The following is a 57,671-nucleotide window of genomic DNA, read 5'->3' on the forward strand; positions in this document are numbered from 1 at the left end:
GGATGGGGACGCCTCAGGCGATCGCCGTGCCGGGTGGGATGGCGACGGCGCGGGTGACGGACGGCGGCAATTGCTTCAACCTCAACAGCGTGGTCGCTGGCGAGAATGAGGCCGATCTGAAGGTCCGGCCCGTGGGGGTGTCGCAGTTCCAGGCGCTTTTGCAGGCGCTGGGCGTGGATGCGCGGCAGGCGCAGGTGGCGGCGGCTTCGCTGGCCGACTGGATCGATACCGACAGCGTGCCCCAGCCGGGCGGGGCGGAGGATGAGACCTATGCGCGGGCGGCGCGGCCCTATCGCACGGCGAACCGCTTCATGGTCGATCCCAGCGAGTTACGGGCGGTGAACGGGGTGACGCCAGCGATCTACGATCTGGCGCGGCCCTGGGTGTGCGCGCTGCCGACGGCGGATTTGTCGCCTATCAATATCAACACCTTGCTGCCCAATCAGGCGCCGCTCTTCGCCATGCTGATGCAGGGACAGCTCAGCGTCCCGCAGGCGCGGCAATTGCTGGCGCAGAGGCCTGCGGAGGGATACGGCAGTACGGTGGCGTTCTGGGCCGTGCCCGCGCTGGCAGGGTTGAGCCCGCTGGAAGAAGTGGCGAACCAGGTCAAATTGACGACGGGATTTTTCGGAGTGGAAGTGTCGGTGGATGTTGGGGGGACGCAGGTGGTCGAACGGGCGCTGATCGATGCGCGGCAAAGTCCGGCTACGCTGATACGCCGCAATTGGGGGGCCGGCGCGTGAACCAGGCCGAAGGATTGATCGTGACGCTGGCCGGGGAGCCGGGGGGCGCGCCGCTGTGGATGCGGGTAGCGAACGGCGCCGTGGTGCAGACAGGCGAGGGAGCGAACTGGCTGGCGGCCTGCGGGCTGGCGGCGCTGCCGGACGACATGACGGTGATGCTGGTGCCGCCGGCCGCGTTGGTGACGCTGCATGAAGGGCATTATCCCGATCTGCCTGTGCGGCAGGGACGGGCGGCGGCGCGGCTGGCGGCATTGGCGAAGGGGATCGTGCCCTCCGATCAGCTTTTCGCGGCCGCCAATGAGAATGACGATCCGGCAAGGCCGCATCTGGTCGCCGTAGCGGCGCGGGCCGATATGCAGCATTGGCTGCTCTGGGCGCAGCATCATGGGCTGGACCCCGATATCATCGTCCCTGCGCCGCTGCTGCTGCCGGAGTCGCAGCATGGCTTCCTGCGCGGGATCATTGGCGGCGCGCCGGTGCTGCGCGGTATGGATATGGCACTGGCCGGCGATCTGGCGCTGCCGGAGCTGATCGGTGATGCGGTGGTGCGGGATGTGCCGCATGAGCAGATCGATGCGCGGGCGATTGCTGCGCTGCACGCGCCGCCGCTGGACCTGAGGCAGGGTGATTTCGCGAAAAGGGTGCGCCGGTCGTTCGACAAGCGGACGCTGGCACGGATCGTGCTGTGGAGCGGGTTGATCCTTCTGGTAAGCCTGTTGATCGCGCTGGTTGGCCTGACGAAGCAGCATTTCGCGGCGAGCGGGCTGGATGCGGAAAGCCTGGCGCTGGCGCGGCAGGTGGTGCCCGGCGCGACCGAACTGATTCAGGCGGAGGCCGAGATGGACCGCCAGCTCGCCGCTCGCGGCGCGGGAGGCTATGCCTTCACCGCGCCGGTCGCGGCGGTGCTGAACGCGATGCAGGATGTGCCGGGGGTGTCGCTCACTGCTCTGTCCCGTGATCCGGACGGCATGGTCCGGGCGACGCTAGCGGCGGCGAAGATGGATGACATCAACAGCGTGTTGCTGGCTTTGCAGGCGGCGGGCTTCACGATCACGGCGACGCCGTCGCAAGACCCCGGCGGGCGAATGCTGGCTGACATTACGGTGCGATCATGATGGAACGTCTGAAAGTGCTCTGGGGCGAGCGATCCCCGCGCGAGCAGTGGATGCTGGGCGTGATGTTCGGGTTGCTGGCGGTGGTGATCCTGTGGCTGGGGGTGTTTCTTCCGCTCGATGCGGCGCAGCGTTCGGCCCGTGATGCGCTGCGCGAGGCGACTGATCGCAACGCGGTGATCCGGGCCAGGGTGAAGCTGTTGAAATCCTTGCCGCGTGCAGCCGGAATCGCGGATACGGGCGTGCCGCTGGATCAGTTCATCGGGCAGAGCGCGGGCGAGGCCGGGCTGACGCTGGAACGCGCGCAGGCGCAGGGGGCGGATCGGCTGGACATGGCGATCGCTTCGGTGCGCCCGGTGGCGCTGTTTTCCTGGCTGGCAGCGCTGGAGGCGCAGGGCGTGAGGGTCGAAACGATGAGCGCGCGGCCATCACCGACGGCGGGCAGCGTGTCGGTGCAGGCGGTGCTGGTGCGGGGCGGCGGGCAATGATGGGTTTGTCGCTCTCGCGCCGGATACGCATGGCTTTAATCCTGCTCTTTGCCCTGGGCTTCATCCTTTTCCTGCCGATGCGGATTGCGCTTGGCATGGCCGGGCTGGAGCGATTGGGCGTCGCTGCGCGGGAAGTGCAGGGTACGGTGTGGAGCGGCGGGATCGACCGGCTGATGTTGGGGACGACTTCGCTGGGTTCGGTTCATGCCGGCTTGTCGCCTGTTTCCTTGCTGGTTGGACGGGCCCGGCTCGATATCTGGCGGCGCAACGGCGCGGCTGATGATGTGGCGGGCGCACTGACGGTCGGCTTGGGGCGGATCGGCATCGATGACATGACGGGCGCGGTGCCGCTGGGACGGACATTCGCGCCGCTGCCGGTGAACAGCTTCGTCATGGAAGATGTGTCGGCCTGGTTTTCCGGCGATCGTTGCGGCCATGCGGAGGGGCGGGTGCGAGCGCAGATGGCGGGGCAATTTCCGGGGCTTAATCTGTCGCAGGGTCTTTCGGGCGTGGTGAGTTGCGATGGCGATGCGCTCCTGCTGCCATTGGTGAGCCAGTCGGGGTTGGAGAAGGTCAATCTGCGCATCTGGCGCTCCGGCCGCTATGTGGCGGAAATGCGGGTGGAGACGGCGGACACGACCTTGGGAGACGCTCTGGCCAAGGCAGGTTTTGTCGAAGGCGGCGGCGTGCGCGTGCTGAAGGTCGAAGGGACGCTGTGATCCAGGCCTTTCCCGCCCTGCTGGGCGGCATTGCGGGAGCCATTGCCGGGAGCTTCCTGGCCACGCTCATCCTGCGCTGGCCGCGGGGCCGCGGGATCACGCATGGCCGGTCGGCCTGCGACGAGTGCGGGCGGGTCTTGGGTGTGATCGACCTTGTTCCCATGGTGAGCGCGCTCGTGCAGCGGGGGCGCTGCCGGACCTGCGGCGCGCCGATCGATCCGCTGCATGGGCGGGTGGAGGCGGGGTGCGCGATCATCGGTGCGCTTGCCCTGGGCTTTTCGCCTGAGCTTGGCGGGATGGGATGGGCGTTGCTCGGCTGGCTGTTGCTGACGCTGGCGGTGCTGGACAAGCGGCATTTCTGGCTGCCCGATGCGCTGACCTTGCCGCTGGCGTTTCTGGGCTTCACCATCGGGCTTTGGACCACCGGGGCGACGATGGGGGATAGGGCGATTGGCGCTATGGTCGGTTATCTGGCGCTGTTGCTCGTCGCGCTTGGCTATCGGCGGTTGCGGGGGCGTGAAGGGCTGGGGTTGGGAGACGCCAAGCTGCTGGGCGCGCTGGGCGCCTGGTTCGGTTGGCAGGCCTTGCCTTTCATTCTGTTGCTGGCGGCAAGTCTGGGGCTGCTGGCGGTCCTGGCGGCAATGGCGGTGGGCCGGACGGTCGATGGCGCAACGCGGGTACCTCTAGGGACTTTTCTGGCCGCAGCGGCCATTCCGGGCTGGTGGCTTTCGGTGCTGGCCACCGGGGCAGGAGCCTGACCCGCGCAGAGAATTTTCATGATGCGGTGAAACCCCGTTGACCCATAAGCCTGCTCTGCTTATAGCGCCGCCTCACCGCAGGGCGCCGCCCGGCGGGATGCCCATGGGGCGGAGTAGCTCAGCTGGTTAGAGCAGCGGAATCATAATCCGCGTGTCGGGGGTTCAAGTCCCTCCTCCGCTACCATTTTCTTCTCATAAATCAGCCGCTTGCGACTTATTCGTTGCCTTGGCATCTGTTTGCGCTGCGAAAAATATGTGTAAGCCCCGTTAACCCGCTATTTTTTGGGCTTGCAATCCCTCGCGTGCGTTGCACTAATGTTGCAATGCACAACCAGCCTTGGGCTGAGGGAGGATCGACACTTTGCCCTTCCACGAAATGTTTGAGCCGGATGGTTCGATACGCCCCTGCTATGCGGAAGTGCAGAATTGGGTGGAGCGGACCGGCATTGCCGGGCTCAATCGTCGGATGGATGAGGCGGAGGCGATCTTCCGGCGCATCGGCATCACCTTCGCGGTCTATGGCGAGGGAGGCGATCCGGAACGGCTGATCCCCTTCGACCTGTTGCCGCGCATTTTCACCGGGCAGGAATGGCGCGTTCTGGACAAGGGCATCCGCCAGCGGGCGCGGGCGCTGAACGCCTTTCTGCATGACGTCTATCATCGCGGGGAGATTGTGAAGGCGGGGATCATGCCCGCCGACATCATCTACCAGAACAGCGCCTATCTGGCGGAAATGGCCGATTTCACCCCGCCGGGGAAGGTCTACAGCCATATCGTCGGCATCGATATCGTCCGCACCGGGCCGACAAGGTTCGAGGTGCTGGAGGATAATTGCCGTACCCCCTCCGGCGTGTCCTATATGCTGGAAAATCGCGAGATCATGACGCGCATGTTCCCCGAGCTGTTCGCGCAGGGAATTGTCGCGCCGGTCGACGATTATCCGGCGGAATTGCTCAAAAGCCTGAAGGAAGTCGCGCCGCCCGCTTGCAAGGGCGATCCGGTGGTGGTCGTGCTGACGCCGGGGTCGCTCAACAGCGCTTATTATGAGCATAGCTTCCTGGCCGACCTGATGGGCGTGGAACTGGTCGAGCCAGCCGATCTGTTTGTCGACAATGACCGGGTGTGGATGAAGACCACGCTTGGGCCGAAGGCGGTGGACGTCATCTACCGGCGCATCGATGACGAATATATCGATCCGCTGGTGTTTCGGCCAGACAGCCTGCTGGGCGTGCCGGGCATTTTCAACGTCTATCGCAATGGCGGGGTGACGCTGGCTTCCGCGCCGGGATCGGGGATAGCGGACGACAAGGCCGTGTACATTTATGTGCCGGAGATGATCCGCTTCTATCTGGGCGAGCAGCCGATCCTGGACAATATCCAGACCTGGCAATGCGGCAAGCCCGATGAATGCGCCTATGTGCTGGAAAATCTGCACGATCTGGTGGCCAAGGAGGTTCATGGGTCGGGCGGTTACGGCATGCTGATCGGGCCGAAATCGACCAAGGATGAGATCGCTGCCTATGCCGATCGGATCAGGGCCAATCCCGCCGAGTTCATTGCCCAGCCGACATTGGACCTGTCGACCGTGCCGACGCTGGGACCGGCGGCGGTGGTCGGGCGGCATGCGGATTTCCGGCCCTATTGCCTGGTAGGCAAGCAGATCAGGCTGGTGCCGGGAGGCCTCACCCGCGTGGCGCTGACCGAGGGGTCGCTGGTGGTGAACTCCAGCCAGGGTGGCGGGGTCAAGGATACGTGGGTTTTGCAGGATTGATGATGGTGGAGTTGAACCTTTTCTTTCCCCGTCATCCCAGCGAAAGCTGGGATCTCGTGAGGCTATGCCGTGTCTTGTCGCCTGCGATCCCAGCTTTCGCTGGGATGACGGGAAAAGGGGGAGGAGTGGTGCCCCCATGCTGAGCCGGACCGCTGAAAATCTCTTCTGGATGGCCCGCTATATGGAACGGGCCGAGGCTACGGCGCGCCTGCTGACCATGGGCCAGCGCATGGCGATCCTGCCGGGCGCGCATCATCGCGACGAGTGGCGATCGGTGGTGCGGGCGACGGGGGCGCTCAATCATTTCCCCGAAGGCGCGCAGGTGACGGAGAGCGACGCCATCGCCTTCCTGATGCTCGACCTCGACAATCCCTCCTCCATCCGGTCCTGTTTGCTCAAGGCGCGGGCCAATGCCAAGTCGGCGCGCACCATGCTGACGCAGGACATGTGGGAGGCGCTGAACGAAGGCTGGCGCAAGCTCGACAGCTATGATGTGGCGGAGGCGCGGCAGCAGCTTCCGGCGCTGATCGACTGGGTGAAGACGCGGGTGATGACCTTTCGCGGTGCGGCCCATTCGGGGCAGTTGCGCAATGAAGGGCATGATTTCCTGCGCACGGGGTCGGCGCTGGAGCGGGCGCAGATGACGCTCCGCCTCCTGGACGTCAAATATTATGTGCTGCTGCCTGAGACGGAGGTGGTGGGCGGCAATCGCGATCATTATCAGTGGACGTCGGTGCTCTATGCGCTGTCGGGCGCGCGGGCCTTTCACCATATTTATGGCGGCACCTATACACCCTGGCAGATCACGGATTTCCTGGTGCTGAACCGGCTGTTCCCGCGCAGTATCGCTTATTGCTACGACCAGCTTGCCTATCGGCTGAACCGGCTGGCGGGATGGCATGATGCGCGCGCCGCCTGCCATGATACCGTGCGGGAGATGGTGGCGGATCTGGAGAAACTCGACAGCGGCGAGATTTTCAGGGCCGGCCTGCATGAGACGGTGCAGAACGGCCTGATGAGCACCAACCGGCTGGGTGTGGAGATCGCCCAGGCCTATCATTTCGGCTGAGGGGAGGACGCGGTGAAACTGCTCGTCCGTCATCAGACGACCTACCGCTATGAGGCTGCGGCGGGGCGGGTGGCGATGCGGCTGAAGCTGATGCCGGTCGATACGCCCGCGCAGAAGGTGCTGGACTGGCAGGTCAGCGTCAATGGCGAGCCGCTGACCAGCTTTCGTCCCAACAGCTATGGCGAGATGGAGGCGATTTGGGTTCGGCACGACCGGATGGACAATGCCGTGATCGTCGCGGAAGGGCTGGTCGAGACGCGGGAAAGCCACGGCGTGCTGGGCTGGCTGGGTGGCCGGGTGAATCCGGGCTATTTCCTGCGGGAGACGCGACTGACCAAGGCATCCGAGGGGATCAGGGCGATGGCCCTGGCCTTGCCTGATGACGATGGGCCGCTGGCACGGCTCCATGCGTTGTCGGCGGCGGTGAGCGATGCCGTGGCCTATCGCGCGGGCGTGACGACAGCCAGCACCACGGCGGCGGAGGCATTCGCGTTGGGGGCGGGGGTTTGTCAGGACCATGCGCAGGTCTTCATCGCCGGGGCACGGGTCTTGGGGATTCCTGCGCGTTACGTATCTGGTTATCTGCTGGCCGATGATGGCGATGTGCTGCACGAAACCCATGGCTGGGCGGAGGCGTTGGTGCCGGAACTGGGTTGGGTGGGGTTCGATCCGTCCAACCGGGTCTGCGTGACGGAGCGCTATCTGCGGATCGCCTGCGGGCTGGACGCTGATGAGGCTGCCCCGATTCGGGGCTCCGTGACGGTGGCGGGCGATATCTGGATTGACGCGGACGTCCGGATCGCGCAGGCGGAGGAAGGGGTGGAAGAGCGGCAACTGCAACGGCAGCAACAACAAAGCACGCAAACCACCGCGCAGGATTGAACAAATACGGGAGCCCGGTGGGCGATGACCTATTGTGTGGCGGTGCGTGTCGACCAGGGGCTGGTCATGCTGTCCGATACCCGTACCAATGCGGGGATGGATAATATCGCCCGCTTCCGCAAGAGCTTCACCTACAGCGTGCCGGGCGAGCGGGCGATCACCATGATGTGTTCGGGCAATCTGTCGATCACCCAGGGGGTGAAGGCGATGCTGGGCCGCGCGATCAAGGATGCAGCGCTCGATCCGGAGGTGGAGACGATCCTGAACTGTCCCACCATGCACCGCGTCGCGCAGATCGTGGGAGAGGCGATGTGCACCATGCAGGGCCGCTATCGCAGCACGATCGAGATGCAGGGGGCGGCGGCGGATGCCTCCATCCTGATTGCGGGGCAGCGCAAGGGCGGGAAGCCGCGGCTTTACCTCATCTATTCGGCGGGCAATTTCATCGAGGCGACCGAGGATACGCCTTTCTTCCAAATCGGTGAGCATAAATATGGCAAGCCGATCCTGGACCGCATCATCAAGCGCGAAACCAGTCTGGAGGATGCGACCAAGGCGGTGCTGGTGTCGATGGACTCGACGCTGCGGTCGAACCTGTCGGTGGGGATGCCTCTGGACCTGACGGTGATCGAGCACGACAGGTTCGACTTCCGTGTGCGGACGCGGATCGAGGCCGATAATGAGGAGTTCCAGCTCCTCTCGCATAGCTGGTCGGCGGCGCTGCGGAAGGGGTTCGAGGATTTGCCCAACGTCATCGACTAGATTGGCTGCGACGGTCTGATCGTTCAGCTTCTCACCCTTCAAGCAAATCCATGACTTGCGTGCGTGCCCGCGCAGCCTATCTCATCCCGACACACGAATCGCAGCCGGAAAGACGTTCATGACCGCAACCCATTCGACTCGCATGCTGATCCTTGGTTCCGGCCCAGCGGGCCTGTCCGCCGCCATTTACGGCGCGCGCGCGGGTCTGGCGCCGATCGTGGTGCAGGGCATGCAGCCGGGCGGGCAACTCACCATCACCACCGATGTCGAAAATTATCCGGGCTTCCGCGACGTCATCCAGGGGCCGTGGCTGATGGAGCAGATGCAGGCGCAGGCCGAGCATGTTGGCGCGCAGATGATGTACGACCAGATTGTGGACGTGGACCTTTCCGAGCGGCCTTTCCGGCTGAAGGGAGACAGCGGCACGCTTTATTATGCCGACAGCTTGGTGATCGCGACCGGAGCGCAGGCCAAGTGGCTGGGCGCCGAGGGCGAGCAGCTTTTGCAGGGCAAGGGCGTTTCGGCCTGCGCAACCTGCGACGGCTTCTTCTATCGCGGCAAGAAGGTGGTGGTGATCGGCGGCGGCAATACCGCTGTCGAGGAGGCGCTTTATCTCACCAACCACAGTCATGACGTCACGCTGATCCATCGCCGCGATTCGCTGCGGGCGGAGAAGATTTTGCAGCAGCGCCTGTTCGCACATCCGAACATCAAGGTGCTGTGGAACCAGGCGATAGAGCGCTTTGTCGGCGGCGGCAGTCCGGAAGGGCTGGTGGGGGTCGACCTGATCGACACGGTGACCGGCCATAAATCGCATATCGAGACGGATGGCGCTTTCGTCGCCATCGGCCATCAGCCCGCGACGGAACTGTTCGTCGACAAGCTGCCGATGGACGAGGGTTATTTGCTGGTCGAGAAGGGCACCACAAAGACCGCCATTCCTGGCGTGTTCGCGGCGGGCGACGTCAGCGACAAGGTCTACCGACAGGCGGTGACGGCGGCCGGCATGGGCTGCATGGCGGCGCTGGACGTGGAGAAGTTCCTGGCCGAAGCGGACTTCGAGGCGGTCGCTGCGGAGTAAGGCGGGTTTTCTTCCAGCCGTAAATGGCTATCCCAAGATGTCCCCTCCCGCAGGAGGAGGGGGCGGCTCAAACCGGCAGGGGCACGCCTGGCAGGTTCTTCGACATCCGGATGGTGAGGGATGTCTTCACGCTCACCACATTGGGGGCAGGCGTCAGTTTCGACGTCAGGAATTGCTGGAAGCTCTGAAGATCCTTCGCCACCACCTTCAGGATGAAGTCGATTTCGCCGTTCAGCATATAGCATTCCCTGACTTCGGGCAGGGTGGCGATATGATCTTCGAACGCCTTGAGGTCCGCTTCGGCCTGGCTTTTCAGGCTGACCATGGCGAACACCGTGATCGTGTAGCCCAGCATCGATGGGTTCACCACGGCGTGATAGGAATTGATGGCGCCGTTTTCCTCCAATGCGCGGACACGGCGCAGGCAGGGGGGAGCCGTCAGGCCCACCTTGCGGGCCAGCTCCACATTAGTCATCCTGCCGTCGCCCTGCAATTCGCCCAGGATCTGGAGGTCGATATCGTCAATATTGGGGCCGGCCATTATTCCGCTTATTTCCTTGCCTGTTAATATGGCGTTATCATAATAATATTTCAGGACAATGCAATTGTCCCACTATGCGACGTTCGCATAAGAACCCATTTGTGGCCCTTCCCCTTTACGCCGCGAAGCATTATCCCTGTGTAACGATCTTTCCGGTTAATGGTTTTTCCGCGCCGCGCCGGGGCCGGAAATGGGGAATTTGGGTGCGCTTCAACGATCTCATGCAGACGGTTCTCGCCGCGGAAGGCCGAAGTGGTCTTGGCGCCGTGACGCTGTGGCGGCAATGCGTGGATCTGCTGGCGCAAAATGACCGGCATGACAGGTCCATCATGTCCGCTGCCGAACGCGCTGCGCTGCTGGAACGGCTGAACGGACTGCTGCCGAAACTGTCGGAAACGCAGCGGATCGCGACTGTCGTTGAACTGGGCGGGCGGCTGCGTTCGCCCGCGCTGGTCGAATTCTTCGCCAACGACCGTCCGGCCATCACGGCTGCGGCCATGTCCCGCGCGCGCCTGTCCGATGCGGCCTGGGTGGAGATGTTGCCGCGCTTGACGCCGACCGCACGCGGGGTGCTGCGGTCGCGGCGTGACCTCGGGACGGCGACACTGCAAGGGCTGGAGGCTTTTGGCGCGACCGATCTGGTACTGACCAGCGATGTCGCGGCCGAGCAGGAAGACATGCTGCTGACCGAGGCGATGATCGTCCATGCCGATCCGCCGGCCGACCTGCCGCAAAGCGAACCTGCCGAGGAAGAAGCGGAGGACCAGAGCCAAATCCGCAATCTGGTCGATCGGATCGCGCGCTTCACCAGCACGCGTCGGACAGGCGAAGCGGAAGAGGCTCAACCTCGCGCTGATATGGTGGGACCGCGCGCCTTCGCCTTTGAAACCGATGCGGCGGGCACCATCGTCTGGATCGACCAGGGGCCACGGGCGGCGCTGATCGGGCTGGCGCTCAATGAAACCGCGCTGGAGGGCGGCAGCGGTCCCGATGGCCATGTCGCGGGCGCCTTCATGCGGCGCAGCGGTTTCCAGAGCGGCCGCTACACGATCGCCGGCGGCACGATGGCGGGCGAATGGCGCATGTCGGCCACGCCCTTTTTCGATCCGCGCTCAGGCCGGTTTCAGGGTTATCGCGGGCAGGCCCGGCGGCCTTATCTGCATGAGGTCGCTGCCGAGCCGCGGGCGGAGCCGGTCTCGATCGCGGGACTGTCCGCCGATTCCATCCGGCAACTGGTGCATGAATTGCGCACGCCGCTGAACGCGATATTGGGTTTTGCCGAGATCATCGAACAGGAGCTGTTCGGTCCGGCGGGGCATGAATATCGGGACATGGCGGGCAAGATCGCGGTGGATGCGCGGCATTTGCTGACGGCCTTCGACGATCTGGACCTGGCGGCACGCGTGTCGAGAGGCGAGGGCAGCGACGCGCCGCGCGCGGTCGATCCGGCGCTGCTGGTGACGCAGGTTTCGGCGCGCTTCCGCGAGCAGGGCGATGGCGCGCAAATCGACATCGCCATGGCGCGTGGCCTGCCGATGGTGCGAATCGACCCGGTGCAGGGCGAACGGATGGTTCAGCATCTGTTGCGCACGCTGATTTCCGTGGCGCCTGCGGGTGAGGCGTTGACCGGGGCTTGCTGGTATCAGCCTGACGGCGCGGATGGGCGGGTCGTGCTGGCGGTCGATCGGCCGTCCTCTTTGGCGGGGATGGAAGAGGATCGGCTGCTCGATCCCGGCTATATGCCGGATGGCAATTGGGCGGACGGTCCGTTGCTGGGGCTCGGCTTTTCCTTGCGGTTGATCCGCAGCCTGGCCGCGGGATGCGGCGGCGCGCTGGAGATCGAGCCGGGGCGCTTTCTGCTCGCCGTGCCCGCAATCGCTGAAACCGGGGATGCGGTCGGCAGCGCCTGACTTGGGTCAGGGAAACCCTATCGCAACCAAATCCGGATAGCGATGGCGGAATGACCATGCTTTCCCATGACGGCAGCCTGCTCCGCGCGCCTGCGGCAGAGGACAGGATCACGTTCGACCCGGCCTTCGGCACGCGCTTCATGCTGTTCGTAGATACGGAGGAGGAGTTCGACTGGAGCGCGCCCTTCCGCCGGACAGGGCATGGCGTGACGGCGCTTGGCGGCATGGCGCGGGGGCAAGCCTATTTCGCGGCAGCCGACGTCAAGCCCGTCTATGTGACCGATTATCCGGTGGTCGAAAGCGATGCGGCGGCGGAGATGATGGGCCGCTGGCTGGCCGACGGCGCGGCGGACATCGGCGCGCATCTCCATCCCTGGGTCAATCCGCCCCATGTCGAGGAAGTGTCGGCGGCCAACAGCTATGTCGGCTTTCTATCGGAAGCGGTGGAACAGGCCAAGCTGGAGGCGTTGTGCCAGCGGATCGCGGAACGTTTCGGCAGGCGGCCGATCGCTTATCGGGCGGGACGCTATGGCGTGGGGCCGAACAGCGCGCGCTTGCTGGAGGAGGCCGGGTTCCGGCTCGACAGTTCGGTGCGCAGCCGCTTCGATTATAGCGGGCAATATGGACCGGATTTTCAGGGCTTGCCGCAATATCCCTATTGGGCGGGGCCGACGCGTAGCCTGGTGGAACTGCCCTTGTCGACCGCCTTTACCGGCTTGCTGCGCGGGGGCGGGGAGCGGCTTTACCGGGCAGCGCAGCGCATGGGGCCAGTGGCCGGCGCATTGGCGCGGGCGCGGGTGTTGAGCCGGATACCGCTGACGCCCGAGGGGATAACTACGCGCGAGGCGATCGTTGCGATCGACGCGTTGATCGAGGAGGGGGCGCCCGTGTTGAATTTCAGCTTCCATTCTCCCACGCTGGAGCCAGGCCACACGCCCTATGTTCGGGATGATGCCGATCGGACCGCCTTCTATCGCTGGTGGGATACGGTGTTGAATCATCTGGACCGGCGGAACGTTCGGCCTGCGACGCTCGATCAATTACTTGGCGCAGTGCAGGTGCGCGGACGGGCTTGCCAAGCGGCTTGATGCTGCCTATCCGGGCAAAACAAGGTGGGGCCTGTAGCTCAATGGTTAGAGCTGGCCGCTCATAACGGCTAGGTTGCGGGTTCGAGTCCTGCCGGGCCCACCAATTTCCTTTCCTCTTCCCAATCAGGCTGCACATCAGATTCTGCATGATAGTGCACGGTTCGTGCTTGACTTTTGCAAATGCAGAAAAGCGGTGAGCAGTTGCATTTTGTGCAACGCAAAAATTTTGCTTGCGACTCGGACGAATCGGTGACAGCTTCCTATCTGTCGAAGCAGGGGCGCTTCGACGCTTAGGTTGAACCGGCCGATGACGGCAAAGGTTCGATCCAGGTCTTCAAAAGACCGCATGGCAATGACGCCGCCCGGACAGGTTTTACGACCTTCGTCCCGGCGGCTTTTTTATTTGGTTTTTCGCTGGCGGCATGGGTGCTGCCGGGCGGCTCTCTACATCGATTTTCGTGCGCTGGGCAGGCTTCCGGCGATGGCTGGTTGTGCATGTTGCGCAGCGGTGGTGATTAACAAGGAAGGATTTTGGGGAATGGCACAGGGGGATAATCCAGGCGACGTCAGCCGGCGTGGATTGCTCAAGACGAGCGGTACGGCGGCGCTGTTCGCTGCGGTGCAGCAGGCCTTTCCGTCGGGCGCATTCGCGCAGGGCGCTGGGCCGGAAGTGACCGGAGCCAAGCTGGGTTTCATCGCGCTGACCGACGCAGCGCCGCTGATCATCGCCAAGGAACTGGGCTTCTTCGCGAAATATGGCATGCCCGACGTGCAGGTGGCGAAGCAGGCGAGCTGGGGCGCGACGCGCGACAATCTGGTGCTGGGCAGCGGCGGTGGCGGCATCGATGGTGCGCATATCCTGACGCCCATGCCCTATCTGCTGACGCTGGGCGCGATCGGTAAGGCCACGCCGATGAGCATTCTCGCCCGCCTCAACGTCAACGGCCAGGCGATTTCCGTTTCCAAGGAATATCTGGGAGCCAAGGCCGATCTCAACGCCGGCAAGATGAAGGGCGTGATCGCTCAACGCAAGGCGGCGGGCAAGAAGATCACCATGGCCATGACCTTCCCCGGCGGCACGCATGACATGTGGCTGCGTTACTGGCTGGCGGCCGGCGGGATCGATCCGGACAAGGATGTGGAGCTGATCACCGTGCCGCCGCCGCAGATGGTCGCGAACATGAAGGCCGACACCATGGACGCCTTCTGCGTGGGCGAGCCGTGGAATGACCAGCTCGTCGCGCAGCAGCTTGGTTACACCGCCGTTTCCACTGGCCAGATGTGGATGAACCACCCCGAAAAGAGCTTCGCGATGCGCTCCGACTGGGTGGCGAAATATCCCAAAGCGGCACAGGCGATCACGGCGGCGATCATCGAGGCGCAGCGCTGGGCCGACAATCCGGGCAACATCACCCGGCTGGCGGGCACGATTTCGGGCCGCGACTATCTGAAATGCCCGATCACCGACATTGCCGACCGTCTGCAGGGCAATTTCAACATGGGCGACGGGCGGAAATTCCCGAACGCGGCCTTCAAGATGAAGTTCTTCGCGGGCTATGCGTCCTTCCCCTACAAGAGCCATGACCTCTGGTTCCTTACCGAGAACCAGCGCTGGGGCAAGCTGCCCATGACGCTCGATACCAAGGGCACGATCGCCAAGGTCAACCGCTCCGACATCTGGCGCAAGGCGGCCGCGATGCTGGGCGGCAAGGGGCCGGCCAGCGACAGCCGCGGCGTCGAGAAATTCTTCGACGGCAAGACCTTCGATCCTGCCAATCCCAAGGCTTATCTCGCCAGCCTGGCGATCAAGCGGGTCTGATGAGCAAGGAGACGAGCATGGCGTCGCCATCGCACAGCAACGGCAGGACAGGCGGCAAGACAAGCGGACCGTCGGCTTCGGCCGGCGGTGCCACCGCTACCGAATTGGGGGTGATCGTGCCCTATCCCGAAGAGGCCATTGCCCGGCGCAGTTTCGAGCCGGTCGCCGTACCCGTGCATCCGCTCATCCGGGGTGCGCGATCGATGGTGGCGAACGCGCTGCCGACCATGGTGATGATCGCCGCGCTGCTTGCCTTCTGGCAATTGCTTTGCGGATCGCCGGACGCGACTTTCCCCAGCCCGCTCAAGGTCTGGCAGGAAAGCCATGAGGTCATCATCCATCCGTTCAAGGGTGTGGAAATCGGCCTTACCCATTTCAGCATCCAGGACGGCGGCGATGTCGGCATTGCCGGGCATGTGCTGACCAGCCTTAGCCGCGTTTTGATCGGCTACAGCATCGCGGCGGTGATCGGGGTGGCGCTGGGCATATTGATCGGACAGAGCGTCTTTGCCTTCCGCGCGCTCGATCCGCTGTTCCAGGTGTTGCGGACCGTGCCGCCGCTGGCCTGGCTGCCGATCAGTCTGGCGATCTTCCAGCAGGCGCAGCCGTCCGCGATCTTCCTGATCTTCATCACCGCGATCTGGCCGATCATATTGAACACGGCGGCGGGCGTGCAGACCCTCCCGACCGCTTATCGCAATGTCGCCAAGGTGCTGGCGCTCAATCCCTTCGAATATTTCGTGCGGATCATGTTGCCCGCGACCGTGCCGCACATGTTCACCGGGCTGCGCATCGGCGTCGGCATGAGCTGGCTCGCCATCGTCGCCGCCGAAATGGTGCAGGGCGGCACCGGCGTCGGCTTCTTCATCTGGGACAGCTATAACAGCTCGCTGCTGACCGACACCATCGTCGCGCTGATCTGGATCGGCATGGTGGGTTTCACGCTGGACCGTATCGTCGCCTTTGCAGGCCGCATCATCGGCCGCGCCGGCTGAAAAGGGGAGGCAGGACCATGAAACAGCGCAGCTATCTCGCGCTTGAAGGCATCACCGTCGAATTCCCGACCAAGGCAGGGCGCTTCTGTGCGCTCGACGGGATCGATCTGGAAGTCGAAAAGGGGCAGTTCGTGGCGCTGATCGGCCATTCTGGCTGCGGCAAATCGACCCTGCTCAATGCCGTGGCGGGGTTGGTCAAGCCGACCCGCGGCGCCATCTTCCTCGACGGGCAGGTGGTGGATGCGCCGGGGCCGGACCGGGCGGTGGTTTTTCAGGACCATAGCCTGCTGCCCTGGCTGACGGTGGAAGAGAATGTGCGCCTTGCGGTCGACAAGACGGCGGGGGGCAAGAACAAGGCCGAGCGCAAGGATTGGGTCATGCACAATCTGGAACTGGTCCAGATGACCCATGCCGCGGGCAAGCGCCCCGGCGAACTGTCCGGCGGCATGAAGCAGCGCGTCGGGATCGCCCGCGCCATTGCAATGAACCCGCGCGTTCTGCTGATGGACGAGCCTTTCGGAGCGCTCGATGCGCTGACGCGGGCGGCGCTTCAGGATGTGGTGATGGATCTGCAGGCGCGGCTCAACAACACCGTGCTGATGATCACCCATGATGTCGATGAAGCGGTGTTGCTGGCCGATCGGGTCGTCATGATGACCAACGGCCCGGCGGCGCGGATCGGAGAGGATCGGGCCGTATCGCTGGCGCGGCCCCGGAACCGGCTGGAGGCCATCGATACGGTTGAATATGCCGAGGCGCGCTCCGCCGTCATACATTTCCTGCACGAGCGCTACCGCAATCCGGCGACGCTCGCCGCCTGAAAATCAAGAAAATCGAGAGGATGCCCTGAAAGGCCCAAAGAGCCATCGGGAGCAATGAAGGGGGATTTATGCGTAGAGTTTGTTTCTTGTTGTCGGCTTCGGCCCCAATAATGGGGTTGTCCGCGATCGCGGCACCGGCGCTGGCGCAGGACGTGGTGTTCAAGCCGATCGTCGAAGCGCGGCTGCGTTACGAGACGGTCGATCAGGCCGGCCCGGCGCCTCTCACCAGCAGCCGCGACGCTGAAGCGGTGACGATGCGGGTGCGCGCGGGTGGCGAAATTTCCAAGGGGCCATGGGCTTTCCTGGCGGAAGCGGAAGGCACTCTGGCGATCAACGAGGATTATAATAGCGGCGTCAATGGGAAGACGCTCTATCCGATCGTCGCTGATCCGGAAAATGTCGAGGCTAATCGGGTGCAGATCCAGTATCGCACCAAGCCTCTGATCGTGACCGTCGGACGCCAGCGGATCAATCTGGACGATCAGCGTTTTGTCGGATCGGTCGCATGGCGGCAGAATGAACAGACTTTCGATGCGGTGCGCGTCGAATATATGGGCGTGAAGAACCTCAAGGTCGACGTCACCTATGCGATTTCGGCGCGGACCATCTGGGGCATTGACGGCGGCAAGTTCGGATCGACCAACCGGCCGACGAACATCGACGGCGACAATGTCTTCGCCAATGTCTCCTACAAGACGAAGCTGGGGACGCTGACCGGCTTTGCCTATCTGGTGGACGAGGATGAAGCCGTCGTCGCGCTGCGGCGGAACAGCAGCCAGACCTATGGCGCGCGTTTCATGGGCGCCGTGCCGTTCACGAAGAAGGTGAAGCTCAGCTACCTCGCCAGCTATGCGCGGCAGAGCGACTATGCGACCAATCCGGTCGATTATTCGGCGGACTATGTCAGCGCGGAACTGGGGCTGGACGTCGCTGCCTTCAAGCTGACGGGCGGCTATGAACTGTTGGGGTCAGATGCGGGTGCGACCGGGATTGCGGGTGGTTTCGCTTTCCAGACGCCTTTTGCGACGCTGCACAAGTTCAATGGCTGGGCCGACAAGTTCCTGACCACGCCGGGCACGGGCATTCAGGACTATTATGCCGGGATCGCCTATACCGTGCCGAAGCTGGGCAAGGCCGGGCCGCTGGTGGCGTCCTTCACCTATCATCACTTCAGCAGCGACCGGCTGTCGATCCATTATGGCGATGAATATAATGCGCAGGTCACGATGAAGCTGAACAAGCATCTGAGCGCGCTCGTCAAATATGCCGATTATGATCGTAAGGGGATCGCCAGCTACACCGGCGATGCCGACACCAAGAAATTCTGGGCGCAGATCGATTACGCGCTCTGAGTTGTAACGGCGGGGCGACGCCGCCGTTGTCTGGGGCGCCATCGCTGCCGGGTCTTGGAAGGACCGGCCGCGATGGTGTTCTGACTATGTGAGGGCTGCGCTTCGTTCGAAATTGCGCCCAATGAAGAAGCCGCTGCGCCCGCAAGTCGAGCGCCGCGGCTTTTTTATTGGGCGTGATGCATGGGGGGGCAGACAGGCAGCCGCAACCGATGAAATCGCGGAACATCTGCGCAGCTTCGGCAGTTGAATATGCGAGAGAATTAAAAGAGGATCGAGTCAGATGGGCAAAGGCATCTTGCTATGGCTGTTGGGCGTGCCCATCCCCGTCATCATCATTCTTTGGCTGCTGTTTCACTGATATGTGAAAGCCCGGCGTTCCATACCAAGCAAGCGGAAAACCATCGGGAAGGGTGGTCGGGGAGACAGGATTCGAACCTGCGACATCCTGCTCCCAAAGCAGGCGCGCTACCAGACTGCGCTACTCCCCGGCGCTCGCGGGCCTTAGCGGTGAAGCATGCGGCCCGTCAATCTCGCTTTTGACCCTTATGCCGTTGCCAGCATAGAAAAAGGGCGGATCGTACCAAGACGATCCGCCCTTTCGAAAATCTCGCTGAAGCGAAGATTACTTGGCGTTCGCGGCGTTGCCAGCGACGTTTGCAGCGTTCGCAGCGTTGTCGGCAGCGTTAGCAGCGTTGTCAGCAGCGTTAGCAGCGTTCTCGACGACGTTCTCAACAACAGCGTTCGAAGCGTTCGCGGTCTCGTTAGCCGGCTTCTCACCGCAAGCGGCGAGGGCCAGCAGGCCGGCCGAAGCGAAAACAACAGCGATCTTCTTCATTGTGTACGGCTCCCATAGCATTTTGCCGCGTCAGACACGTTAAATTCGTGACCTACGCGAGCGACCCGCATTAACGTGTGCGCTGCACAAATCAATGCTTTTCTGCGTCGGTGAAGCGACAGAATCACGCGACAGGGTGTTGTCTACAATAAAAGTTCAGTTACTGCCTAGCGATTCTGGCGCATTTGCGATTTCGTAAAGTGCAACTGCCCAGGCGGCGACATTCTGTTGAAGCTGTGCCGGATCGATCTTGTCCAACGTATCGTCGGGCGTGTGATGAATGTCGAAATAGCGGGTGCCGTCCTGCTGGAGATCAATTACCGGAACGCCCGCCTTCACCAGCGGTTCGATGTCGGAACCTCCGCCAGCGGGCAAACGACTGGCGCCGATGCCGAGCGGCGCCAGCCCAGCCGTGATCCGCCGGGCGAGAGCGTCTTGCCCCTGCGGCAGCTTGAAGTCGACGCGCCAGACGCGGTCTGCGCCAAAATCCGATTCCATCACCATGGCGTGGGCTTCTTTTCCATGAGCGTCGAAATAGGCGCGGCCGCCATTGCCGCCCACTTCCTCCGCACCCGCCATCAGCAGGCGGATGGTGCGGCGGGGCGTCCCGGCCTTGGCAGCCTGCAGCGCGGCGGCCGCCACGATGCCGCAGCCCGCGCCGTCGTCGATCGCGCCCGTGCCCTGGTCCCAACTGTCGAGATGGCAGGCGGCGACGACAACGCCCGCCTGCGGATCGCTGCCGGGGATTTCCGCGACGACGTTGCCCGAGGGATGGTCCTTCAGCATTTTCGAGGTGAGCGTCAGGTGAAGCCGCACCGGCAGACCGCGCGAGACCATGCGGGCGAGTTGTTCGGCATCAGGCACGCTGAGCGCGGCGGCGGGAATGGGTTTGACGCCATCGGCCCACATCTGGACGCCCGTATGGGGCTGGCGATGATTGTCCGTGCCGATGGAGCGGATCACTATGGCGATGGCGCCCTTTTTCGAGGCGATGCTTGGCCCCTGGCGGCGGGTGGCGCCGAAATAGCCATAGGAGCTGCCGTCCTGGGTCGGGTGCATGGCGTGGCTGACGAAGGCGATCTTGCCTTTTAGGCTCCCTTCGGGTGCGGCTTCAAGGTCGGCAAGGGCAGGAAAATAGACGATTTCGCCTTCGATCCCCTTGTCCGAAGTGGAAGCGCTGTTGCCCAGCGCGGCGAGGACCAGATTTTGCGGGAAGGGCGAGATCACGCGGGCTTCTTCATGGCCACGCAGCCAGACGGGCATGGTGTAGGGTTCGGCACGGACGTTGGAGAAGCCCAGGCTTTTGAGTTTTGCCACGGCCCAGTCCCGCGCGCGGGCTTCCTGTGGCGTGCCTGCGGGGCGGGGCCCTATTTCGGTCGTGAGGCCTTCGGTGAAATCCATCGCGACCCCGTCCGTCAGGGCGGACGCGCGAATCGCGTCCACACCGGAAGGCGCGGCGGTGAGAGGAAGGACGGGGGTGAAGATGCTGCCGAAGAGAAGGGCGGCAAGCGTGCCCGATCGGATTTTCTGCATGGGTGAAGGCTTAGCGAGCCATCCCCCATTTGCCAACGCGTTCCGGCTCCGCTAACTCCGCCCCGATTTTAACGTTTGTCCTTTCGGAGCTGCTTCAGCCATGTCCGCCTCATCGCAATATGCCTTCGTCATGAAAAACATGACCAAGAGCTTCCCCGGCGCCCAGAAACCGGTGCTGAACGGTATCAACCTGCAATTCTACCGCGGTGCCAAGATCGGCATCGTCGGCCCCAACGGCGCGGGCAAGTCGACGCTGATGAAGATCATGGGCGGCATCGACAAGGATTTCACCGGGGAAGCCTGGCCGGGCGAGAATATCACGGTCGGCTATCTGCCGCAGGAGCCGCAGCTCGACACCAGCAAGAACGTCCTTGAAAACGTCAAGGACGGCGCGCGCGAGATCGCGGACAAGATGGACCGCTTCAACGAGATCAGCATGATCATGGCCGACCCGCCGGAGGATGCCGATTTCGACGCGCTCATGGAGGAAATGGGCACGTTGCAGGAGCAGATCGACGCGGTCGACGGCTGGACACTCGACAACCAGCTTGAAATCGCGATGGAAGCGCTGCGCTGCCCGCCGTCGGACTGGTCGGTCGAAAGCCTGTCGGGCGGTGAAAAGCGCCGCATCGCGCTGACCCGGCTGCTGATCCAGAAGCCGGACATCCTGCTGCTCGACGAACCGACCAACCATCTTGATGCCGAGAGCGTCGAATGGCTGGAAAACCACCTCAAGGAATATGCGGGCGCGGTGCTGATGATCACCCACGACCGCTATTTCCTCGACAATGTCGTGGGTTGGATTCTCGAACTCGATCGCGGCAAATATTTTCCCTATGAGGGCAATTATTCGACCTACCTTGAAAAGAAGTCCCAGCGTCTGGAGCAGGAATCCCGCGAGGAATCCGGCCGCCAAAAGGCGATCAAGGACGAGCTGGAGTGGATTCGCGCTGGCGTCAAAGGCCGCCAGACCAAGTCTAAGGCGCGTATCAAGAAGTTCGAGGAACTGGTCGCCGGGCAGGAGAATCGCACGCCGGGCAAGGCGCAGATCGTCATCCAGGTGCCCGAACGTCTCGGCGGCAAGGTGATCGAGTTCAAGGGCATCAGCAAAGCCTATGGCGACAAGCTGCTGTTCGAGGATCTCTCCTTCCTGTTGCCGCCGGGCGGCATCGTTGGCGTGATCGGGCCGAACGGCGCGGGTAAATCCACGCTGTTCCGTATCATCACTGGCCAGGAGACCCCCGATTCGGGTGAGATCGACATCGGTTCGACCGTGCGTCTGGGCTATGTCGACCAGAGCCGCGATCATCTCGACCCGACGAAAAATGTCTGGGAAGAGGTTTCGGATGGCCTCGATTATGTGAAGGTCAACGGCCACGACATGTCGACGCGCGCCTATGTCGGCGCCTTCAACTTCAAGGGGCAGGACCAGCAGAAGAATGTCGGCAAGCTGTCTGGCGGTGAGCGTAATCGCGTCCACATCGCCAAGATGCTGAAGAAGGGCGGCAACGTGCTGCTGCTCGACGAACCGACCAACGACCTCGACGTCGAAACGCTGGCGGCGCTCGAAGAGGCCATCGAGAATTTCGCCGGCTGCGCCGTGGTCATCAGCCACGACCGCTTCTTCCTCGATCGTCTGGCGACTCATATCCTGGCCTTCGAAGGCGACAGCCATGTCGAATGGTTCGAGGGCAATTTCGAAATGTATGAAGAGGACAAACGCCGCCGTCTGGGCGATGCGGCGGACCGTCCGACGCGATTGGCTTACAAGAAGCTGACGCGCTGATTTTTCCGGTGCAGTGCGACGGCGTTAATCAGGTTGCAATGATTGCAATTCCGGTTTCTCATTTCGCACTTGCGAAATAACATGTTGCACTGCATATGGAGGAGGCCTTTCAGGCATCCTCTCCTAAAACTTTCAGGCCGGTCCCATAGGGATCGGCCTTTTTTTCTTTGCGGAAGTGAATGGCGTGTTTTGGCCATTTGCGGACATTTTCGAAGTTCGTCATCCCCGCGAAGGCGGTGATCCATCTCCTGACCTACCGCTTGATGCAACGCTGGGAGATGGATTCCCGCCTTCGCGGGAATGACAAAATAGGAAGCGTCCGCCTTCCACCCATTCGAGAGAATCTGCGAAAATGCAGAAGCGCGCTTTTAAATCCGGAAATTCAGTTCCCGACCTTAGCCCGCGCGAAGGCTACCAGCGAACCGAAAGTCTCGAACGTATCGCCATCAATATCCTCATCTTCGATGAGAATAGCGAAACGGTCTTCCATTTCGGTGAGCAGGCCAGCGACAGCCATGGAATCGAGTTCCGGCAGCGCGCCGAACAGCGGCGTATCCGCCTCGAACGCATCGACCCGGTCCTGGGACAAGGCCAGCACATCGCGCAGCAGCGCGCGCATCATTGTTTCGATATCCATTGCCCGGTCGACCGGTTGTATATTGTCCGCCCGCATGATGGGCGCCTACCTAATCGTTCCGCCGCTAACCTACAAGCGCGGAAATGGCCGTGCGCGCGGCGGGGAGCCAGATGGAGGCGCGCCGGGGGTTGAAGAAATCGAGCCGGTAGAGCGTTTCCCGCTGCTCCATCCAGTCGGTCTTGTAGCCATTGTCGCCGGTGCCATAGTCGATCGTCGCGACATGATCGCGGTCGATGGCATGGGCGAACATGGCATGGCTGAGCAGGCTGCCGGGTGAGGCGCCGTCGAAGGCCTGATCATGGGCCAGCTTGTGGATCAGCGCGGCGCCGTTTTCCACGGTCCAGAGTTGAGTCGCCACCGGCTGATCCTCCAGCCTTGCGAAACCCAGGCGGAGCGTGCCGGCGGCGCTTTCCCGGGCGGCAAGGGCGTGGAGGAAGGATAGGTTCGCTTCAGGCTGTTTCCAGCTTCGGTTATGGACGGCGACATAATCGCGCCACAGCGCATCGGTCAGCCGGTCCGCGATGCTGAGGGTGAAGCGGCTGGCGCGGCTTTTGCGCGTGATCAGCGTGCGCAGGCGGCCGGGTCTTTGCGCCCAATAATCCTCGAAAGTCCGGCCGTTCAGATGCAATATATGCCGTCCACCCATCGGCCGCCGGACGCTGAACCAGCCTGCGCGGCGGAAGGCGTCGAGCAGCAGGCCGGATGTCTCCGTCACCGGATAGAGGCCGATCTGGGCGCTGTCCTTCAGCAGATGCTGGGCGATGACTTCGATCAGGCGGCGGCGGACGGTCCAGTCGGTCGGGCCGAGGAAGATCGGCGTCCAGTCGAAGCTGTACCAGTTGGCAATCGCGCTCAGCCGTCCGGATTTGGGGGAGAGGAGGAATAGCCATGCCTGATGCTGCCCTTCCAACGCCTGGAAGATGCGGACATTGGTGGCGGGGAAGCAATGGGCGTGGAGCGATTCGAACCAGTCGATGCGGTCGAACAGCGATGGGGTGGAGGCGCGGTCGAGCGCAGTCCCGAGCGCTTGGCGCGCTTGTGTGACGCTGCGATATTCCCTTGCGACCAGCAAACCACTATCTCCACGGCGACAGCATGGCGTTTAGGAAAAAAGTCTGGAGATGGAGTTAAGCGATCCCCCAAAGCCGGTAACCGGACCGATGACGGTCGACGGCGCGGAAGTGCGGCCGATCGATCATCTGCTGCTGCGCGGCGATCCGGCGCGGCCGGCGCTGGACGGCCGATCGGGCAAGCAGACCTATGCCGAGCTGGAAGTGACGCTGGGCAGGCTGGCGGCATGGCTGGCGGGGTTTGGGCTGGAAAAGGGCGCGCGAGTCGCGAGCTGGATCGCCAAGGGGCCGGTGGCGGCGCTGATGCCGCTCGCCGCGCCGCGGGCGGGACTGGTGCATGTGCCGGTCAATCCGCTGCTCAAGCACGCGCAGGTGGCGCATATATTGGCCGACAGCGGCGCGTCGCTGCTGATCGGAACGGCGAGTCGGCTGACGACTCTGGGGGCGGGCGACGTGCCCGTGGGGTGCCGCCTGCACCGGGAGGACGATGCGGCATGCGCGATGAGCGGCGGCGAGGCGCTGGAGCCTTCCGACGCCGGATCGGATGACTTGGCGGCGATCCTCTATACCAGCGGCTCCACCGGGCGGCCCAAGGGGGTGATGCTGGGCCATGGCAATTTGTGGCTCGGTGCCGTGGCGGTCGCGGATTATCTGAAGCTGACGGCGGAAGACCGGACACTCTGCGTGCTGCCCTTCAGCTTCGATTATGGGCAGAATCAGTTGCTTTCCACCTGGTTCGCCGGAGGCTGCGTCTATCCGCTCGATTATCTGACGCCGCGCGATGTGGTGAAGTCGGTCGACCGGCGGGATATCACCACGCTGGCAGGCGTGCCGCCGCTCTGGGTGCAACTCGCTGAACTGGATTGGCCGGAGGAGGTGGCGGCGAAGCTCAGGCGGCTTACCAATAGCGGGGGGGCGCTGACCCGGCCTCTCGTGGCGAAATTGCGGGCCCTGTTTCCGCTGGCGGACCTCTATCCCATGTATGGGCTGACCGAGGCCTTCCGCTCGACCTATTTGCCGCCCGCGCTGGTGGACAGCCATCCCGACAGCATGGGATCGGCCATTCCCCATGCGGAGATATTGGTGGTGCGGCCCGACGGCAGCGTTGCGGGCGATGACGAGCCGGGCGAGCTGGTGCATTGCGGGCCGCTGGTGGCGCAGGGCTATTGGCGGGACGAAGCGCGTACGGCGGAGCGGTTCAAGCCGGCTCCCGCAGCGTCGCGCTATGGCGGCATGGCGGTATGGTCGGGCGATACGGTGCGGCGGGACGGCCAAGGCTTGCTTTATTTCGTTGGGCGCGACGATGCGATGATCAAGTCGGCGGGCAATCGCATCAGTCCGACCGAGATCGAGGAAGCCGCCGTCGCTGTCGAGGGTGTGGCCGAAGCGGTGGCGCTGGGCGTCAAGGATGAGCGATTGGGGCAGGCGGTGTTGTTGCTGTTGCGTAGCGCTTCGCCCGAACTAAAGGGCGAAGTTGAAGCGCGGCTCAAGGCTGAGCTGCCCAATTTCATGCAACCGCGCGAGATCGTCATGCTGTCCGAATTTCCCCGCAATCCCAATGGCAAGATCGACCGCGTGGCGCTGGCGAAGGAGTATGCCGCATGAAGCCGTTGGGACCGATCCCGCCCTTTTTCGAGGGCGAGGAGGGCATGTTGCTGATTGGCGGCAGCGGCGCGGCGAGCCTGGTCGATGAAGCGGGCGATACGCCGCTGTTCGTCTATGACATGGGGATCGTGGAGAGGCAGGTGCGCGCTTTTCGCGACGCCATGCCGTCTGCGTTGGCGCTCCATTATGCGGTGAAGGCGAATCCTTATGCGCCCTTGCTGGAGCGGATGGCGAAGCTGGTCGATGGCTTCGATGTGGCGTCGGGCGGGGAACTGGCGCGGGCGCTGGAAGCGGGAATGAGCGCCGCGCATATCAGCTTTGCCGGGCCGGGGAAGCGCGACGATGAATTGCTTGTCGCGATCGACAGCGGTGCGACGATCAACCTGGAATCGGAAGGCGAGGCGCGGCGGGCTATCGCGCTGGGCGAGCGGCGCGGGAAGACGCCGAAGCTGGCGGTGCGGGTGAATCCGGATTTCGACCTGAAAGGCTCCGGCATGCGCATGGGCGGCGGCGCCAAGCCCTTTGGCGTGGATGCGGAGCGGGCGGCGGATCTGGCGCGCTGGGTGATCGGGGCAGGGGCGGACTGGCGGGGATGGCATATCTTTGCCGGGAGTCAGGCTTTGGGTGCGGAAGCGTTGATCGAGACGCAGGCGGCGACCATCGGCCTTGCGACGCGCTTGTCCGAGGGGGTGGGCGTGACGCCGCCGCTGGTCAATCTGGGCGGGGGCTTCGGCATTCCCTATTTTCCGGGTGATGAGCGGCTGGATATTCGGCCCATCGGGGATGCGCTGGCTATGCTGCTCGACCGGCGGGAAGATATTCTGAAGGGCAGCGAGTTCGCCATGGAACTGGGCCGCTGGCTGGTGGGTGAGGCGGGAGTCTATCTGACCCGCGTGGTCGATGTGAAGAAAAGCCAGGGTGAAACCTTCGTCGTGGTCGACGGCGGGCTGCATCACCAATTGGCGGCCAGCGGCAATTTCGGCACGGTGGTCCGGCGCAACTATCCCATCGCCGTCGCCAACCGATTTGGAGAGTCGCCTGCGGAGGAAGCCGTGACGGTTGTCGGGTGCCTTTGCACCCCGATCGACAAGCTGGGGGACAAGGTCGCGCTGCCGCCCGTGGAGGAGGGCGACCTGATCGCGATCTTCCTGGCGGGGGCCTATGGCGCCTCTGCCAGCCCTGCCGCTTTTCTTGGTCATCCAAGTCCTCAAGAGCTTCTACTTGGCTGATTTGCCAATAACTTAACTCCTAACGGTATCTTTACCCTTTGCGGGCAAGAAGGCGGTCAAAGCCCGTGCTTGACGGCCCGCCTTGCCCCCTTGGCGGCCCTTTGCGCGCGGCAAGCAAGCAAGAGGGTGAAGATCATGCGTTTCGTGTCGGTTTCCAGGGCGTTGATCGGCGCATCGCTGCCTGCTGTGGCTCTGTCGGCCATATTCCTGACAGGCTGTGCCGCGGGCGGTGGGCAGCAATTGCCGTCCGCGTCCTTCGTTTCGACCCAGGAGGGGCCGGGCGAGGAATATGTGATCGGGCCGCTGGACGACCTCACCATCTTCGTGTGGCGCAACCCCGATCTCGGCGCGAAGGTTCAGGTGCGGCCCGACGGGCGCATCACCACGCCGCTGATTTCGGACATGTCCGCCGTCGGCAAGACGCCCAAGCAACTGGCCGATGACCTGAAGGTCGCGCTGTCCAAATATATCGAAAATCCGCTGGTGTCGGTGATCGTCAACAATTTCTCCGGCACGTTCAGCCAGCAGGTGCGGATCGTCGGCGCGACGGAAAAGCCGGCCTCGATCCCCTATCGCGCGAACATGACGCTGCTGGATGCGATGATCTCCGTCGGCGGCCTCAGCGAATATGCGGCGGGGAACAAGGCGCGGCTGGTGCGCTTCAACCGCGAAACGGCCAAGCAGCAGGAATATCAGCTCCGCATCGGGGATTTGCTGAAGCGCGGGGACAGCAAGGCGAACGTCATGCTGGCGCCCGGCGACGTCATCATCATTCCCGAAAGCATGTTCTGACATGGCGGCGATCGTCGACGAACTGCTGGTCGTCCTGCATGGCATCTGGACCCGGCGCTGGCTGGCGCTGGGCGTCGCCTGGGGCGTGTGCCTGCTCGGCTGGCTGGGCGTGGCGCTCATCCCCAACAGCTATGAGTCCAGGGCGCGGGTCTATGTGAACACCCAGTCGCTGCTGGAGGACAAGGTGGGCATCACCCAGGTCCAGTCGCAGCAGGATCTGGACCGCGTGCGCCAGACGCTGGCCAGCACGGCCAATCTGGAGCGAGTGGTCAGGGAAACCGACCTGAGCCAAACCGTCGACGGTCCGCGCGACATGGCGGCGAAGATCACCAAGTTGCGCGAAGGCATTACCGTGGTCGCGCAGCTCGACCCCAGCATGATCGACATCAGCGCGACATCGGCGTACTCCGGCCTGTCGGACGGGGCCAATGCGCGCATATCGCAGCAGATCGTGCAGAAGCTGGTCGACATCTTCCAGGAAACCAACCTGTCGTCCGACAAGGTCGAGACGAAGCAGAGCCTGGCCTTTCTCGACCAGCAACTTGCCGAGCGGGGCAAGCAGCTTGCCACCGCCGAACAGCGCCGCGTCGAATTCGAACAGCGCTATGCCGGGATGCTGCCGGGTGCGGGATCGATCGGCCAGCGCATGGATGCGGCGCGGTCGGAGATCAATTCCATCGATTCGCAGCTTGTGCAGGCGCAGAGCGCGCTGGCGGCGATGAACGGGCAGTTGGCGGGTACGCCGCCGACCTTGCCGGGCATGGGCGCTTCGGGCGGGCCTTTGGCGCTGTCGCAGGCGCAGGCCGACCTTGCCTCCATGCGGGCGCGGGGCTTTACCAGCAGCCATCCGGACGTGATCGCGGCGCAGCGGCAGGTCGACCTGCTGCGCGGTCAGGGCAATGGCGGGGCGGGCAGCACCCCCAATCCGGCCTATCTCTCGATCAGGTCGATGCAGGCCGAGCGCGCCGCGACCGTGCAGGGACTTTCCGCACGGAAGGCGCAGTTGCAGGCGGATCTCAATGCCATGGCCTCGCGCCAGACGGATGAGCCGGGCCTTGCCGCAGAGCAGGAGCGGCTCGACCGCGACTATCAGGTGCTCAAGACGCAATATGACAAGATGCTTGGCGACCGCGAGGAAATCCGCCTGCGGGGCGATGTGAAGAGCGAGACGGGGTCGGTCCAGTTCCGCGTGATCAATCCGCCCAGCCTGCCCACAGCACCGGCCGCGCCCAATCGGCCGTTGTTGTTGCTGGCTGTGCTGATCGTCGGGATCGGCGCGGGCGTCGGGACGGCCTTCGCCATGGCGCAGCTCAAGGGCGGTTTCCCCAATGCGGCGCGGCTGGAGAAGGCGCTGGGCGTGCCGGTGATCGGATCGATCAGCCAGACCGTCAGCGCGGCGCAGGTCGCGTTGGAGAAGCAGCGGCTGAAATGGTTTGCGGGGGCCAGCGGTGCATTGGCGGCATTGTGCCTGCTGCTGGTCGTCATCGAATTTATCCAGCGCGGGCTGGCCTGAAGGGGGACGGACGATGAATAAGCACAAGTCCCTGTCCGGCGGCTCGCTGATCGAGCGGGCGACCGAGATTTACGATTTCAGCGCGGCTTTGCGTGGGCGCGCTGCGCCTGCGGTGGAAGTGCCGCAGGATGAAGCGGTCGTTGAGGTTGCTCAGCCTGCGCCGGTTGCCGTCGAGGTGCCGGAACCCGGCTATCGCGCGCCGGACTGGACCGGGCCGGTGCAGCCGATCGACCGGATCGCGTTGGTCGAGGCGGGCTATTTGCTGCCCGATGGCCCGGTCACTGCGATGAGCGAGGAATTCCGGCTGTTGAAGCGCGATCTGCTCGCGGAGCTGGCGGGCAATGCACGGGGCAACCGGGTTCTGATCTGCTCGGCCCATAGCGGCGAGGGCAAGAGCTTTTGCGCGATCAACCTGGCGCTCAGCCTGGCGGCGGAGAAGGAGCGGGAAATCCTGCTGGTCGACGCCGATTTCGGCAAGCCGGGGATTCCGGCAGCTCTGGGGCTGACGGCCGGGGCGGGGCTGATGGATGCGCTGGCCGATCCGGCGATTGCCATAGAGGACTGCGTGTTGCGCACGGACATTCCGTCGCTTTCGGTGCTTCCTGCTGGTCAACGCAGCAACAATGACACTGAATATCTTGCGTCGGCGCGGACGGAGATGTTGCTCAATCGGCTGACCGAAGGGCGGCCCGACCGCATCATCCTGTTCGATTCGCCGCCTCTGCTGGCGGCTTCTCCTGCGGCGGTGCTGGCGAGCCATGCTGCCGTCGCTCTGCTGGTGGTGCGGGCAGACCGGACCACCGAGAGTGCGCTGCGCGATGCGGCGGGACTGCTGAAGGGCGCGTCCAAGGTGAAGCTGCTGCTGAACGGCGTGCGCTTTTCGACCGGGGGGCGACGCTTCGGCAGCTACTATGGGCAGGGGAATGCGGGGTGACGATCTCTCGCTTCTCCCTTGTTCTTGCGGGGATCGCTTTGACCTCGCCTGCCTTTGCGCGGGACGAGCGGCGCAAGGTCGACGTCACGCCCTATCTCGGTATCGATCAGGTCGTGGTCGCGCCGATCAAGGGCGGCGGCGACGTGCTGACCTATACCAATGTCACCGCAGGCGTGACGGCCAGCGTGCAGACGCGCCGCATGGAAGCGTCGGCGGACCTGCAATATGCGCACAGCTTCGGCTGGGGCGATGACCTTAGCGATCAGGATATCATCAGCGGCATCGTCAGCGGGCAATATAGCGTTGCGCGCGGATTGACGCTGAATGCGGGTGGCCTTGCGACGCGGGTGCGGACCGATGGGCTGTCGGGCGCTTCGGTGCGCAACGATGGCTATAGCAGCCAGGTTTATGCTGCTTATGTCGGGCCGTCCTATATGACGCGGCTCGGTGATCTGGATATCAGCGCCTCCTATCGGCTCGGCTATGCGCGGGTGGAGGATGATCTTAGTCTGTCCGCTCCGGGCGCGCCGCAGGGGGGGGGATTTGCCGATTCGACGACGCACGATCTGATGGGTTCCGTCGGTGTCGGACCCGGCGTGTGGATGCCGCTCGGCCTTGTCGCCAGCGCGGGCTACAGCCGGGAGGATGCGAGCCAGCTCGACCAGCGGTTCGAGGACAAATGGGGCCGGATCGACGCGACGCTGCCGGTTTCGCCCACGGTCGCGCTGATCGGCGGCGTCGGCTATGAGAATATGAAGATCAGCCAGCGTTCGCCCTTGCTCGATGGCAATGGCGTGCCGGTGATCTCTTCTAGCGGCCGCTATGTCACCGATGAAAGTTCGCCGCGCCAGCTCATCTATGATTTCGACGACATCATCTGGGACGTCGGCGTGCTCTGGCGGCCGAGTCACCGCACCTCGCTGACCGCGCGGGTGGGCGAGCGCTATGGCGGCATGACCTATTCGGGCAGCTTCATCTGGCAGGGGCGCAACAAGTCCTTCGCTCTGGTGGTGTTCGACGGGATCGATAGCTTCGGACGGGTCATCACCTCCGATGTGGCGGCGCTGTCGGGCAGCAACCTCAATCTGGTGCGCAATCCCTTTACCGGCGACTTCACCGGCTGCGCTTTCTCCACAACCGGCGGCGGGCAGTGCTTCAACGATGCGCTGGCGGGCATAACGGGCGCCAATTTCCGCTATCGCGGCGTCGCGGCGCAATTTGCGGCGGAGCGCGGGCCGTGGGGCATGGGGATCGGCCTTGGCTATTCGCAGCGCAAGTTCGTGACGCCATCGGGTGAGACGGTGTTCGTGCGCGGGACCAAGGACCAGAATTGGTACGGCAATGCCTCGCTTACTTATCGCGTGGACAGCCAGTCGAGCATCGATACGGCGGTCTATGCCAATTATTTCGATGCCAGCGGCAATCGTCTGGACGTGCTGAATCTGGGCGCCTTCACCAGCTATTACCGGCTCGTCACGCGCAATCTTCAGGCGTCGGCCTCGCTCGGCATCGACAGTGCCAAGGCGGATCAGCTGGATGCCGTCATCAATGCCATGGGTCAGCTTGGCCTGCGCTATACATTTTAAGCAAATGCCCGATCGGGTGGAGAATTAGGCATGTACGATCAGTTCTACGGATTGCAGGGACGCCCGTTCCAGCTAACGCCGGACCCGCATTTCTATTTCGAGAGCGCGACCCATCGCAAGGCGCTGTCCTACCTCGGCTATGGTCTGGCGCAAGGGGAGGGCTTCATCGTCATCACCGGCGATATCGGCGCGGGCAAGACCACGCTGGTCGGGCACCTGATGAACACCATCGATCCCTCGCGGCTGACGGCGGTAAAGATCGTCTCGACCCAGGTGGAGGGCGACGACATGCTGCGCCTTGCCGCGCAGAGCTTTGGCCTTGCGGTGGATGCCATGCCCAAGGCGCAGATTTTGCGTCAGATCGAGGGCTATCTGCACACGCAGGCGCGGGCGGGGCGGCGGTCGCTGCTGATCGTGGACGAGGCGCAGAATCTGCCGATTTCCGCGATCGAGGAATTGCGGATGCTCTCCAACTTCCAATTGGGCGGGCAGTCGCTGTTGCAGATTTTCCTGCTGGGCCAGCCGGAGTTTCGCGATCTGCTGAAGTCGCCGGAACTGGAACAGCTTCGCCAGCGCGTGATCGCCACCCATCATCTTGATCCGATGATGCGGCGCGAAGTCGAGCCTTATATCCTCCATCGTCTGTCGCTGGTCGGCTGGAAGGGCGATCCGCAGTTCACGCCGGAGGCCTTCGCCGCCATCTATGCCGCGACGGGCGGCGTGCCGCGCCGGATCAACGTGTTGGTGAGCCGCGTGCTGCTGCTGGGCGCGCTGGACCAGCTTTCGGTGATCGATGGCGAGGTGGTCTATGCGGTCGTGGCCGATATGGGCGCGGACGCCGATGTGACGCCCGAGCCGATGGCGCATAGCGTGCTGGATGAGGCGGAGGAACTGGTCGAGGCGCCTGAAATCGCGCCCGCTCCGATTGTGTCGGATGAAGTTGCCGCGCTGCGGGCTGAGGTCGAAGCGCTGCGCGCTGCGCGGACGGAGCCGGCGATCAGCCTGCTGGATGAGATCGCTTCGCTTCAGGCGGAAATCGAGACGCTGCGGGCGGAGAATGATTTTGCCCGCGCCGCGCCGAGCGTCGATCCCGAAGCGCTCAAGGACTGCTTCACCCTGATCGAGGAAAGGCTCTCCACGCTGGAGTTCCGCGTGACCGAGCAGGATACCGCGCTGCGCCGGGTATTGACGCTGCTGGTCGAGTGGGTCGAGCGCGAGGAACGGATGGGCGACGCGCAGCACAGCGCCGCCGCCTGATCGGGTCATGCTGAACGCCCTGTCGGTCGATGTCGAGGACTGGTTCCAGGTCGGCGCGTTCGAGCGCACGATCCGGCGCGAGGATTGGGCGGGCCTGACCCACCGCGTCGAGCGCAACACCGACGAAGTGCTGGCGCTGTTCGATGAGGCCGGAGTCAAGGCGACCTTCTTCACTTTGGGCTGGGTGGCGGAGCGTTACCCGGCGCTGATGCGGCGGATCGTCGAGGCGGGGCATGAGGTGGCGAGCCACGGTTATGACCATGCGCGGGTGTTCACCTTCGACGGGGCGCAATTCCGCGCCGATCTGCGACGGTCGCGGGCGATATTGGAGGATGCGAGCGGGCAGGCGGTGACCGGCTATCGCGCGCCGAGCTTTTCCATCGACCGGCGCGTGCCCTGGGCGCATGAGGTGCTGGCCGAGGAAGGCTATGCCTATAGCAGCAGCGTCGCGCCGATCCGGCACGACCATTATGGCTGGCCCGAAAGCCCGCGCTTCGCCTGGAAGCCGGTGGCGGGATCGCCGCTGGTGGAACTGCCGGTGACGACGGCCAAGCTGGCTGGGCGGACTCTGGCGGCGGGGGGAGGCGGGTTTTTCCGGCTGCTGCCTTACGGCTTTTCGCGCTGGGCGATCCGGCAGGTGAATGGGCGCGACCAGCGGCCCGCGATCATTTATTTCCATCCGTGGGAGATCGATCCCGACCAACCGCGTGTGGAGGGCGCGCCGCTGCGGTCGCGCTTTCGTCATTACACCAATCTCTCGGTCATGGCCGACAAGCTGCGCCGCCTGACGCGCGATTTTTCCTGGGGCCGTGTGGACGCGCTGGCTGCGCAGGAAGCGGAGCGGGCGGCATGAAGACGGGGGAAGTTCTCGTCACGGCTCTGGACCTTGCCGATCCGGTTCAACGGGAGGCGGCGGATGCGTTTGTCATGGCGCATCCGGAGGGGACGCCCTTTCATCGCCCGGCCTGGTTGTTGGGTGTCGAGCGGGGGACAGGCAATCGCGCGCATATGCTGTCTGCGGTGGCGCCTTCGGGGCAGATCGTAGGCTTGCTGCCGCTGCATCATGTGAAGAGTGCGCTCTTTGGACAGGCTTTGGTGTCGGCGGGTTTTGCCGTCGATGGCGGGATTCTCGCGAGCGATCCGGGGGTGGTGTCCGCACTGGCCGCAGCCTGCGAGGGTGTGGCGCGGGATGGCAGCATTTCTTCGGTCGAGCTGCGCGGCGGGCCGGTGCCGGGCGAGGGTTGGGCTTTGCATGAGGGGAGCCATCTCGGCTTTTCGCGGCCGATTGCGAGCGACGATGAGGCGGAATTGCTGGCCGTGCCGCGCAAGCATCGCGCCGAATTGCGCAAGGCTCTGGCGAATGACGCGCTGCGGGTCGAGATCGGGCGGGAGGCGCGGCACCTGAAGGCGCATTATCGCGTCTATTCGGAAAGCGTGCGCAATCTCGGCACGCCGGTTTTTCCGGCGCGGCTGTTCCGCGAAGTGCTGGCAGCCTTTGGCGAGGATGCCGACATATTGGTGGTTTTGGAGGGCGATCGGCCGGTTTCGGCGGTGCTCACTCTCTATCATCAGGGGCGGGTGATGCCTTTCTGGGGCGGCGGGGTCGCGGATGCGCGGCGGCTGCGGTCCAATGAACTGATGTATTACCGGCTGATGAGTCATGGCCGGGATCGGGGGATGCGTGTCTTCGATTTCGGCCGGTCCAAGACGGGCAGCGGGCAGGCGGCGTGGAAGAAGAGCTTCGGCTTCGATCCTATGCCGCTTTCCTATCATAGCTGGTCAGCGACCGGCGAGCGGCGGGACATCAATCCCAACAGCCCGCAATATCAGCGGCGGATCGAGCTATGGAAAAAGCTGCCCTTGCCGGTCGCAAATTGGGTCGGGCCGTTCATTGCGCGGGGGCTGGGGTGACGGGGGAGATCCTCTTTCTCTGCCACCGCATTCCCTTTCCGCCGGATCGGGGGGACAAGATCCGCTCCTATCATCTGTTGGAGCGGATGGCGCAGATCGCGCCTGTCCATGTCGGCTGTTTTGCCGACGATGATCGGGATATCGGGTTTGCGCCCGACATGGCGAAGATGACGGCCAGCCAGTGCGTGCTGATGCGGGACCGTTCGCGGGCGGTGGCGGGGCTGAAAGGGTTAGCGACGGGGCAATCGCTGCTGGTGTCGCTGTTCGATCATCCCGGGTTACATCGCTGGGTAGCCAAGGTGCTGGCGGAGCGGCCCGTCAAGGCGGTTGTCACTTATTCCGCACAAATGGCGCATTTCGTGCCGGTGCTGCCGGACGGCGTGCGTTTCGTGATGGATTTCGTGGACTTCGATTCGGCCAAATATGCCGCTTATGGTGCGCAGGGGTCTGGCCCGATGGCCTGGATCAACCGGCGCGAGGCGCGGCTGTTGTTCGATTTCGAACGAAAGGTGGCGGAACGCGCCGACCTTTGCGCCTTCGTGAGCGAGGCGGAGGCGGCCCTGTTCCGGCAGGCAAGTGGTCTCGGACCGGATCGCATTGTTGGCATCGATAATGGCGTGGCGCTGGATTATTTCGATCCGGCGGCGGATTTTCCTTCGGTGGAGCGCCGGGGTGGGCCGTTGCTCGTCTTCACCGGGCAAATGGATTATCGCCCCAATATCGAGGCCGTCGAAAGCTTCGCGCGCGAGACGCTGCCCGCCATCCGCGACAAATGTCCGGAGGCGACCTTCGCGATCGTCGGCCGCAATCCCACCAGGCCGGTTCAGGCTTTGGCTGCGCTGCCAGGCGTGATCGTGACCGGGGCCGTGCCCGATGTGCGCGGCTGGCTGGCGGCGGCGGATGTCGTCGTGGCGCCGCTGCGGATCGCGCGAGGCATCCAGAACAAGGTGCTGGAGGCGATGGCGATGGCGCGGCCTGTGGTTGTTTCGCCCCAAGCCGCCGAAGGGATCGATGCGCTGGATGAGGAGCATCTCCTGATCGCCGCCGATCCTGCGCAGGAGGCTGCCAAGATCGTCGCATTGCTGTCGGACAGGGATCGCGCCGAACGTCTCGGTCGGGTTGCGCGGATGCGGATGGAGGAGCGCTATCGCTGGTCCGCGACGCTGGCCAAGCTGCCGGACATGCTGTTCGGATCACCGCCGACCGTCGACATGAGGGCTGCATGATCGATCGCGTCTTGCGGCTGGGGCCAGCCGAATCCGGACTGGCAGGCTGGCGCGGTCATCTGACGGCGCTTGCCATTATCGCCTTCACAATCCTCGCTTTGTTTCATCGCGATGTGCTGGGCATGATGGCGATCTGGTGGACCGCCTCCACCTATGGCCATTGCCTGTTCATTCCGATTCTGGTCGCATGGCTGGTGCAGCAGCGCTTGTCGGGTCTTCGCCAATTGCGGCCGACGGCATGGGCGCCGGGGCTGCTCTGGCTGTCGCTGGGAGCCTTTGCCTGGATGCTGGGCGCAGCTGCCGGGGTGGCGGTTGTGCGTCATGGCGCGCTGATCCTGATGCTTCAGGGAACGGTGGTCGCATTGCTCGGTCCGGCCGTGTCGCGGGCGCTTCTCTTTCCCCTATTCTACGCCTTTTTCATGGTGCCCCTCGGTGAGGAAATCGTCGCGCCCTTGCAGTTGGCGACGGCGCATATCAGCATGGTGCTGCTTGGCCTGACCGGCGTTCCCGCGCAGATGCAGGGCATCTTCATCACTACGCCCGGCGGCTATTTCGAGGTGGCGGAAGCCTGTTCCGGTGCCAAGTTCGTGATCGCCATGACGGCCTATGGCTTGCTGGTCTGTAATGTCTGCTTCAGCAGTTGGAAACGGCGGATCGCCTTCATGGCCGGAGCGCTTTCGCTGTCGATCCTGGCCAATGGGGTGCGGGCGTTCGCCACGATCTTCATCGCGGAGGTGACGACGATCGATGCGGCGGCGGGCTTCGACCATGTCGTCTATGGATGGGTGTTCTTTGCCGTCATTATGACGCTGGTCATGGCCACGGCCTGGCCCTTTTTCGACCGTAAGCCGGGCGATTCCTGGTTCGATTCCGATCGCTTGCGGCAAAGGGGAGGATCGGCCACGGGGGCGATTGCGGGCGGTGCATTGGCGATCATCGTCGCGGCGCCGCTGTGGCTGGCTGCAAGTGCTGCGACGGGAAAGCTGCTGCCCGGCGCGCCCGCCATGCCGCAGGTGAAGGGTTGGGTTCAGACGGATGAAGCATCGCTCCATCCCTGGCGTCCGCGCTTCGACGGCGCCGACTATCTGGCGATGGGGCGCTACCGCAATGCAAAAGGGCAGGTCGTCGACCTCGCCATCGCTACCTTCGACCGGCAGGATGAAGGCCGCGAACTGGTCGGCTTCGCGCAGGGGGCGGCCGATCCCGGCGGCGACTGGACGTGGTCGCAACCCGCGTCGGCCCCCGTCAATGCGCGGGGCGAGCAGATCACCGGCCCCGGTCGCGTGGTGCGCCATGTGGTGAGCTTCTATGTCGTTGGAAATGGTAATCCCACCGGCAGCGGGCATCTCGTGAAGTTGGAAACGATGAAGGCCCGTCTGCTGGGCGGCGACCAGCGTGCTGCCGCTATTTTGGTCTCGGCGGAGGAACGGGAAGGGGGCTCATCCGATGCCGCGATCACCGCTTTTCTCCATGATCTGGGCAATGTGAAGGATTTGGCTGACCGCAGCCTCGGAACCCGCTAAGACCCTTCGCATGTGCGGAATAGCGGGCATCTTCCACCTTGAAACGGCCAAGCCGGTCGATCCGGCGCGGGTCGGGCTGATGCTGGACGCCATGCCGTGGCGCGGGCCGGATGACAGCGGCATCTGGACCGCGCCGGGCGTGGGGCTGGGGCATTTGCGCCTGTCGATCATCGATCTCAGCAGCGGCGCGCAGCCGATGCTGACCGAGGATGAGAGTCTCGCCGTCGTCTTCAACGGTGAAATCTATAATTTCATGGAGGTCCGCGCGGAGCTGGAGGCCAAAGGCCATATCTTCCGCACGCATAGCGACACGGAAGTCATCCTCCACGGCTATCGTCAATGGGGCGAGGCCTGTGTCGAAAAGTTCAACGGCATGTTCGCCTTCGCCCTGTTCGATGCGCGGGCGCAGTCGCTCTGGCTGGTGCGCGACCGATTGGGCGTGAAGCCGCTCCATTATGCGCTGCTGTCGGACGGCAGCCTGATCTTCGGGTCGGAATTGAAGAGCCTGCTCGCCCATCCATTGCTGCGGCGCGCGCCGGACCTGTCGGCGGTCGAGGACTATCTCGCTTACGGTTACGTGCCCGACGATGCCTGCATGGTCGCGGGCGTGCGCAAGCTGGGGGCGGCGGAGACTCTGCGCATCGTGCGCGGGCGTCCCTTGCCGCAGCCGCAGCGCTATTGGGATGTGAGCTTTGCCGACCGTAGCAAGGCATCTCCGCAAGCGCTGGAGGAGGAACTGGTCGCGCTGATGCGGCAGGCGGTGCGATCCCGCATGGTGGCGGACGTGCCGCTTGGCGCATTCCTGTCAGGCGGGGTGGACAGCAGCAGCGTGGTCGCGCTGATGGCCGAGGCATCGAAACAGGCGGTCAAGACCTGCACCATCGGCTTCGATGTCAAGGAACTGGACGAAACCGCCTATGCCGATCGGATCGCGCGGCGCTTCGCCACCGATCATCGCTCGCGGATCGTATCGCCTGACGATTATGGGCTGATCGATACGCTTGCTGCTCATTTCGACGAGCCTTTTGCCGATGCCTCAGCTCTGCCGACCTACCGGGTGTGCGAATTGGCGCGGGAGCAGGTCACGGTCGCGCTTTCGGGAGACGGCGCGGATGAGGCCTTTGCGGGCTATAGGCGGCATCGCTTCCAGATGCAGGGGGAGCGGTTGCGCGGACTGATCCCGGCTTCGGTGCGTCAGCCCTTGTTCGGGACGCTGGGGCGCTATTATCCCAAGGCCGATTGGGCGCCGCGGGCGTTGCGAGCGAAGTCGACCTTGCTCGAACTGGCGGGGGAGGGCGGGGAAGCCTATGCCGCCTCGGTCGGGGTGACGCCGCATGCCTTGCGGCAGAAGCTGTTCAGCCAGGATATGAAGACGCGGCTTGGCGCCTATCGGGCGGAGGACCGTTACATCAAGGCCATGGGGGAGGCGCCTGCCCGCGACCCGCTGGACCGGGCGCAATATGCCGACATCCGCATCTGGCTGCCCGGCGACATCCTGACCAAGACCGACCGGATGAGCATGGCCGTCAGCCTGGAAGCGCGAGAGCCGCTGCTCGACCACCGGCTGGTCGAATTCGCCGCGCGCTTGCCGGTCGCCCAGCGGATCAGGGGCAATAGCGGCAAATATCTCATGAAGAAGGCGATGGAGCCTTATCTGCCGCAGGATATTCTCTACCGGTCGAAAATGGGCTTCGTGACGCCGATCAGCGCCTGGTTTCGGGGGCCGCTCGCCGGGGAGGCGACGGCGATCGCCGGAGGATCGGCGCTGGCGAAGACGGGCTGGTTCGATACCCGGATGCTGGGCAAGGTCGCGGCGGATCACAAGGCCGGGCTGGCCGATCACGGCCGGCTGCTTTGGCAGTTGCTGATGTTGGACAAGGCTTTGGGAAGGCTGTTTGCCCTTTGATCCGGCTTATACGTGCTCCTGCCTTCGCAGGAGCACGATGGATTTCAACCTTGAAAGCTGTTCCAAGGGGTGCCAACGGAGCGGACACGCTAAAGCTGATCAGGGTCCATAGGTGACAGTCTCCAAGGAAATATTGCGGGTGCGCCTGTACCTGCTGTGTCTGCTGGGGGACATGGCGGGGCTTTTCCTGTCCTTTCTGCTGGCCAATCTGCTGGTGTTGGGCGCGTTTTCCGGCGAGCCGGGCAAGCCCCACGGTCTCGTCATGTTCGCGATGATCGCGCCGCTCTACGTGCTGCTGGGGATACAGGGCGGCGCCTATGGCATCCACATGCTGGAGGATCTGCGGCGCGGCATCTTCCGGAGCCTTCTGGCCCTGGCGCAGGCGGCGATGCTGATGCTGCTGATCGTCTATCTGGGCAAGATTGCGGAGCAGCTTTCGCGCCTGACGTTCGTCGTGGGTCTCGGCTTTTCGGCGGTCAGCGTTGCTGTGGTGCGGCTGGCCATCGACCGCCTGGGCGCTCTGCTATTGGGCGAGGTGCCGCATCTGACCGTCGTGATCATGGATGGCGTGGCGATCGACACCGGCCCGCATATGCATGTGATCGAGTCCGCCGTAGCTGGTTTGCATCCCAAGGGGCATGATGCTGACATGGCCGCGCGTCTCGCCGCCGCCGTGGGCATGGCGGAGCGCGTGATCGTCGCCTGTCCGATGGAGCGGATGAGCGACTGGTCGGTGGCGCTGAAGTCGCTCTCCGCACGGGGCGAGATCGTCGTGCCGGAACTGCTGCGCTTCGCCCCGGCGCGAGTGGACGAGTTTGACGGCCAGCCCACGATCATCGTGGCGGGCGGGCCTTTCCAGTTCCGCGATCGGCTGATCAAGCGCTTCTTCGACATTGTGGTGGCGACGGCGGCGACCATCGCTTTGTCGCCGGTGTTGATTGCGGCGGCGCTGGCGGTGAAGCTGACCAGTCCCGGCCCGATCATCTTCCGCCAGCCGCGCATCGGCCGCGATGCCCGGCCGTTCAGCATCTACAAATTCCGATCGATGCGCACCGATGCCAGCGACCGCAAGGCCGATAAGCTGACTGCGCGCGACGATGACCGGGTGACGGCGGTGGGCCGCTTCCTGCGCAAGACCAGCATCGATGAATTGCCGCAACTCTTCAACGTGTTGCGCGGCGACATGAGCATCGTCGGCCCGCGTCCCCATGCCGCCGCCGCCAAGGCGGGGGACAGCCTCTATTGGGAGGTCGACGATCGCTATTGGGAGCGGCATTGCATCAAGCCGGGCATGACCGGCCTTGCGCAGGTGCGCGGGCATCGCGGATCGACCGATCATCATCAGGATTTGATCGACCGCCTCCAGTCGGACCTTGAATATGTGACCAAATGGTCGATCTGGCGCGACCTGCGCATCATCGTGGCGACGATCGGCGTGCTGGTGCATCACAAGGCCTATTGATGAACGCGATCGATCTTGTCGCTGCGCTGGTTTTGCTGCTGTCGCTGGTGGCGGTAGCGTGGCCGTTTCTCCTTTATCCGCTGATCCTGCGGGCCTTGCCGACGCGGCTGGAACGGCCCGTGGCGGGGCCGACGCCTTCTGCGTCGCTGTTGTTCTGCGCCTATAATGAGGCGGCAGCGATGCCGGAAAAGCTCGCCAATCTGGCGATGTTGAAGGCGCGTCATCCGGGCCTTGAAATCCTCGCCTTCGACGATGGTTCGTCGGACGAGACGGCAGCGCTGATCACGGCGCAGGGTGATCTGGTGACGCTGCTGCGCGGGCCGGGGCGCAGCGGCAAGGCGCATGGCATGAAGCTGCTAGCGGCGCGGGCGAAGGGCGACGTGCTGATCTTCACCGACGCCAATGTGATGCTGGATGCGGACGCGATCGACAATTTGCTGGCGCGCTATGCCGACCCGGAGATCGGCGGCGTGCTGGGTTCGCTGCATTATATGGGCGATGGCGAGAGCGCGACGGCCTCGGTCGGTTCGCTCTACTGGCGGATCGAGGAACGGTTGAAGGACGAGGAATCGCGCACCGGCAATGTGCTGGGGGCGGATGGATCGATCTTTTCGATCCGGCGGGCGCTCTATCCCGAATTTCCCGATAGTGTGCTCGACGACCTGACCGTTTCCATGGCGGTGGTCTTTGCGGGCAAGCGGCTGGTGAAGGCGAAGAATGTGATTGCCCGCGAGCGATTGGTCGCGGCGCGGGGCGATGAATATCGCCGCAAGGTCCGGATCGCCGCCCGCGCCTGGCACACGCACAGCCATTTGCGGCCGCAACTACGGCGCATGGGTACGCTGGACCGCTTCAAATATGCCTCGCGTAAGATCGTGCGCTGGTTCGGCGGCCTCTTCATCCTGACGGGGATTATCGCGGCGGGGACGCTGACGATGCGGTTTTCTCCGACGCTCTATATGATCGGCGGATTGACCGGCGTGTTCATCCTCTGGCGCGGCTTGCGCTCCAGGGGCGGCCCGTTCGCGGCGGTGGTGGATATCGTGATCGCCTATTTCGCGACCTTGCAGGGCGTCGTGAAAGCGATGAGCGGCCGCACCGTCACCATCTGGAATCCGGCCAAGTCGCGCTGATCCCTCTCGCCAAAGCGGCGGCATATTGTATAGGCGACCTACCCTTTAGCGGAGCCAAGGCGTGATTACTTACCAGCGGGTGGCGAAAGCCGCCGGCAAGCATCTGACCCGGACCATGCTGGCTGTGCGCAAGGCGCTGGGCGCGCGTGCGAACCGGGGTTGCCCCGCCTGCGGGCAGGCGGTGGTGGGATTCTTCCGCTATGGCGACAATGCCGAATGGGGCTGCCCGAACTGCGGCGCTTCCCCACGCGAGCGGCTGATGAACCATCTGATCGCGGGCGATGTGCTGACGGTGCCAGGGCAGGGCGCGGTGCTGCATATGGCGCCCAATGAAGCCAGCCTCGTGCGCCGCTTTTCCGTTGCCGCCGATTATACGCCCGCCGATCTCGATCCGGGCCGCTACCATGTGCCGAACATGCGGCGCGTCGACCTCATGGCGCTCAATGACAGCGAACGCTACGACCTGTTCTATGCCAGCCATGTGATGGAGCATGTGCCGGACGATCATGCCGTGTTGCGTAACATCCATGGCGCGTTGAAGCCGGGCGGTGAGGCCTGGCTGATCGTGCCGCTGTGGGAGAAGCCGACCGAGGACGGCAGTTTCGACATTCCCCCACGCGAACGCGAGCGGCGCTTCGGCCAGTGGGATCATGTGCGCCAATATGGTTTGGACTTTGCGGACCGCATCCGCGCGGCCGGCTTTGAACTGGAAGAGATCGACGCGAGCGGGATCGATGCCGATACGCGGCATTATTATGCGCTGGACGACCGCCTGTTCCGCGCCCGCAAGCCTGTGCGAGCCTGATCCCGGTGAGCGAACCGCTCGGCAGGGCGCTCGCCCGGATGGAGGCTTCGGCCCGCATCCTTGCCCTTGTCAAGCTCGCAAATGTCGGGCTGACGCTGATCTGGGGCTTTGCCGTCACCTATGTGTTTGTGCGCGCCCTCCCGCTGCGCGAGTTCCAGTCCTTCCTGCTGCTGGTGGCGTTCGGCAATTTCACCATTTCCGCTGAGTTCGGCCTGACCAGCATCATCTATGCGCGGCTGCGGCGGCATTGGCTTGGGCTGGGACAGGATGATGCAGGCGGCTTCCGGCTGGAAGAAATGGGGGTGCTGTTCCTGTTCCTTGGCCTGCTGATCGTCGGCGGCTTTGCGATCCTGTCGGTCGCGCTCGCTCTGGGTGGGCTGCATAGCGGCATGCCGCTGCTGTTCCTGCTGTTCTTCCTCTCCGCCTGTCTCAACCTGCCCGCGCTGCTGGCCAAAAGGGCGTTGGCGGCGGTGGACGGCAATTTCCTTTGGGAAGCGCTCGACTGCCTGCGCCGGGTGATGACGATCGCGCTGCTGCTGTTCATCCTGCAAGGGCTGGACCCGCGCCTGTCGGTGGCCTTGCAGCTTTGCGTGAGCATCGCAGTGATCGGCTATGCCATAGCACTGGTGCATGGGCGCCTGGGTATGGAGGTCCGGCACTGGCTGTCCTTCCGCGTCGGTGGAGGCCATGTCCGCGCCAATTATCTGCGTGACATCGGGGCTTCGGCGGCGTTCACCATTTCCGAAATCCTGGCCTATAACGCGCCATATTTTACGATCGCCGCCGCCACTCATGATGCGCGGCCGATGCTGATCTTCGACTTTTTCTTCAAGATGTCGCGCTCGCTTTCAATGCTCGTCCGGGCGACCGTGGAGGCGGCCTTGCCCCGGATCACGCGGGCCTTTCACGCGGGCGACAGGGCGCGGTTGCGCCAGTTGGTGGGGCGGGCGCTGGGCGTTGCCCTGTTCTTTGCGCTCGGCGCTTCGGGCGCCTTACTTCTGTTTGGGGAGTGGCTGTTCGCCAAGCTGTTCGATGGCCGCGCAGTGATCGACCGCATCGATCTGTTGCTGATCGGCGGTGCGTTGCTGGCGCTCGCGGTGATCTGCGTGTCGGTCTATGTGCAGGGCGCTTTGGGCCGGTTTACCCTGTTGCTGGGGCGGTCGCTGCCTTTTCTCGCCGGTTCGTTGCTCAGTGTGCCGCCGGCAAGGATTTTCGCGCCGGAGCGGTTCGATCTGCTGTTCCTGATCCTCTATACGCTGACCCTGTTCGTGACGGCCGCCATTCATGGCGCTTCCCTCCGCCAATTGGTGGGCAGGCGCGGATGAACGTCGCCCTGAAAGTTGCGATGTGCGATCCATCGCTGTTTACCGGGCGCTATGACGACAGCCTCTGCGCGGCGATGGCGGCGGAGGGGATGGACGTGACCCTGCTTGGCCGCCCCAAGCGCGTGACCGATGCGATCGTGCCGCAGGGCTATCGCTATGATGCGCGCTTCTTCCGCCGGAGCGAAGCGCTGCGCGGGCGGATCGGGGAAGGGCGGGCCTTCCGTCTGCTGAAGGCGGCTGAATATGGGCTGAGTTGTGCCCTGGGCGATCTCGGCATTCTGGGCGATGCCGATGTCGCGCATATGCAATGGCTTCCGCTGGCGCCTGCCGACCGGGTCATGCTGAAGCGGTTGAAGGACAGGACGGCGCTGGTCCATACGGTCCATAATGCCGATGCCTATCATGCCGATGCTGGGGTGCAGGGTAGGGGCTATCGCGACTTGCTCGATATGTTCGACGCGCTGATCGTTCATGGCGAGACGACCCGCTTGGCGCTGGAGCGGCAGGGCGTCGATCCCGGGCGCATCCATGTGACGCCGCATCCGCCGATGCGGCTGGCCCCTGCCGGGCCGGATGATCTGACGCAGGTGCCTGACGCATCCCTGCCGCGCCTGCTCTTTTTCGGTACGATCCGGCCCTATAAGGGCGTCGATCTGCTGGTGGATGCCTGCCTGTCGCTCTGGCGGGCAGGGCATCGCTTCGAACTGGTGCTGGCGGGCAAGCCGTTCATGGACATCGCGCCGCTGCTCGATAGCGTGCATACAGCGGGCTTTAGCGAGCGGCTGATCACCGACCTCGGCTTCCTGACCGAACAACGGCTCGACGCGCATATGGCGAAAGCGGATGTCTTGGTCTTCCCCTATCGGCATATCGACAGCAGCGGCGCTTTCCTGTCGGCGCTGCACCATGGCAAAGCGATGGTGACGTCCGACGCGGGCATGTTCGCGAGCTTGCCCGATGAGGTTGCCGTCAGGGCGTCCGCAGGAAATGCGCCGGCGCTTGCGCAAGCCCTCTTGCCCCTCGTAGAAAGCGCGGCCATCAGGCAGGCTTTGGGAGCGCACGCGCGTACCTATGGAGATTCAATGGGCAATTGGAAGGACATGGCGCTGGCCACCATCGCGATTTACCGCAGTGTGACCCGCGCCAAGGTGACCAGAAGATGAGCCGCTATGTTCGTGAACTGCGCGACCGGGCGCTGGCTGTGCGTCTGGCTCTGGCGGGCCGTGTCCATCAATATCCCGAAATTCAGGCGCTGCGGCGGTTTCTGAGCACCTTCATGGTGGACTGCGTATTCGACGTCGGGGCCAATCGCGGGCAATATGCGACGATGCTGCGCAAGGATGCGGGGTTCCGGGGCATGATCCTCTCTTTCGAACCCAATCCGGAGATTTTCGCGGAACTGGAACGAAGCGCCGCGTCAGACGGCAAGTGGCATGCGTTCAACATGGCGCTGTCCGATTTCGACGGCACGGCCAGCTTCAACATCATGGCCGCCGACCAGTTCAGTTCCTTGAAGAAACCGTCGGGGCAGCAGGACGCGATCTTTGCCGAACGCAACAAGGTGACGCGCACGGTCGACATGCAGTGCCGCCGCCTTGAAAGCGTGCTGCCGGAACTGAAAAGCGCCCATGGCTTTGCCCGGCCCTTTTTGAAGATGGATACGCAGGGGCATGACCTCTCCGTCTGTGAAGGCGCAGGCGGTGTATTGAGCGAAATGGCTGGCGTTCAAACCGAACTCGGCGTCCGGCCGATTTATGAGGACGGCACCGGCTATCGGGACATGATCGACTGGCTGGCGAGCCGCGCTTTCGCGCCTTCGGCCTTCTTCGCCAACAACAAGGGCCATTTCCCGCTGCTGGTCGAGATGGATGGCATTTTCGTCAATCAGGCGTTGTTGCCACAGGAACGTTGATGTTCGATCGGTCGCGTCCCATCAGTGCCACCCGCCTGTTCATCGCGGGCGCGATTGGGCTGACGCTCTGGCTGGGCGCGGCTTTTCTTTGGCATGTGACCTATCGGCAGGGCATCAGCCTGGCCGTCATCCTGTTCCTCGATCAGGATTTTCCGGCACTGTTCGGCGGGCTGCTGTTGCTGACGCTGGCCGCGCCCTTTGCGGAAGGGCTGGGCTGGCGTCTGCCGCTGCCGCGTGCGCGGGTGATGGTGCCGTTGGTCGCGCTGTTTGGCCTTGTCGCCTGGGCGGGGCATTATTGGCTGTTCCAGGACTATTCCATCTCCCGCGATGAGGAGGTGGCACGTTTTGCCGCCGCCTATATGCGGGAGGGTTTTCTGGCGCGGCCGATCCCGATGGAGTGGGAAGCCTATCGCCGGGCGATCATGCCCGAATTCTTCTCGCCCTTCGGCGCGGCGGATTATTGGACGGCGGCCTATCTGCCGGTGAACAGCGCGATCCAGGCGCTGTTCTGGCAGTTGGGCGATCCCAATCTGGCGGGACCGGCGCTGCTGATGGCGGGGTTGTTCGCATTGTGGCGAGTGGCGCTGCATCTCTTCCCCGACCGGCCCGATGCGGTGTGGGTGACTATGCTGCTGGCGCTATCATCGGCGCAGCTTTGGGTCACGGCGATGACGCCCTATGCCATGACCGGGCATTTCGCGCTCAACATGGTCTGGCTGGCGCTGGTGCTGCGCGGAGGGCTGGTCGGGCATCTGAGCGCGGGCGTGGTCGCGCTGGCGGCGGCGGGGCTGCATCAGTGGCATTTTCCGCCGATCTTCATCGCGCCCTTCATCCTCTGGATGCTGCTTGGACGCCGGTGGAAGGTCGCGATTTTCCATATCCTCGTGCTGGCGGCGATCGTCATCGTCTGGGCCAAGCTCTGGCCGGCTTTCCTGAGCCATGTGCTGGGCCAGCCGACCGATGTGCGGCCCTCGGCAGGAGTGGCGGATAAGGTGGGGAGCCTGTTCGAGCGGCTGGGCGACCGCTGGCAGCCTCTGGTAAATCTCAGCCGCTTTGCCGCCTGGAACAATATATTGATGGTGCCGCTGGCCACGCTGGGCGTGTTCGCCATGCGCTGGCGCAAGGCGATCCGGGGGCAGGAGATCGCGCTGCCCTTGGCGCTGGGGTGCTTTGCGGGTTGCGCCTTGGCCTTGGCGCAGGGCTATGGCTGGGGTTATCGCTATGCCCATGGCTTTATCGGGCCTTTTTGCCTGCTTGCGGGCCTGGGTTGGGCGCGGTTCAGAACGGGGGCGATCCGGCCGGTCTTTCTGGGGGTGGCGATCACGCTGCTCGGCAGCGCCTATCTCGTCTGGCGGACGCATGGCTTCGTTGCGCCCTATGCGGCGAGCCATCGGATGATTGATGCGTCGCAGGCGGACGTTGTGCTGGTCGATCCGCGTGGGGGGCTTTACGTCACCGATCTGGTGCGGGGGCGCAATGGCGTGCCGGGCAAGCCGATGGTGATGAACCTGGGCATGTTGACGCTCGATCAGGTCGACAATCTCTGCAAAAATTATGTGGTGGAGCTGTTCGATCGGGCGGAATTCCGGCCCCTGGGCGTGCCCCTGGCGCGCTGGAATCTGGGGCGGATGGACGCCCTGCGCGCACATATGAAGGAAGAGGGCTGCGACAAGCCGGTCCAGCCGCCCTTGCCGGAGACGGAGGAAGAGGCGTTCAACGCGGCGGGCGATGTGTTGTAAGGGGCGTTATTGCCCCTTCACATAGACTCGCTTGCCGCCGATCCATGTTTCCAGCACCTGCGTCGCGCGAATCTCGTTGGCGCTGGCGGCGGAAATATCCCGGTCGATCAGGAGGAAATCCGCTCGCTGGCCGGGAATCAAGCTGCCAAAGCGCTTTTCCGCAAAGCCCGCATAGGCCGCCTGTCGCGTGAACCCGTCCAGCGCCACTTGGAAGTCTATGCGCTGCTCGGGCATCCAGCCGCCGGCCGGTTGCCCCGATGCATCCTCGCGAGTCATGGCGGCGGCGATGCCGGGGAAGGGATTGGGGCTTTCCACCGGCACGTCCGATCCGAAGGCGAGGGGGACGCGATTGTCCAGCATCGCCTTCCACGCATAGGCGCCCTTCAACCGGGCCTCGCCCAGCCGCGCCGTCGCCATGCGCCAGTCGGAGGTCTGATGCACCGGCTGCATCGAAGCGACGATGCCAAATTGCCCGAAGCGCGGCAGCTCGGCCGGATCGACGATCTGGGCATGTTCGATGCGCCAGCGCCGGTCGCCCTTATAGGTTTCGCTCAGTTCCTGAACGGCATCCAGCACTTCGCTATTGGCCGCATCGCCAATGGCGTGAACCGCGATCTGGAAATTGTCCATCGCCGCCCGGCTCATGATATTGCGGAGCTGCGTCGAGGGGATCATCGGTAGCCCGCGCTGCCCCGGCGCATCGGCATAGTCGGCCTTCAGCCACGCCCCGCGCGACCCCAGCGCGCCATCCAGGATCAGCTTGATCCCGCCCATGCGCAGATGGTCGTCATAGAGCCACGGCGTCGGCTCCGGCCCGGCGATCAGCACCATGTTTTCGAGGCCAAGGGCATAGGAGATGATCCGAACCCGCAGCGCCCCGCGATCGGCGGACCGCCGGAAAGCCTGCCAGTCCTCGATGCTGGTGCCCATGTCGGCAATGCCGGTGATGCCCTGTTTGAGCAGCGCCTGCTGCGCCTTCTCCAGCGCGATGTCGCGGTCCTTGGCTGCGGGCGGCGGGACGACCCGCGTCACCAGTTCCATCGCCTTGTCCACGAACACGCCCGCAGGCCTGCCGCCCGCCATTTCGATCCGCCCGCCCGCAGGCGCCTTGGTCGCGGCGGTGATGGCAGCCGCCTTGATCGCCTGCGAATTGGCCCAGCCCGCATGACCGTCGATCCGTTCCAGCCAGACAGGCACGTCGCTCACCGCCGCGTCCAGTTCGGCAGCGGTGGGGAATCGGCCCAGGCCCCAGATTTCCTGGTTCCAGCCCGTCCCGATGATCCACTTTCGTCCCGTATTGGCGGCGGCATAAGCCCTGATCTTCGCCTGCGCCTCCGCCAGTGATTTCGTGTCCGACAGATCGAGGGTGATCAGCGACAGGCCATAGCCCATGACATGCCCATGAGCGTCGATCAGGCCGGGAATCAGCGTCTTGCCGCCCGCGTCCAGTTTGAAGTCGGGACGTTTGGGCTGTGGAGGCTCCGGTTCATTTTTCTTGCGTTTTTTGGGACGGGCGTATTCCGGTTCCTGATAGCGGTCGGACAGCAGCTTCTCGACCTTGCCTTCATCGTCGATGGTCAGCGCCTTGAAGCGCACCAGCCGCCCATTGGCGTCCAGCGCGATCCCGTTCACATTGTCGATCACGCCCGAAGCCAAAGCCGCGCCGGGTAAGGCAAGTGCAGCCGCTGCTGCCAGCAGAGCAGCCTTCATGCCCGCGTGATCCGCCGCACGATAGCGCTGGTATCCTGCCGATGGCCGCCCATCGCCTGCACATCGGCGTAGAATTGATCGATCAGCGCCGTCACCGGCAAGGTCGCGCCATTGGCCCGCGCTTCTTCCAGAGCCAGTCCCAGATCCTTGCGCATCCAGTCGACCGCGAAACCGAAATCGAAGCTGTCCGCCGCCATCGTCTTCCAATAATTATCCATCTGCCAGCTTTGCGCCGCGCCGCCGGAGATCGCATCGAATACCTTGTCCAGATCCAGTTCCGCGGCCTGCGCAAAGCGCAAAGCTTCAGCGAGGCTCTGCACCACGCCCGCGATGCAGATCTGGTTCACCATCTTGGCGGTCTGGCCCGCGCCCGCGCGCCCGACATGGACGATGCGCGGTGCATAGGCCTGCATCACGATCTTCGCCGCCGCGACTGCGGGTTCGCTGCCGCCGCACATCACCGCAAGCCGGCCTTTTTCCGCACCAGCCTGACCGCCTGTCACCGGCGCGTCGACGCAATGCAGCCCCCGGCTTTCGCCCTCCACGAACAATTGCCGCGCGATCCGCGCCGAAACCGTCGTATGGTCGATGAACAGGCCTCCGGGCTTCATCGAGCGAAAAGCGCCGTCGCGGCCCAACGTGATCTGACTGAGATCATCGTCGGTGCCGACGCAACTGATGACGATCTCCGCATCCTCCGCCGCCTTGGCCGGGTTGATCGCGACTTCGCCGCCATAGGCCTCCGCCCAGCGCTTCGCCTTGCCGATGGAGCGGTTGTAGACGGTAAGCTGATGCCCTGCTTTCGCCAGATGCCCCGCAATCGGGCCGCCCATGACGCCCAGGCCGATAAACGCGATTTTAGCCATATGCCTCGATCAGTTAGATGCGCGCGCCAATGCCATAGGCAGAGTTTTCCGTCAGTGCCAGTTCCTTCCGCCGCAATTTTGAGGTAGGGCGCCGCCCATGAACACGCTGACCAAGATCGAGAGCGCCACGCCGCTACCCATTTCCGTCGATGACATATTGGCGGCGCGCGTGCGAATTTCGGGCTCGGTCGTGCATACGCCGACGCTGGTCAGTCAGACACTGTCGGCCATGTTCGGTTGCAAAGTGTATCTGAAGTTCGAAAATCTTCAGTTCACCGCCGCGTACAAGGAGCGCGGCGCGCTCAATCGCCTGCTTCAACTGGACGAGAAAGCGAAGAAGAAGGGCATCATCGCCGCCTCGGCCGGCAATCATGCGCAGGGTCTTGCCTATCATGGCAAGCGCCTGGGCGTGCCCGTCACCATCGTCATGCCCACCACCACCCCGACGGTGAAGGTGACGCAGACGCAAGGGCATGGCGCCACGGTCGTCCAATATGGCGAGAAATTCGACGATGCCTATGCCCATGCCCGCAAGCTGGAGGTGGAGCAGGGTCTGACCTTCGTCCATCCCTTTGACGAGCCGGACATCATGGCCGGGCAGGGCACAGTTGCGCTCGAAATGCTGGAGGACGCGCCGGAGATCGACACGCTGATCATCCCGATCGGCGGAGGCGGCCTGTTTTCGGGCGTGGCGACGGCGGCCAAGGCGATGAAGCCGGATATCAAGATCTATGGCGTGCAGGCGGAACTCTATCCGTCGATGTACGACTATATCAAGGGCGCCAACCTGCCTTGCGACGGCGATACGCTGGCGGAGGGCATCGCCGTCAAGCAGCCGGGCGAACTCACCCGCCGTTTCGTCGAGCGGCTGGCGGACGATGTGCTGCTGGTCAGCGAGCGCCATCTGGAGGAAGCGGTCAGCCTGCTGCTCCAGATCGAAAAGACGGTGGTGGAGGGCGCGGGCGCCGCAGGCCTTGCCGCGCTGTTGACGCATGGGCAGGAATTTGCCGGGCGCAAGGTCGGCCTGATCCTGACCGGCGGCAATATCGACACGCGCCTGCTGGCGAATGTGCTGCTGCGCGATCTGGCGCGTTCGGGCCGCCTGGCGCGGTTGCGGATCATCCTGCAGGATCGGCCGGGCGCGCTGTTCCATGTGGCGCGCATCTTCGACCAGGAAGCGGTCAACATTCTCGAACTGTCGCACCAGCGGATATTTACCAATCTGCCGGCCAAGGGTCTTAGCCTGGACGTCGAATGCGAGACGCGCGACGGCGCTCATCTGGAGCGCCTGATCGCGGCCTTGCGCGCGGTTGGATATGAGGTTGCGCCGATCGAAGTCGCCTGATCGACGCGGCCTCTGCCGCTTAACCAATTTTCGTGGTAAATAATCTTTTCACAGCGGCCCGCGGACGGCATAGTCGTCTCATGAATCAGGGGTCGGGCAACGCTGTGGGGGAGATGCGGTTGTGAGTGCGCCTTTCCGCTTTCCGCGTTTCTTTGTGACAAACCCCAGCCCTTGCCCCTATTTGCCGGGCAAGAGCGAGCGGAAGGTGTTCACCGAACTTAGCGGCGACAATGCTTCGGAGCTGAATGACGCCCTTGGCCGCATCGGCTTCCGGCGTAGCCAGAATGTCGCCTATCGGCCAAGCTGCGCGGATTGCTCCGCCTGCGTGTCGGTGCGCGTCGTCGCGGGCGAGTTCGAACCCAATGCGACCCAGCGCAAATTGCTGCGCAAGAATGAAGACCTCGTCATCACCGCCTGCAAGCCCTGGTCGACCGAGGAGCAGTTCGCGCTGTTGCAGCGCTATTTGCGCGCCCGTCACCCCGGCGGCGGCATGACCGAAATGGACGAGATGGACTTTGCCGACATGGTCGAACAGACCCCGGTGGAAAGCCATGTCGTCGAATATCGCGAACCGGGCGAGGATGGCCGCCCCGGTAAGCTGATCGGTGCCTGCCTGACCGACCGGCAGGGGGATGGCCTCTCGATGATCTACAGCTTCTTCGATACGGAACTGGAGCATCGCAAGGGGCTGGGCAATTTCATCATCATGGATCATATCCTGCGCGCGGCGAAGGCCGGGCTGTCCTATGTCTATCTCGGCTATTGGGTCGAGGGATCGCAGCGGATGCAGTACAAGATTCGCTATCGACCGCTCGAAAGGCTGAGCCGCAACGGCTGGACCCGTTTCGACCCGCAGGAACAGGCGCAGGCCGTGCGGGAGGCGGAAAGCCGCGATGAGCCCGCGCTGCCACGCGAACTGGCGGCGATCTTCCGCAAATAAGACTGCTGGAATTCCCTATTCCTGACCGATGAAAGCCGGGGCGTATCGTCTTGCGGCTGGCGGAACGGTTTGCGCCGTTGCGGATTAATTTCCCACTACCGCATTGGAAAGCTTATTTAACTTTTTCCGTTACTGCATTCGGATGGATTGCAGCAATGGCAATGGATCTGGGTCGGTAGATGGACCGTTTTGCTGATCGCAGATTTGCGGAATTTCGCTCCGAACTGGCTCGGGACGGGCTGGAATGGGACGCGTTGCACTATCGTAATGAGTTGCTGTTCTCTCCGGTCTTCCAACGCGTCTCTCCGCCGCTGATTCGGTGGATCGCGGACTATCGCGGTCGCATATTGTCGCGAGAGATCGCTTCGGACCTGTTCGCCCGCCATTTTTCCTCCGACATGATCGGCAATGGCTGGCGCGCCATGCTGGACCGGCGTGACTGCATGGCGCTGGCCGATGCGGCGAGGCGGTCAAACCGGCCCGGTCCGGTTCCCGTCCGGATGCGCACCATATCGGGCGAGACGAGACCGGGGATCGTGCGCATGACGCTGGTCGCGGAACCCGATGAGGCGCCGCTGTGGTACGGCACGGTCGAGGACATCGATGAGCGTTATGACCGGGATAGCCGCGCATTGGCCGATGCGCTGGCGGAAAGCCGGCAACATTATCGCTGGTCGGTCGAGCTTAGTCCGCAGGTGCCCTGGACCGCAGCCCCCAACGGCGCGATCGAGGAGGTTGGCCCCCGCTGGCAGGATCTGACCGGCATCCCCCCGGCCCAGGCGCGTGGCGTGGGGTGGATCGATTCGCTCCACCCCGACGATGTCGAACGGACGCTGGCCGTCTGGACGGAAAAGCTCCGTACGGGGGATTCGGTGGATGTCGATTATCGGCTGCGCCTGGCCGATGGCGGTCATCGCTGGATGCGATCCCGGGCCTCGGCGCGGCGGGATGCGAAGGGCCGGATCGTGCGCTGGTATGGCACGCTGGAGGATATCCACGCACAGAAACTGGCGCAGCGCGAATTGGCGAATAGTGAGGAACGTTTCCGCCTGGCGGTGCAGTCGGCGCGCCTGGGCATATGGGATTTCGATGCGGTCGCTGGCACCCGGACCTGGTCGCGGGAATTCCGGTCGATGCTGGGCCTGTCCGACACGGAGCCGGCGACGAGCGAGCTGGCGTTGCGGCTGGTGCACCCGGAGGACCGGCCCCGCCTTGCCGAAATGCTCGACGCTGTGGCGAACGAGCGCATGCCGCCGCATTTCGAAGCGAGCCTCCGGGTATACAGGGCTGATACCGGCGCTTTGCGGTGGATCAAAAGCGTCGGATGGAGCAGCTTTTCCGAATCGGGCCGACCGCTGCGCGTCATCGTCACCTTCCAGGACGTCACGGAGGAAAGGAACAGCGAGGAACGCATCCGCTGGGCCGCGACTCATGATCCGATGACCCATATGCCCAATCGGGCGCTGTGGCAGGCGACGCTGGAGGACATGACGGAGCAGGCCCACCGGACCGGCGTAAGCTTCGGCTTGATCCTGGTCGATATCGACGATCTGAAGCGGACCAACGACATGCTCGGCCATGATGCGGGCGACGCGCTGCTGTGCGGGTTTGCGCAGCGCTTCGCTTCTTGCGCGCCTGCCGACGCGATGGTCGGGCGGCTTGGCGGCGATGAATTCGGCATGATCGCGCCTTCGCTCGCCAGTTGCGCGGCGCTCATGGAATGGAGCGCCCAGTTGCTGGGCGGTGTCCGGGCGCCCTATGTTCATAATGGCCGCTCGCTCGATTACGGCATCAGCATGGGCGGCGCGGTCTTTGGCGAACATGGCGACGACGCGGCCGAATTGCTGAAGGCGGCGGACCTGGCGCTTTATGCGTCCAAATCCTCGGGACGAGGACGGCTGACATTGTTCCAGTCGCAATTGCGCGCCGAAGCGCAGCAGCGCAGTTCGATGATCCACATGGCCCGGCAAGCCATAGCGGACGATCTGGTGGTGCCCTATTATCAGCCCAAGGCCGATATGAAGACGGGCCGGATATTGGGATATGAAGCGCTGCTGCGCTGGCAGCACCCCCGCACGGGCATCCATGCGCCCGACAGCATCGCAGCGGCATTCGACAATGCGGAAATCGCCGTCGAACTAACCGAAAAGATGCTGGCGAAGGTGGTCCGCGACGTCGAGCGGTGGTTACGGGCCGGCTATGATCCGGGCCGCGTCGCCATCAACGCTTCGGCCGCGGATTTCATGCAGCACGACTTTGCCGGCTATGTCCTCGACCATCTTGCCCGCTGCGCCATCCCGCCACAACAGTTCGAGATCGAGGTGACGGAGACGGTGTTTCTGGGCCGCGGGGCAGAACAGGTGGAGCAGGCGCTGCATCGCCTGTCGGCGGCGGGCGTGCGGATCGCGCTGGACGATTTCGGCACCGGCTATGCGTCGCTCAGCCATTTGAAGCAATATCCGGTCGATGTGCTGAAGATCGATCGCAGCTTCATCAGCAATATCGAACAGGATGCGGGGGATGCCGTCATCGTCGACGCCATCGTGAAGCTGGGCAGCAGCCTGGGCATGGAGGTCGTGGCCGAAGGCGTGGAAACGGCGGGACAGGTCGAATTGCTGATCGCGCGCGGTTGCATGATCGGTCAGGGCTATCTGATGGGCCGACCGCGTCCCTGGGCGGCGGTGCGATCGCAGGCCGCCTGACAATCTGCCCTAGCGGGCCTTTCGCCTGCGCGCGGGAACCTCCGTCACATAGGTTCGGGTGGTCGTGACGGCCGGCTGGATCACGACGGTCGTGGTGGTCGCGCCCGGATAATAATAGCCGTCCGCTATGAATCCGGGAGTCTGCGTCGTCGTGACCACGGGTTCTCCCGGAGCGCCGGGGCGGCGTATCGGATGCGGTGCGGCGGCATAGGGCGGCGGGTCGAAATCGACGCCGGGACCGCCGTTGACATGGCCTTCGAAGCGGCCTTCATAATCGCCGCTAAAGGTCTTTCCGTCCTTGTCGCGCCAGGTGCCGCTCCAGCGGCCCTCATAGCCCAGTGGCGGTGGAGGAGCTTCGTCCGGCGCGGTGACTTCGTCATCATAGCGCAAGCCGGGTGGAGGCGGCGCATCGTCGCTTCGATCCTGCCAGTCGACGTCGCTGCGATGGTCGTGCACGCGGCCATCGCGGTCGGTCATCACCGCATCGTCATAATAGCGCGACCAGCCATAGCCGCTTGCCGGGGCGGGCAGGCCATACATGCCGTAATTGCGGATATGATAAGCGGGGCCGACCCAGTAGCGGGGCAGCACATAGCCGACCGCCGGCCGACGATAGGCCGCCCAGCCGCCGGGCGCATACCAGCCCGCATACCAGCGGCCATGATGGCTCGGCCCCCAGCGGCGAACGGTCGTTCCCGAATGCGGCATTGCGGGTCGTGCGGCCATGCTGTTCCCCATGGCCGGACCGTTCGCAAAAACGGGCGTCGTCATCCCGATCGTCAGGACGGCGCCTGCCAGGATGGTGCTCCGGATATGCATGCTCGAATCCCCGTTTTCGGCTGATTTGTTAACGGTTTGTTTAGCATGATGGGCCGCGGCGATCCACGCATTGGCGTCCCTGCGCCTGTCCCGAAACGGGGCAGGGCATGCTCAGCCCAGGCGCGATCCGATTCGGGCTACCAGCGTTTCCAGTCCCGCCTTGTCGGCATCGTCGAAACGCGCGGGAACGGGGCTGTCGAGGTCGAGTACCACCGCGACGCGGCCGCCCACGATCACCGGCACGACGATCTCCGAAGCGCTGGCCGCATCGCAGGCGATATGGCCGGGGAAGGCGTGGACATCCTCGACCAGTTGCGTCTCGCCGCTGGCCGCCGCCGTGCCGCACACGCCTTTGCCCAGCGGAATGCGGATGCAGGCCGTCTTGCCCTGAAAAGGGCCGAGAACCAGTTGATCCTCGACCATCCGGTAAAAGCCCGCCCAATTGAGGTTCGGCAGAAACTGCCAGATGAGAGCCGAGATATTGGCCATATTGGCGATGGCATCAGGCTCGCCCGCCGTCAGCGCATCAGCGGCCGAAAGGAGATCGTCATAGAGCGTGGCTTTGTCGGCGTCGGCCGGAGGAGCGAAATCGAACATGGACGGGATATAGGGGGCGACGCGCGTGTCGACCAGTCTGAACCCATCGACATCATTTCGAACGATTGGCGCCTGCGTCCACCCTAGTTTCGATCGATCCTAATCGAACCGAACCTTGCCGCGCCCGGCCTTGACCGAACTGCGCGCTTTCTTGGCGTCGACCCGGCGGGCCTTGGCGGCCTTGCCGGGCTTGGTCGCCTTGCGGGCCTTGGGCACTATGGTCGCTTCCCGGATCAGCTCGACCAGCCGGGCCAGCACCTCCTGCCGGTTCAGGAGCTGCGACCGGGAGCCTTCGGAACGGAGGATCAGCACGCCTTCCGCCGTCATCCGCCGCCCGGCGATCACTGCCAGCCGGCGTTTCACCGCTTCGGGCAGGGAGAGGCTGTTCGCCACGTCGAAGCGCAACTGCACGGCGCTGTCGGTGGTGTTGACATGCTGGCCCCCGGCGCCGGTCGAGCGGACGAATGTTTCCGACAGTTCGTCAGTGTCGATGGCGATCGACCGGGTGACGGGGATGAGGGCCAAGCCTTACAGTCCCGCCTGTTCGAGCAGCTCCTGCCCGAAACCTGCCGCCGCAAAGGTCTCCGGCAGGGGAGCGGTCGCCTCCGCGGGCGCTTTCTCCCCGCGCGGGATGCTGAGAAAACGGCTGTGCAACAGCATGGGTCCGCTGCTGGTCCCATAGACCGGATCGCCCGCAATGCCAAAGCCCAGGCCATGCAGCGCGTGGGTGCGGATTTGGTGGGTCCGTCCCGTGCGCGGGGTGAAGACGATCAGTGCCCGGCCATCCTTTTCCGCGATCTTGCGCCATTCGGTGAGCGCGGCCTTGCCCGCCTTGGCCGGGATCATCCGCCAGCCCTGCGCTTGCGTGCTGACTTTCTTGATCGCGAGCTCGATGGTGCCGCTGTCCTCCGCCGGAACGCCGTCCACCACGGCGACATAGCGCTTTGCGACCGTCCCTGCCTCGAAAGCGGCGGCGAAGCGCTTGTGCGCCTTGGGATTGCGGGCGAGCAACAGGCAGCCGCTGGTGTCCCGGTCCAGCCGATGGACCGGCAGCGGCCAGCG

51 protein-coding genes and 3 tRNA genes (2 of these 54 only partly in view) are annotated in these 57,671 nt (G+C 63.9%); 42 read left to right on the forward strand and 12 right to left on the reverse strand.

The features are described 5' to 3' along the window. The 11 genes from gspK to trxB form a co-directional block, all read left to right on the forward strand. Positions 1–743, forward strand: the 3' portion of a protein-coding gene (gene gspK, locus K426_RS08245) for a type II secretion system minor pseudopilin GspK (protein WP_066555854.1). The gene continues 247 nt to the left of window position 1, outside the view; only the last 743 of its 990 coding nucleotides appear in the window; its start codon lies off the left edge, out of view; its stop codon occupies positions 741–743. After that, positions 740–1,858: a type II secretion system protein GspL gene (gene gspL, locus K426_RS08250; RefSeq protein ID WP_066561536.1), complete on the forward strand. Its 1,119-nt coding sequence runs from the start codon at positions 740–742 to the stop codon at positions 1,856–1,858. Before gspK ends, gspL begins: the two co-directional genes overlap by 4 nt. Beyond that, positions 1,855–2,343 carry a type II secretion system protein GspM gene (gspM, locus tag K426_RS08255; protein ID WP_066555856.1) on the forward strand — a complete coding sequence of 163 codons (489 nt, stop codon included), beginning with the start codon at positions 1,855–1,857 and terminating at the stop codon, positions 2,341–2,343. The genes gspL and gspM overlap by 4 nt, the downstream gene beginning before the upstream one ends. Further along, the gene (gspN, locus tag K426_RS08260; protein ID WP_066555858.1) at positions 2,340–3,062 is read left to right on the forward strand and encodes a type II secretion system protein N; all 723 of its coding nucleotides are present in this window, start codon (positions 2,340–2,342) and stop codon (positions 3,060–3,062) included. Before gspM ends, gspN begins: the two co-directional genes overlap by 4 nt. Beyond that, positions 3,059–3,820, forward strand: coding sequence for a prepilin peptidase (locus tag K426_RS08265; RefSeq protein ID WP_066555860.1), 762 nt, complete (start codon positions 3,059–3,061; stop codon positions 3,818–3,820). Before gspN ends, K426_RS08265 begins: the two co-directional genes overlap by 4 nt. Positions 3,821–3,927: 107 nt before the next feature. After that, positions 3,928–4,004: transfer RNA gene (locus tag K426_RS08270), tRNA-Met, on the forward strand. A 177-nt stretch (positions 4,005–4,181) separates the two neighbouring features. Then, a complete protein-coding gene (locus tag K426_RS08275) occupies positions 4,182–5,591 on the forward strand; it encodes a circularly permuted type 2 ATP-grasp protein (RefSeq protein WP_066555861.1) in 1,410 nt (469 codons plus the stop codon). 136 nt (positions 5,592–5,727) lie between these two features. Next, positions 5,728–6,660, forward strand: a complete 933-nt coding sequence (locus K426_RS08280) for an alpha-E domain-containing protein (protein WP_066555864.1) — start codon at positions 5,728–5,730, stop codon at positions 6,658–6,660. A 12-nt stretch (positions 6,661–6,672) separates the two neighbouring features. Further along, entirely contained in the window at positions 6,673–7,542 is an 870-nt protein-coding gene (locus tag K426_RS08285) for a transglutaminase family protein (protein WP_066555866.1), read from the forward strand. Between the two features lie 24 nt (positions 7,543–7,566). Continuing rightward, positions 7,567–8,304 carry a peptidase gene (locus K426_RS08290; protein ID WP_066555868.1) on the forward strand — a complete coding sequence of 246 codons (738 nt, stop codon included), beginning with the start codon at positions 7,567–7,569 and terminating at the stop codon, positions 8,302–8,304. 118 nt (positions 8,305–8,422) lie between these two features. Continuing rightward, a complete protein-coding gene (gene trxB / locus K426_RS08295) occupies positions 8,423–9,385 on the forward strand; it encodes a thioredoxin-disulfide reductase (protein ID WP_066555873.1) in 963 nt (320 codons plus the stop codon). 67 nt (positions 9,386–9,452) lie between these two features. Here the strand turns inward: trxB and K426_RS08300 are convergent, their stop codons facing one another. Then, positions 9,453–9,926: an Lrp/AsnC family transcriptional regulator gene (locus tag K426_RS08300; RefSeq protein WP_066555875.1), complete on the reverse strand. Its 474-nt coding sequence runs from the start codon at positions 9,924–9,926 to the stop codon at positions 9,453–9,455. Between the two features lie 203 nt (positions 9,927–10,129). Here K426_RS08300 and K426_RS08305 point away from each other — a divergent pair, with 203 nt between their 5' ends. From K426_RS08305 to K426_RS32840, 8 genes are all read left to right on the forward strand, one after another. Then, entirely contained in the window at positions 10,130–11,836 is a 1,707-nt protein-coding gene (locus K426_RS08305) for a sensor histidine kinase (RefSeq protein WP_066561540.1), read from the forward strand. Positions 11,837–11,886: 50 nt separating this feature from the next. Further along, entirely contained in the window at positions 11,887–12,924 is a 1,038-nt protein-coding gene (locus tag K426_RS08310) for a polysaccharide deacetylase family protein (RefSeq protein WP_066555876.1), read from the forward strand. 27 nt (positions 12,925–12,951) lie between these two features. After that, positions 12,952–13,027: transfer RNA gene (locus tag K426_RS08315), tRNA-Ile, on the forward strand. Between the two features lie 435 nt (positions 13,028–13,462). Beyond that, on the forward strand, positions 13,463–14,743 hold the full coding sequence (locus K426_RS08320) for a CmpA/NrtA family ABC transporter substrate-binding protein (protein WP_066555878.1): 1,281 nt from the start codon (positions 13,463–13,465) through the stop codon (positions 14,741–14,743). A gap of 17 nt (positions 14,744–14,760) precedes the next feature. Next, entirely contained in the window at positions 14,761–15,738 is a 978-nt protein-coding gene (gene ntrB, locus K426_RS08325) for a nitrate ABC transporter permease (protein ID WP_237229984.1), read from the forward strand. A 17-nt stretch (positions 15,739–15,755) separates the two neighbouring features. After that, positions 15,756–16,559: an ABC transporter ATP-binding protein gene (locus K426_RS08330; RefSeq protein WP_066555882.1), complete on the forward strand. Its 804-nt coding sequence runs from the start codon at positions 15,756–15,758 to the stop codon at positions 16,557–16,559. A gap of 68 nt (positions 16,560–16,627) precedes the next feature. Then, on the forward strand, positions 16,628–17,911 hold the full coding sequence (locus K426_RS08335; RefSeq protein ID WP_066555884.1) for an alginate export family protein: 1,284 nt from the start codon (positions 16,628–16,630) through the stop codon (positions 17,909–17,911). Between the two features lie 121 nt (positions 17,912–18,032). Further along, complete coding sequence (locus tag K426_RS32840; RefSeq protein WP_257721809.1) at positions 18,033–18,158, forward strand: hypothetical protein; 126 nt, start codon at positions 18,033–18,035, stop codon at positions 18,156–18,158. A gap of 164 nt (positions 18,159–18,322) precedes the next feature. Here K426_RS32840 and K426_RS08340 read toward each other — a convergent pair. The 3 genes from K426_RS08340 to K426_RS08350 all read right to left on the reverse strand — a co-directional run bounded on the left by K426_RS08340 (position 18,323) and on the right by K426_RS08350 (position 20,279). Continuing rightward, positions 18,323–18,399 (reverse strand) — tRNA-Pro (locus K426_RS08340). 134 nt (positions 18,400–18,533) lie between these two features. Then, positions 18,534–18,746: a hypothetical protein gene (locus K426_RS08345; RefSeq protein ID WP_046762803.1), complete on the reverse strand. Its 213-nt coding sequence runs from the start codon at positions 18,744–18,746 to the stop codon at positions 18,534–18,536. A 156-nt stretch (positions 18,747–18,902) separates the two neighbouring features. After that, positions 18,903–20,279, reverse strand: a complete 1,377-nt coding sequence (locus K426_RS08350; RefSeq protein WP_066555886.1) for a M28 family peptidase — start codon at positions 20,277–20,279, stop codon at positions 18,903–18,905. 100 nt (positions 20,280–20,379) lie between these two features. Here K426_RS08350 and ettA point away from each other — a divergent pair, with 100 nt between their 5' ends. Next, complete coding sequence (ettA, locus tag K426_RS08355) at positions 20,380–22,065, forward strand: energy-dependent translational throttle protein EttA (protein ID WP_066555887.1); 1,686 nt, start codon at positions 20,380–20,382, stop codon at positions 22,063–22,065. Positions 22,066–22,447: 382 nt separating this feature from the next. Here the strand turns inward: ettA and K426_RS08360 are convergent, their stop codons facing one another. Further along, positions 22,448–22,738, reverse strand: coding sequence for an acyl carrier protein (locus tag K426_RS08360; RefSeq protein WP_066555889.1), 291 nt, complete (start codon positions 22,736–22,738; stop codon positions 22,448–22,450). 28 nt (positions 22,739–22,766) lie between these two features. Further along, positions 22,767–23,774 carry a GNAT family N-acetyltransferase gene (locus K426_RS08365; RefSeq protein ID WP_066555890.1) on the reverse strand — a complete coding sequence of 336 codons (1,008 nt, stop codon included), beginning with the start codon at positions 23,772–23,774 and terminating at the stop codon, positions 22,767–22,769. Positions 23,775–23,823: 49 nt separating this feature from the next. Between K426_RS08365 and K426_RS08370 the strand changes: the two genes are divergently transcribed. The 19 genes from K426_RS08370 (at position 23,824) to K426_RS08460 (ending at position 47,630) form a co-directional block, all read left to right on the forward strand. Then, positions 23,824–25,377, forward strand: a complete 1,554-nt coding sequence (locus K426_RS08370; RefSeq protein WP_197672771.1) for an acyl-CoA ligase (AMP-forming), exosortase A system-associated — start codon at positions 23,824–23,826, stop codon at positions 25,375–25,377. Beyond that, positions 25,374–26,606 (forward strand): pyridoxal-dependent decarboxylase, exosortase A system-associated, encoded by a 1,233-nt coding sequence (locus tag K426_RS08375; RefSeq protein ID WP_066555895.1) that lies wholly within the window; start codon positions 25,374–25,376, stop codon positions 26,604–26,606. The genes K426_RS08370 and K426_RS08375 overlap by 4 nt, the downstream gene beginning before the upstream one ends. Positions 26,607–26,741: 135 nt before the next feature. Then, complete coding sequence (locus K426_RS08380) at positions 26,742–27,398, forward strand: XrtA/PEP-CTERM system exopolysaccharide export protein (protein WP_066561541.1); 657 nt, start codon at positions 26,742–26,744, stop codon at positions 27,396–27,398. A gap of 1 nt (position 27,399) precedes the next feature. Then, positions 27,400–28,911, forward strand: a complete 1,512-nt coding sequence (locus K426_RS08385) for an XrtA system polysaccharide chain length determinant (RefSeq protein ID WP_066555898.1) — start codon at positions 27,400–27,402, stop codon at positions 28,909–28,911. 13 nt (positions 28,912–28,924) lie between these two features. After that, on the forward strand, positions 28,925–29,845 hold the full coding sequence (locus K426_RS08390) for an AAA family ATPase (protein WP_066555901.1): 921 nt from the start codon (positions 28,925–28,927) through the stop codon (positions 29,843–29,845). Then, entirely contained in the window at positions 29,842–31,431 is a 1,590-nt protein-coding gene (locus K426_RS08395; RefSeq protein ID WP_066555903.1) for a hypothetical protein, read from the forward strand. Before K426_RS08390 ends, K426_RS08395 begins: the two co-directional genes overlap by 4 nt. A gap of 30 nt (positions 31,432–31,461) precedes the next feature. Continuing rightward, complete coding sequence (locus K426_RS08400; RefSeq protein ID WP_066555905.1) at positions 31,462–32,688, forward strand: XrtA/PEP-CTERM system-associated ATPase; 1,227 nt, start codon at positions 31,462–31,464, stop codon at positions 32,686–32,688. Between the two features lie 7 nt (positions 32,689–32,695). Further along, the gene (locus K426_RS08405) at positions 32,696–33,541 is read left to right on the forward strand and encodes an XrtA system polysaccharide deacetylase (RefSeq protein WP_066555907.1); all 846 of its coding nucleotides are present in this window, start codon (positions 32,696–32,698) and stop codon (positions 33,539–33,541) included. Further along, a complete protein-coding gene (locus K426_RS08410) occupies positions 33,538–34,599 on the forward strand; it encodes a FemAB family XrtA/PEP-CTERM system-associated protein (RefSeq protein WP_066555909.1) in 1,062 nt (353 codons plus the stop codon). Before K426_RS08405 ends, K426_RS08410 begins: the two co-directional genes overlap by 4 nt. Further along, on the forward strand, positions 34,596–35,825 hold the full coding sequence (locus K426_RS08415) for a TIGR03087 family PEP-CTERM/XrtA system glycosyltransferase (RefSeq protein WP_066555911.1): 1,230 nt from the start codon (positions 34,596–34,598) through the stop codon (positions 35,823–35,825). Before K426_RS08410 ends, K426_RS08415 begins: the two co-directional genes overlap by 4 nt. Continuing rightward, positions 35,822–37,348 carry an exosortase A gene (xrtA, locus tag K426_RS08420; RefSeq protein ID WP_066555913.1) on the forward strand — a complete coding sequence of 509 codons (1,527 nt, stop codon included), beginning with the start codon at positions 35,822–35,824 and terminating at the stop codon, positions 37,346–37,348. The genes K426_RS08415 and xrtA overlap by 4 nt, the downstream gene beginning before the upstream one ends. Positions 37,349–37,358: 10 nt before the next feature. Further along, positions 37,359–39,254: an XrtA/PEP-CTERM system amidotransferase gene (locus K426_RS08425; protein WP_066555915.1), complete on the forward strand. Its 1,896-nt coding sequence runs from the start codon at positions 37,359–37,361 to the stop codon at positions 39,252–39,254. Between the two features lie 172 nt (positions 39,255–39,426). Beyond that, positions 39,427–40,716: a sugar transferase gene (locus K426_RS08430; protein WP_206377476.1), complete on the forward strand. Its 1,290-nt coding sequence runs from the start codon at positions 39,427–39,429 to the stop codon at positions 40,714–40,716. Then, positions 40,716–41,849 (forward strand): glycosyltransferase family 2 protein, encoded by a 1,134-nt coding sequence (locus tag K426_RS08435; protein WP_066555918.1) that lies wholly within the window; start codon positions 40,716–40,718, stop codon positions 41,847–41,849. The genes K426_RS08430 and K426_RS08435 overlap by 1 nt, the downstream gene beginning before the upstream one ends. A gap of 61 nt (positions 41,850–41,910) precedes the next feature. Next, entirely contained in the window at positions 41,911–42,654 is a 744-nt protein-coding gene (locus K426_RS08440; RefSeq protein WP_066555919.1) for a class I SAM-dependent methyltransferase, read from the forward strand. 38 nt (positions 42,655–42,692) lie between these two features. Further along, entirely contained in the window at positions 42,693–43,979 is a 1,287-nt protein-coding gene (locus K426_RS08445) for a hypothetical protein (RefSeq protein WP_066561542.1), read from the forward strand. Positions 43,980–43,987: 8 nt separating this feature from the next. Continuing rightward, on the forward strand, positions 43,988–45,142 hold the full coding sequence (locus tag K426_RS08450) for a glycosyltransferase family 4 protein (RefSeq protein WP_066561545.1): 1,155 nt from the start codon (positions 43,988–43,990) through the stop codon (positions 45,140–45,142). Next, the gene (locus K426_RS08455; RefSeq protein WP_066555921.1) at positions 45,139–45,891 is read left to right on the forward strand and encodes an FkbM family methyltransferase; all 753 of its coding nucleotides are present in this window, start codon (positions 45,139–45,141) and stop codon (positions 45,889–45,891) included. Before K426_RS08450 ends, K426_RS08455 begins: the two co-directional genes overlap by 4 nt. After that, on the forward strand, positions 45,891–47,630 hold the full coding sequence (locus K426_RS08460; protein ID WP_066555923.1) for an MFS transporter: 1,740 nt from the start codon (positions 45,891–45,893) through the stop codon (positions 47,628–47,630). Before K426_RS08455 ends, K426_RS08460 begins: the two co-directional genes overlap by 1 nt. A 6-nt stretch (positions 47,631–47,636) precedes the next feature. On the opposite strand, the gene K426_RS08465 is transcribed toward K426_RS08460, so the two are convergent. Beyond that, complete coding sequence (locus tag K426_RS08465) at positions 47,637–49,340, reverse strand: amidohydrolase (protein ID WP_197672773.1); 1,704 nt, start codon at positions 49,338–49,340, stop codon at positions 47,637–47,639. After that, the gene (locus K426_RS08470) at positions 49,337–50,206 is read right to left on the reverse strand and encodes an NAD(P)-dependent oxidoreductase (protein ID WP_066555925.1); all 870 of its coding nucleotides are present in this window, start codon (positions 50,204–50,206) and stop codon (positions 49,337–49,339) included. Before K426_RS08470 ends, K426_RS08465 begins: the two co-directional genes overlap by 4 nt. 97 nt (positions 50,207–50,303) lie before the next feature. Between K426_RS08470 and K426_RS08475 the strand changes: the two genes are divergently transcribed. From K426_RS08475 to K426_RS08485, 3 genes are all read left to right on the forward strand, one after another. Next, positions 50,304–51,551: a threonine ammonia-lyase gene (locus K426_RS08475; protein WP_066555927.1), complete on the forward strand. Its 1,248-nt coding sequence runs from the start codon at positions 50,304–50,306 to the stop codon at positions 51,549–51,551. Between the two features lie 121 nt (positions 51,552–51,672). Next, positions 51,673–52,491 carry an arginyltransferase gene (locus K426_RS08480; RefSeq protein WP_066555928.1) on the forward strand — a complete coding sequence of 273 codons (819 nt, stop codon included), beginning with the start codon at positions 51,673–51,675 and terminating at the stop codon, positions 52,489–52,491. 179 nt (positions 52,492–52,670) lie between these two features. Beyond that, a complete protein-coding gene (locus K426_RS08485) occupies positions 52,671–55,193 on the forward strand; it encodes a sensor domain-containing protein (protein WP_066555929.1) in 2,523 nt (840 codons plus the stop codon). 9 nt (positions 55,194–55,202) lie between these two features. On the opposite strand, the gene K426_RS08490 is transcribed toward K426_RS08485, so the two are convergent. The 4 genes from K426_RS08490 to K426_RS08505 all read right to left on the reverse strand — a co-directional run. Next, positions 55,203–56,012, reverse strand: coding sequence for an RcnB family protein (locus tag K426_RS08490; protein ID WP_066555930.1), 810 nt, complete (start codon positions 56,010–56,012; stop codon positions 55,203–55,205). Between the two features lie 111 nt (positions 56,013–56,123). Further along, complete coding sequence (locus K426_RS08495) at positions 56,124–56,609, reverse strand: GAF domain-containing protein (RefSeq protein ID WP_066555931.1); 486 nt, start codon at positions 56,607–56,609, stop codon at positions 56,124–56,126. Between the two features lie 99 nt (positions 56,610–56,708). Beyond that, complete coding sequence (arfB, locus tag K426_RS08500; RefSeq protein ID WP_066555932.1) at positions 56,709–57,134, reverse strand: alternative ribosome rescue aminoacyl-tRNA hydrolase ArfB; 426 nt, start codon at positions 57,132–57,134, stop codon at positions 56,709–56,711. Positions 57,135–57,137: 3 nt separating this feature from the next. Next, positions 57,138–57,671 carry the 3' portion of an RluA family pseudouridine synthase gene (locus K426_RS08505; RefSeq protein ID WP_066561549.1) on the reverse strand. Its footprint extends 144 nt past the window's final position, so 534 of the gene's 678 nt are visible here — the last part of the coding sequence; its start codon lies off the right edge, out of view; its stop codon occupies positions 57,138–57,140.

It is taken from the genome of Sphingobium sp. TKS, assembly GCF_001563265.1.
GTDB lineage: Bacteria > Pseudomonadota > Alphaproteobacteria > Sphingomonadales > Sphingomonadaceae > Sphingobium.

What these genes read in the sequence shown, in the direction of transcription:
- K426_RS08280 (WP_066555864.1), top strand. Translation starts at nt 5,728, where the DNA reads ATGCTGAGCCGGACCGCTGAAAATCTCTTCTGGATGGCCCGCTATATG.
- trxB (WP_066555873.1), top strand. Translation starts at nt 8,423, where the DNA reads ATGACCGCAACCCATTCGACTCGCATGCTGATCCTTGGTTCCGGCCCA.
- K426_RS08465 (WP_197672773.1), bottom strand. Translation starts at nt 49,340, where the DNA reads ATGAAGGCTGCTCTGCTGGCAGCAGCGGCTGCACTTGCCTTACCCGGC.
- K426_RS08400 (WP_066555905.1), top strand. Translation starts at nt 31,462, where the DNA reads ATGTACGATCAGTTCTACGGATTGCAGGGACGCCCGTTCCAGCTAACG.
- K426_RS08410 (WP_066555909.1), top strand. Translation starts at nt 33,538, where the DNA reads ATGAAGACGGGGGAAGTTCTCGTCACGGCTCTGGACCTTGCCGATCCG.
- K426_RS08430 (WP_206377476.1), top strand. Translation starts at nt 39,427, where the DNA reads ATGGCGGGGCTTTTCCTGTCCTTTCTGCTGGCCAATCTGCTGGTGTTG.
- K426_RS08375 (WP_066555895.1), top strand. Translation starts at nt 25,374, where the DNA reads ATGAAGCCGTTGGGACCGATCCCGCCCTTTTTCGAGGGCGAGGAGGGC.
- K426_RS08445 (WP_066561542.1), top strand. Translation starts at nt 42,693, where the DNA reads ATGGAGGCTTCGGCCCGCATCCTTGCCCTTGTCAAGCTCGCAAATGTC.
- K426_RS08350 (WP_066555886.1), bottom strand. Translation starts at nt 20,279, where the DNA reads ATGCAGAAAATCCGATCGGGCACGCTTGCCGCCCTTCTCTTCGGCAGC.
- K426_RS08330 (WP_066555882.1), top strand. Translation starts at nt 15,756, where the DNA reads ATGAAACAGCGCAGCTATCTCGCGCTTGAAGGCATCACCGTCGAATTC.
- ettA (WP_066555887.1), top strand. Translation starts at nt 20,380, where the DNA reads ATGTCCGCCTCATCGCAATATGCCTTCGTCATGAAAAACATGACCAAG.
- gspN (WP_066555858.1), top strand. Translation starts at nt 2,340, where the DNA reads ATGATGGGTTTGTCGCTCTCGCGCCGGATACGCATGGCTTTAATCCTG.
- K426_RS08345 (WP_046762803.1), bottom strand. Translation starts at nt 18,746, where the DNA reads ATGAAGAAGATCGCTGTTGTTTTCGCTTCGGCCGGCCTGCTGGCCCTC.
- K426_RS08460 (WP_066555923.1), top strand. Translation starts at nt 45,891, where the DNA reads ATGTTCGATCGGTCGCGTCCCATCAGTGCCACCCGCCTGTTCATCGCG.
- K426_RS08425 (WP_066555915.1), top strand. Translation starts at nt 37,359, where the DNA reads ATGTGCGGAATAGCGGGCATCTTCCACCTTGAAACGGCCAAGCCGGTC.
- K426_RS08320 (WP_066555878.1), top strand. Translation starts at nt 13,463, where the DNA reads ATGGCACAGGGGGATAATCCAGGCGACGTCAGCCGGCGTGGATTGCTC.
- K426_RS08405 (WP_066555907.1), top strand. Translation starts at nt 32,696, where the DNA reads ATGCTGAACGCCCTGTCGGTCGATGTCGAGGACTGGTTCCAGGTCGGC.
- K426_RS08370 (WP_197672771.1), top strand. Translation starts at nt 23,824, where the DNA reads ATGGAGTTAAGCGATCCCCCAAAGCCGGTAACCGGACCGATGACGGTC.
- K426_RS08470 (WP_066555925.1), bottom strand. Translation starts at nt 50,206, where the DNA reads ATGGCTAAAATCGCGTTTATCGGCCTGGGCGTCATGGGCGGCCCGATT.
- K426_RS08380 (WP_066561541.1), top strand. Translation starts at nt 26,742, where the DNA reads ATGCGTTTCGTGTCGGTTTCCAGGGCGTTGATCGGCGCATCGCTGCCT.
- K426_RS08290 (WP_066555868.1), top strand. Translation starts at nt 7,567, where the DNA reads ATGACCTATTGTGTGGCGGTGCGTGTCGACCAGGGGCTGGTCATGCTG.
- K426_RS08495 (WP_066555931.1), bottom strand. Translation starts at nt 56,609, where the DNA reads ATGTTCGATTTCGCTCCTCCGGCCGACGCCGACAAAGCCACGCTCTAT.
- K426_RS08300 (WP_066555875.1), bottom strand. Translation starts at nt 9,926, where the DNA reads ATGGCCGGCCCCAATATTGACGATATCGACCTCCAGATCCTGGGCGAA.
- K426_RS08310 (WP_066555876.1), top strand. Translation starts at nt 11,887, where the DNA reads ATGACCATGCTTTCCCATGACGGCAGCCTGCTCCGCGCGCCTGCGGCA.
- K426_RS08360 (WP_066555889.1), bottom strand. Translation starts at nt 22,738, where the DNA reads ATGCGGGCGGACAATATACAACCGGTCGACCGGGCAATGGATATCGAA.
- K426_RS08485 (WP_066555929.1), top strand. Translation starts at nt 52,671, where the DNA reads ATGGACCGTTTTGCTGATCGCAGATTTGCGGAATTTCGCTCCGAACTG.
- K426_RS08385 (WP_066555898.1), top strand. Translation starts at nt 27,400, where the DNA reads ATGGCGGCGATCGTCGACGAACTGCTGGTCGTCCTGCATGGCATCTGG.
- gspM (WP_066555856.1), top strand. Translation starts at nt 1,855, where the DNA reads ATGATGGAACGTCTGAAAGTGCTCTGGGGCGAGCGATCCCCGCGCGAG.
- K426_RS08490 (WP_066555930.1), bottom strand. Translation starts at nt 56,012, where the DNA reads ATGCATATCCGGAGCACCATCCTGGCAGGCGCCGTCCTGACGATCGGG.
- K426_RS08475 (WP_066555927.1), top strand. Translation starts at nt 50,304, where the DNA reads ATGAACACGCTGACCAAGATCGAGAGCGCCACGCCGCTACCCATTTCC.
- K426_RS08390 (WP_066555901.1), top strand. Translation starts at nt 28,925, where the DNA reads ATGAATAAGCACAAGTCCCTGTCCGGCGGCTCGCTGATCGAGCGGGCG.
- xrtA (WP_066555913.1), top strand. Translation starts at nt 35,822, where the DNA reads ATGATCGATCGCGTCTTGCGGCTGGGGCCAGCCGAATCCGGACTGGCA.
- K426_RS08455 (WP_066555921.1), top strand. Translation starts at nt 45,139, where the DNA reads ATGAGCCGCTATGTTCGTGAACTGCGCGACCGGGCGCTGGCTGTGCGT.
- K426_RS32840 (WP_257721809.1), top strand. Translation starts at nt 18,033, where the DNA reads ATGAAGAAGCCGCTGCGCCCGCAAGTCGAGCGCCGCGGCTTTTTTATT.
- K426_RS08335 (WP_066555884.1), top strand. Translation starts at nt 16,628, where the DNA reads ATGCGTAGAGTTTGTTTCTTGTTGTCGGCTTCGGCCCCAATAATGGGG.
- ntrB (WP_237229984.1), top strand. Translation starts at nt 14,761, where the DNA reads ATGGCGTCGCCATCGCACAGCAACGGCAGGACAGGCGGCAAGACAAGC.
- K426_RS08435 (WP_066555918.1), top strand. Translation starts at nt 40,716, where the DNA reads ATGAACGCGATCGATCTTGTCGCTGCGCTGGTTTTGCTGCTGTCGCTG.